43 protein-coding genes, 2 tRNA genes, 1 pseudogene, 1 riboswitch and 1 other annotated feature are annotated in these 52,570 nt (G+C 50.4%); of the genes and pseudogenes, 40 read left to right on the top strand and 6 right to left on the bottom strand.

The genetic code is table 11. The features are described from left to right. Positions 1-199 precede the first annotated feature (199 nt). Positions 200-538, top strand: a pseudogene (locus CRG97_RS26160) (hypothetical protein); the annotation flags it as partial. 3 nt (positions 539-541) lie between these two features. Here the strand turns inward: CRG97_RS26160 and CRG97_RS26155 are convergent. Further along, a complete protein-coding gene (locus tag CRG97_RS26155) occupies positions 542-991 on the bottom strand; it encodes a GNAT family N-acetyltransferase (protein WP_098748680.1) in 450 nt (149 codons plus the stop codon). Between the two features lie 598 nt (positions 992-1,589). On the opposite strand from CRG97_RS26155, the gene ilvB reads away from it, so the two are divergent. The 4 genes from ilvB to CRG97_RS26135 all read left to right on the top strand — a co-directional run bounded on the left by ilvB (position 1,590) and on the right by CRG97_RS26135 (position 6,683). Further along, positions 1,590-3,332, top strand: coding sequence for a biosynthetic-type acetolactate synthase large subunit (gene ilvB, locus CRG97_RS26150; RefSeq protein ID WP_098748578.1), 1,743 nt, complete (start codon positions 1,590-1,592; stop codon positions 3,330-3,332). A gap of 1 nt (position 3,333) precedes the next feature. Further along, positions 3,334-3,819, top strand: coding sequence for an acetolactate synthase small subunit (ilvN, locus tag CRG97_RS26145; protein ID WP_098748577.1), 486 nt, complete (start codon positions 3,334-3,336; stop codon positions 3,817-3,819). 165 nt (positions 3,820-3,984) lie between these two features. Beyond that, entirely contained in the window at positions 3,985-4,977 is a 993-nt protein-coding gene (gene ilvC / locus CRG97_RS26140; protein WP_009589347.1) for a ketol-acid reductoisomerase, read from the top strand. A 167-nt stretch (positions 4,978-5,144) separates the two neighbouring features. Continuing rightward, positions 5,145-6,683, top strand: coding sequence for a 2-isopropylmalate synthase (locus CRG97_RS26135; RefSeq protein ID WP_098748576.1), 1,539 nt, complete (start codon positions 5,145-5,147; stop codon positions 6,681-6,683). 257 nt (positions 6,684-6,940) lie between these two features. Here CRG97_RS26135 and CRG97_RS26130 read toward each other — a convergent pair whose 3' ends face one another. Then, positions 6,941-7,921: an aldo/keto reductase gene (locus CRG97_RS26130; protein ID WP_098748575.1), complete on the bottom strand. Its 981-nt coding sequence runs from the start codon at positions 7,919-7,921 to the stop codon at positions 6,941-6,943. A gap of 1,087 nt (positions 7,922-9,008) precedes the next feature. Here CRG97_RS26130 and leuB point away from each other — a divergent pair. The 12 genes from leuB (at position 9,009) to CRG97_RS26070 (ending at position 24,719) form a co-directional block, all read left to right on the top strand. Continuing rightward, a complete protein-coding gene (gene leuB / locus CRG97_RS26125; protein WP_076324535.1) occupies positions 9,009-10,085 on the top strand; it encodes a 3-isopropylmalate dehydrogenase in 1,077 nt (358 codons plus the stop codon). 174 nt (positions 10,086-10,259) lie between these two features. Then, the gene (locus CRG97_RS26120) at positions 10,260-10,799 is read left to right on the top strand and encodes a peroxiredoxin (protein WP_009593058.1); all 540 of its coding nucleotides are present in this window, start codon (positions 10,260-10,262) and stop codon (positions 10,797-10,799) included. 283 nt (positions 10,800-11,082) lie between these two features. Further along, on the top strand, positions 11,083-11,490 hold the full coding sequence (locus CRG97_RS26115; protein WP_015737147.1) for a hypothetical protein: 408 nt from the start codon (positions 11,083-11,085) through the stop codon (positions 11,488-11,490). 322 nt (positions 11,491-11,812) lie between these two features. Beyond that, positions 11,813-12,937, top strand: coding sequence for an ATP-binding protein (locus CRG97_RS26110; protein WP_076324534.1), 1,125 nt, complete (start codon positions 11,813-11,815; stop codon positions 12,935-12,937). 84 nt (positions 12,938-13,021) lie between these two features. Continuing rightward, positions 13,022-14,539: a leucyl aminopeptidase gene (locus tag CRG97_RS26105; RefSeq protein WP_098748574.1), complete on the top strand. Its 1,518-nt coding sequence runs from the start codon at positions 13,022-13,024 to the stop codon at positions 14,537-14,539. Between the two features lie 142 nt (positions 14,540-14,681). Next, a complete protein-coding gene (locus CRG97_RS26100) occupies positions 14,682-15,644 on the top strand; it encodes an aldolase catalytic domain-containing protein (RefSeq protein ID WP_098748573.1) in 963 nt (320 codons plus the stop codon). A 181-nt stretch (positions 15,645-15,825) separates the two neighbouring features. Next, positions 15,826-15,899: transfer RNA gene (locus CRG97_RS26095), tRNA-Pro, on the top strand. Positions 15,900-15,976: 77 nt separating this feature from the next. Next, positions 15,977-16,047, top strand: a tRNA-Gly gene (locus CRG97_RS26090). 598 nt (positions 16,048-16,645) lie between these two features. Beyond that, entirely contained in the window at positions 16,646-18,514 is a 1,869-nt protein-coding gene (abc-f, locus tag CRG97_RS26085; RefSeq protein WP_098748572.1) for a ribosomal protection-like ABC-F family protein, read from the top strand. A gap of 108 nt (positions 18,515-18,622) precedes the next feature. Next, positions 18,623-18,898: a binding site (T-box leader), on the top strand. Positions 18,899-18,980: 82 nt separating this feature from the next. After that, on the top strand, positions 18,981-20,015 hold the full coding sequence (gene pheS, locus CRG97_RS26080; protein WP_098748571.1) for a phenylalanine--tRNA ligase subunit alpha: 1,035 nt from the start codon (positions 18,981-18,983) through the stop codon (positions 20,013-20,015). Positions 20,016-20,044: 29 nt separating this feature from the next. Continuing rightward, positions 20,045-22,495 carry a phenylalanine--tRNA ligase subunit beta gene (gene pheT, locus CRG97_RS26075; RefSeq protein ID WP_098748570.1) on the top strand — a complete coding sequence of 817 codons (2,451 nt, stop codon included), beginning with the start codon at positions 20,045-20,047 and terminating at the stop codon, positions 22,493-22,495. 259 nt (positions 22,496-22,754) lie between these two features. Next, entirely contained in the window at positions 22,755-24,719 is a 1,965-nt protein-coding gene (locus CRG97_RS26070) for a hypothetical protein (RefSeq protein ID WP_098748569.1), read from the top strand. A 92-nt stretch (positions 24,720-24,811) separates the two neighbouring features. Here the strand turns inward: CRG97_RS26070 and CRG97_RS26065 are convergent, their stop codons facing one another. Together CRG97_RS26065 and CRG97_RS26060 are read right to left on the bottom strand one after the other, a co-directional pair. Beyond that, on the bottom strand, positions 24,812-25,198 hold the full coding sequence (locus CRG97_RS26065) for a cytochrome c oxidase subunit II (protein WP_098748568.1): 387 nt from the start codon (positions 25,196-25,198) through the stop codon (positions 24,812-24,814). Between the two features lie 274 nt (positions 25,199-25,472). Next, on the bottom strand, positions 25,473-25,832 hold the full coding sequence (locus CRG97_RS26060) for a phage holin family protein (protein WP_076324525.1): 360 nt from the start codon (positions 25,830-25,832) through the stop codon (positions 25,473-25,475). Between the two features lie 156 nt (positions 25,833-25,988). Here CRG97_RS26060 and CRG97_RS26055 point away from each other — a divergent pair, with 156 nt between their 5' ends. The 4 genes from CRG97_RS26055 (at position 25,989) to CRG97_RS26040 (ending at position 30,965) form a co-directional block, all read left to right on the top strand. Continuing rightward, complete coding sequence (locus CRG97_RS26055) at positions 25,989-28,358, top strand: endonuclease MutS2 (protein ID WP_098748567.1); 2,370 nt, start codon at positions 25,989-25,991, stop codon at positions 28,356-28,358. 120 nt (positions 28,359-28,478) lie between these two features. Then, positions 28,479-28,898, top strand: a complete 420-nt coding sequence (locus CRG97_RS26050) for a DUF350 domain-containing protein (protein WP_076324523.1) — start codon at positions 28,479-28,481, stop codon at positions 28,896-28,898. Between the two features lie 161 nt (positions 28,899-29,059). Next, positions 29,060-29,617 carry a hypothetical protein gene (locus CRG97_RS26045; RefSeq protein ID WP_098748566.1) on the top strand — a complete coding sequence of 186 codons (558 nt, stop codon included), beginning with the start codon at positions 29,060-29,062 and terminating at the stop codon, positions 29,615-29,617. Positions 29,618-29,762: 145 nt separating this feature from the next. Beyond that, entirely contained in the window at positions 29,763-30,965 is a 1,203-nt protein-coding gene (locus CRG97_RS26040; RefSeq protein WP_098748565.1) for an MFS transporter, read from the top strand. A gap of 158 nt (positions 30,966-31,123) precedes the next feature. Here CRG97_RS26040 and CRG97_RS26035 read toward each other — a convergent pair whose 3' ends face one another. Continuing rightward, positions 31,124-32,350 carry an NAD(P)/FAD-dependent oxidoreductase gene (locus CRG97_RS26035; protein WP_098748564.1) on the bottom strand — a complete coding sequence of 409 codons (1,227 nt, stop codon included), beginning with the start codon at positions 32,348-32,350 and terminating at the stop codon, positions 31,124-31,126. A gap of 140 nt (positions 32,351-32,490) precedes the next feature. Between CRG97_RS26035 and CRG97_RS26030 the strand changes: the two genes are divergently transcribed. The 13 genes from CRG97_RS26030 to CRG97_RS25970 all read left to right on the top strand — a co-directional run bounded on the left by CRG97_RS26030 (position 32,491) and on the right by CRG97_RS25970 (position 42,694). Next, the gene (locus CRG97_RS26030) at positions 32,491-32,727 is read left to right on the top strand and encodes a hypothetical protein (protein WP_098748563.1); all 237 of its coding nucleotides are present in this window, start codon (positions 32,491-32,493) and stop codon (positions 32,725-32,727) included. 46 nt (positions 32,728-32,773) lie between these two features. After that, positions 32,774-33,169 (top strand): spore coat protein, encoded by a 396-nt coding sequence (locus CRG97_RS26025; RefSeq protein WP_098748562.1) that lies wholly within the window; start codon positions 32,774-32,776, stop codon positions 33,167-33,169. 177 nt (positions 33,170-33,346) lie between these two features. Continuing rightward, the gene (locus tag CRG97_RS26020; protein ID WP_076324518.1) at positions 33,347-33,847 is read left to right on the top strand and encodes an Lrp/AsnC family transcriptional regulator; all 501 of its coding nucleotides are present in this window, start codon (positions 33,347-33,349) and stop codon (positions 33,845-33,847) included. Positions 33,848-33,861: 14 nt separating this feature from the next. After that, complete coding sequence (locus tag CRG97_RS26015) at positions 33,862-35,067, top strand: aminotransferase class I/II-fold pyridoxal phosphate-dependent enzyme (protein ID WP_076324517.1); 1,206 nt, start codon at positions 33,862-33,864, stop codon at positions 35,065-35,067. 118 nt (positions 35,068-35,185) lie between these two features. Next, on the top strand, positions 35,186-35,449 hold the full coding sequence (locus CRG97_RS26010) for an aspartyl-phosphate phosphatase Spo0E family protein (protein ID WP_098748561.1): 264 nt from the start codon (positions 35,186-35,188) through the stop codon (positions 35,447-35,449). 242 nt (positions 35,450-35,691) lie between these two features. Then, positions 35,692-36,252 carry a cob(I)yrinic acid a,c-diamide adenosyltransferase gene (locus CRG97_RS26005; protein ID WP_098748560.1) on the top strand — a complete coding sequence of 187 codons (561 nt, stop codon included), beginning with the start codon at positions 35,692-35,694 and terminating at the stop codon, positions 36,250-36,252. A gap of 3 nt (positions 36,253-36,255) precedes the next feature. Next, positions 36,256-37,269, top strand: a complete 1,014-nt coding sequence (locus tag CRG97_RS26000; protein WP_098748559.1) for an RluA family pseudouridine synthase — start codon at positions 36,256-36,258, stop codon at positions 37,267-37,269. Positions 37,270-37,306: 37 nt separating this feature from the next. Continuing rightward, a complete protein-coding gene (locus tag CRG97_RS25995) occupies positions 37,307-37,669 on the top strand; it encodes an arsenate reductase family protein (protein WP_098748558.1) in 363 nt (120 codons plus the stop codon). 408 nt (positions 37,670-38,077) lie between these two features. Further along, positions 38,078-38,968, top strand: a complete 891-nt coding sequence (locus CRG97_RS25990) for a 5'-3' exonuclease (RefSeq protein WP_098748557.1) — start codon at positions 38,078-38,080, stop codon at positions 38,966-38,968. 38 nt (positions 38,969-39,006) lie between these two features. Then, positions 39,007-39,813 carry a molybdate ABC transporter substrate-binding protein gene (gene modA / locus CRG97_RS25985; RefSeq protein WP_237566583.1) on the top strand — a complete coding sequence of 269 codons (807 nt, stop codon included), beginning with the start codon at positions 39,007-39,009 and terminating at the stop codon, positions 39,811-39,813. Beyond that, positions 39,810-40,493: a molybdate ABC transporter permease subunit gene (modB, locus tag CRG97_RS25980; RefSeq protein ID WP_237566582.1), complete on the top strand. Its 684-nt coding sequence runs from the start codon at positions 39,810-39,812 to the stop codon at positions 40,491-40,493. Before modA ends, modB begins: the two co-directional genes overlap by 4 nt. A 94-nt stretch (positions 40,494-40,587) precedes the next feature. After that, positions 40,588-41,484, top strand: coding sequence for an ROK family protein (locus CRG97_RS25975; protein WP_098748555.1), 897 nt, complete (start codon positions 40,588-40,590; stop codon positions 41,482-41,484). Positions 41,485-41,668: 184 nt separating this feature from the next. Further along, positions 41,669-42,694 (top strand): HRDC domain-containing protein, encoded by a 1,026-nt coding sequence (locus CRG97_RS25970; RefSeq protein ID WP_098748554.1) that lies wholly within the window; start codon positions 41,669-41,671, stop codon positions 42,692-42,694. 79 nt (positions 42,695-42,773) lie between these two features. On the opposite strand, the gene corA is transcribed toward CRG97_RS25970, so the two are convergent. Next, the gene (gene corA, locus CRG97_RS25965) at positions 42,774-43,709 is read right to left on the bottom strand and encodes a magnesium/cobalt transporter CorA (RefSeq protein ID WP_076324508.1); all 936 of its coding nucleotides are present in this window, start codon (positions 43,707-43,709) and stop codon (positions 42,774-42,776) included. Positions 43,710-44,145: 436 nt separating this feature from the next. Further along, positions 44,146-44,275: riboswitch (SAM riboswitch) on the top strand. A 133-nt stretch (positions 44,276-44,408) separates the two neighbouring features. Here corA and metA point away from each other — a divergent pair. From metA to thrS, 6 genes are all read left to right on the top strand, one after another. Further along, the gene (metA, locus tag CRG97_RS25960) at positions 44,409-45,326 is read left to right on the top strand and encodes a homoserine O-acetyltransferase MetA (protein ID WP_098748553.1); all 918 of its coding nucleotides are present in this window, start codon (positions 44,409-44,411) and stop codon (positions 45,324-45,326) included. A gap of 24 nt (positions 45,327-45,350) precedes the next feature. Then, positions 45,351-46,535, top strand: a complete 1,185-nt coding sequence (locus CRG97_RS25955; RefSeq protein ID WP_098748552.1) for a PLP-dependent transferase — start codon at positions 45,351-45,353, stop codon at positions 46,533-46,535. Continuing rightward, a complete protein-coding gene (locus CRG97_RS25950) occupies positions 46,532-47,755 on the top strand; it encodes an aminotransferase class I/II-fold pyridoxal phosphate-dependent enzyme (RefSeq protein WP_237566581.1) in 1,224 nt (407 codons plus the stop codon). The genes CRG97_RS25955 and CRG97_RS25950 overlap by 4 nt, the downstream gene beginning before the upstream one ends. Before the next feature lie 165 nt (positions 47,756-47,920). Next, complete coding sequence (gene mqnC, locus CRG97_RS25945) at positions 47,921-49,054, top strand: cyclic dehypoxanthinyl futalosine synthase (protein WP_015737124.1); 1,134 nt, start codon at positions 47,921-47,923, stop codon at positions 49,052-49,054. A 198-nt stretch (positions 49,055-49,252) separates the two neighbouring features. Next, positions 49,253-50,158, top strand: a complete 906-nt coding sequence (locus CRG97_RS25940; RefSeq protein WP_098748551.1) for a putative sporulation protein YtxC — start codon at positions 49,253-49,255, stop codon at positions 50,156-50,158. Between the two features lie 464 nt (positions 50,159-50,622). Further along, on the top strand, positions 50,623-52,560 hold the full coding sequence (thrS, locus tag CRG97_RS25935) for a threonine--tRNA ligase (protein ID WP_098748550.1): 1,938 nt from the start codon (positions 50,623-50,625) through the stop codon (positions 52,558-52,560). Positions 52,561-52,570: the final 10 nt, after the last annotated feature.

Here is a 52,570-nt window from a genome sequence, read left to right as displayed (position 1 = left end):
GTGTATAAAAAAACCGCCGTAATATTACGGCGGTTTTTTTATTTTGTGCTCCTGTCCGTCATACATAAGAATCGTAAGCGCTGGATGAGGGGTATGAGAAGCTTTTTTACCTATCTTTAACCATCGTAAGGGCCATAAAACAAGCAAGGGAACTCCTTCCGGAATAGATTGAAATGTATATTACCTGAGGAGGGATCTTATGCACAAGCCTGTCAGCAAGGCAAAAGTGAAGTCATATGTGGGCAAACAGATCGTAGCGTATAAGAAAGACGGGACGAAGGTGACAGGCAAGCTGGTACGCGTCTCCGGCAACCGCCTTTTTGTAGAACCGGCAACCAGGGGGGAAAAGGTGAAAACCAAGGCGATTCTTCCGCTCGCATTGTTTGACCTTCTTGCCATTGGTACAGCACCCTATGCATATGGTGGGGGATTTGGCGGATATCCGGGAGGATACCCTGGCGGATACGGCGGATTTGGACCGGGGTATGGCGGATTCGGACCAGGCTTTGGACCAGGGTTCGGACCAGGCTTCTTCTGGGAATTAGAGGAACCAAATCTTTTCGAGCTCATAACATCGACTGGGTTCGATGATTCTTGTTACCGTGTAGCCAAGCTTTCGGTAAAAGTTAAGGCCGGTATGGTTGCCAATATCCACCATAACCTTGGCGCGTTTGCATCCGCGGGATACAGCGAAACGTTCGGCATGTTCCATCAATCGGACACCCCACCGTTTTCGCTGTGCGGTGGATGCGACGGCCAGCATATCGATATACAGCAGTTCGCCGTGCATCATAAAATGGACAAAGGCAATGATTTTATCGTTATCCTGAGGCGAAGCAACAAGGGTCACGCCGCGTCGTAATCGAGAGGGAATATCCTTGCGGATGATGTCCAGCTCTTTTTTTGTCATATGGGAAAGCGGGACGAGTTGGGACTCAATGAGTTGTAGAATCATCGGATCATCCTGCTCCGGTTTTCGATAGCGGATCATCGTGTTGTTTCCTCCCTTCACCGCTATTAAGGATAGCTCCATTTATCATATGTAGCAGGGGTTAAGAGCGTGTTTTGCATCAAGGAAGCGAAGGGATTGCCCCATTTGTGAATGAAAACCTTTCATCGGAAGTAAAATAAATGTGTTGACTTCTGGAATGAATGAATCATATAATGTTTCTAAACATTTTAACGAATATATCCAATCGGCAATGATGAGGACGAAGTTTAAAGGGCTCTTTTGCTCAGAGAGTGGATGGATCAGCTGAAACCACCACCAAAACCCCTTTTATACGAGCTCACCTCGGAGCTGTTTCCCTGAAAGATGCTACGCTATGACTTTATCGCATTAAGTCGTAACAGCGTTTATTAGGGGGAATCGTCTTAGTCCACGTTACGGACTGCAGATATTGAAGAGCTGTGTTCATTGTGTTCTTCATACCTGCTGAGGCTTTACACTGCGAAGTGTAGGGCAAACATGGGTGGTACCACGGAAGCTAAACCTTTCGTCCCTCACACGGAGATACTCCGGGTGTGGCGACGGAAGGTTTTTTTGTTGCTTGAATGAAGAGTGCCAATATTTGAGAGGAGGATGACTGATGAGCGCGCAAACTCCAGAAGTGCGGTCTACAGAACAATTACGAGAGAAATGGTTGAAGCCTGAAGTGATTACCGGATCGGAAATCTTGCTTCGGAGTCTTCTGCTCGAAGGTGTCGAATGCGTCTTCGGGTATCCGGGCGGAGCGGTCCTGTACATCTACGATGCCATGTATGGTTTTGAGGACTTTAACCATGTCTTGACCCGTCACGAACAAGGCGCCATTCATGCGGCTGACGGTTACGCTCGCGCAAGCGGCAAAGTCGGTGTGTGCATAGCGACTTCAGGACCGGGGGCAACGAACCTTGTGACCGGTATCGCAACAGCTTATATGGATTCCGTTCCGCTCGTTGTTATAACCGGTAACGTTGCAACAACCCTGATCGGTACGGACGCTTTCCAGGAAGCGGACATTACGGGTATCACGATGCCGATTACGAAACATAGCTATCTGGTAAGAGATGTAAAGGATCTGCCAAGGGTGATTCACGAAGCCTTCCATATCGCTTCAACCGGCCGCAAAGGTCCGGTACTGATCGATATTCCGAAGGATGTATCCGCGGCAACGACGCTGTTCCAGCCGGAAGAACGAATTCAACTGAGAGGATATAATCCTCGGACGGTACCAAACAAACTTCAGTTGGATAAGCTGGCCCGCGCGATTGAGGAAGCTGAGCGTCCGATGATTATTGCTGGCGGCGGGGTGATTTACTCCGGAGCTCATGAAGGGCTGTACGAATTCGTGAACAAATCGGGGATTCCGATCACGACAACGCTCCTCGGTCTGGGTGCTTTCCCGAGTGGTCATGACTTGTGGACAGGAATGCCGGGCATGCACGGAACCTACACATCGAACCATGGGATTCAGCAGTCGGACCTGCTGATCAACATCGGGGCAAGATTCGATGACAGGGTTACAGGTAAGCTCGACGGATTCGCGCCACATGCGAAGATTGTTCATATCGACATCGATCCGGCTGAGATCGGCAAGAACGTGCCAACCGATATCCCGATTGTCGGAGACGTGAAGACCGTGTTTGAGATGCTGAATCCGCTCGTTCCATACGCAGCGAAAGCAGATGCTTGGAGAGACCAGATTAAAAAATGGAAAGCTGAATACCCATACCGTTACGTCGATTCGGATACGGTGCTGAAACCGCAATGGGTTATCGAAATGCTGAACGACACCACGAAGGGTGAAGCGATTGTAACGACTGACGTTGGTCAGCACCAAATGTGGTCCGCTCAGTATTACAAGTTCAACCAGCCGCGTTCCTGGATCACCTCCGGCGGTCTCGGAACGATGGGCTTCGGATTCCCATCCGCTATTGGTGCCCAGATGGCGCATCCGGATCGCCTGGTTATTTCGATCAACGGGGATGGCGGTATGCAGATGTGTTCGCAAGAACTTGCCATCTGTGCCATCAACAACATTCCGGTAAAAATCGTTGTTATCAACAACCAGGTGCTCGGCATGGTTCGTCAATGGCAGGAGCTGATTTACGATAACCGTTACAGCCACATCGATCTGGCAGGCAGCCCTGATTTCGTCAAGCTGGCTGAAGCCTACGGTGTCAAAGGACTTCGTGCCACCACGAAAGAAGAAGCACAGCGTGCTTGGGTCGAAGCGATGGAAACACCGGGACCCGTCCTCGTTGAATTCGTTGTAGAGAAAGGCGAGAACGTGTATCCGATGGTGACGCAAGGGTCGACAATCGATCAAATGCTGATGGGGGATGCGTAAGATGAGTACAAAACATACCATTGCCGTACTAGTGAACGACCAGCCGGGTGTCCTGCAGCGCGTATCGGGGTTATTCGGACGCAGGGGCTTTAACATCGAGAGCATTACCGTGGGACAGTCGGAGGAATCCGGTTTGTCCCGGATGGTTATCGTAACCACCGGTGATGAAACGACGCTGGAACAGGTGGAGAAGCAGCTTTACAAGCTGATCGATGTCATTAAAGTCATCAACCTGAGCTCGAAACCGATGGTAGCCAGAGAGCTCGCCCTGATCAAAGTAAAAGCCGAGCCATCGTCCAGACCGGAAATTATGGGTGTTGTCGAGACTTTCCGTGCATCCGTCGTGGATATCGGCACAGCAAACCTGATGGTTCAGGTGGTTGGCGATACCGTCAAAATCGATGCCATGATCGAGCTGCTTAAGCCGTATGGCATCCAGGAGCTTTCCCGTACCGGAGTTACCGCGATGATTCGCGGTAATGCGTAATGATTTTACGTTTTTCTTTTATCCGGATGACAAAGTTATCGCAATATAAGCGTTAGACACCTGCATGGCATGAGCGGGTGTCTCAGCAGATCGGAAAAGGGATTGGTCTATTGAGATACCCGCTCATCATGAAGGGTCTTTAAAATCAAAGGAGGACTTATACAAATGGCAATTACTACTTATTATGAACAAGATGCAGAACTCAGCGTGTTGAAAGACAAAACGATCGCGGTTATCGGTTATGGAAGCCAAGGTCATGCGCAAGCGCAAAACCTGCGCGATAGCGGACTTCAGGTTGTCATTGGCCTTCGTGAAGGCAAGTCGTTCGACAAAGCGAAAAACGATGGTTTCGAAGTACTTCCTGTAGCCGAAGCTGTTAGCCGTGCAGATGTAGTACAAATCCTGATGCCGGACGAAACGCAAGCAGCGGTGTACAAGAACGATATCGAGCCAAACTTGAAAAAAGGCGCGGCACTGATGTTCTCCCACGGTTTCAACGTTCATTTTGGTCAAATCGTAGCTCCTAAAGACAACGACGTCCTTCTGGTTGCACCTAAATCCCCGGGCCACATGGTTCGTCGTACGTATGTTGAAGGCTTTGGCGTACCTGGATTGATCGCAATCGAGAAAGATGCAACTGGACAAGCTAAGGCGATCGGTCTTGCTTATGCCAAAGGTATTGGTTGTACTCGTGCAGGCGTTATCGAAACTTCCTTCCGCGAAGAAACCGAAACAGACTTGTTCGGTGAGCAAGCCGTGTTATGCGGCGGTGTATCCGCATTGGTTAAAGCCGGTTTCGAAACGTTGACTGAAGCTGGATACGCGCCGGAAATGGCATACTTCGAGTGTCTGCATGAACTGAAACTGATCGTGGACATGATCTATGAGGGTGGTCTTGCAAGCATGCGCGACTCCATCAGTAACACGGCGGAGTACGGCGATTATGTAACAGGCCCGCGTGTGGTAACCGAAGATACGAAGAAGGCAATGAAAGAAGTCCTTTCCGATATTCAACAAGGTAAATTCGCTCGCGACTTTATCCTTGAGAACCAATCGGGACGCGCGTTCCTGACCGCTACCCGCCGCAACGAGTCCGAGCATCCGATTGAAGTGGTTGGTGCCGAGCTTCGTGAAATGATGCATTGGATCAAGAAATAAGAATATATAGAATTCATAAGGAATTCTTCCGGGTATAGAGCAGTCAAGCATGAGATGGATGGTGCTGCTGCAAGGGACCCGTTAGATTAAGCAGCCGGCGGCAGGGGATTAAGTCAACCTGCCGCCGGATGTTTACGTCAAGCGATAAACTTCAAGGAGGTGCCGACATGCGAAAGATTTATGTCTTTGATACAACGCTGAGAGATGGAGAACAATCTCCTGGCGTGAATTTGAACACTCGGGAAAAGGTGGAAATTGCCCTTCAACTCGAAAAGTTGAAAATCGACCGCATGGAAGCAGGGTTTCCAGCAGCGTCACCCGGTGACCTTGCTGCTGTGAACGCAGTAGCACGCGCGGTTAAGGACGTCACGGTCATTGGATTGTCACGCTCCAGAGAGAGTGACATCGATGCGGTTCGCGAAGCGCTTCAGGGTGCACAGGATCCATGCATTCATGTGTTCCTGGCCACTTCCCCGATTCACCGCAAGTTTAAGCTGCGGATGGAGAAGCAGCAGGTGCTGGAAACGGCGCAGGCCTCGATCCGTTATGCAAAGAAATACTTTTCCAAAGTGGAGTTTTCCCTGGAGGATGCCGGCCGGACGGAGCTGGATTTCATGGCAGAGGTTGTCGGCATGGCTGTGCGCGAAGGAGCCAATGTCGTGAACATTCCGGATACCGTGGGTTATTTGAATCCTTCGGAGTACGGGGCCATCTTCAAATACTTGAAGGAAAATGTTCCGGACATCGAGAAGGTGCAGCTGAGCGCGCATTGCCATAACGATCTGGGCATGGCGACGGCGAACACCCTTGCCGCCATTCTGAACGGGGCCGATCAGATCGAAGGAACGATCAACGGAATCGGTGAACGTGCAGGTAACACCGCGATTGAGGAAATTGCGATGGCGCTGGAGACGCGTTCCGAATTTTTCGGAGCGAAGACGGGGCTGGCACTGACGGAAATCGCCCGCACGAGCCGCCTTGTGAGCAAGCTGACCGGTATGGTTGTACCGGGCAACAAAGCGATTGTCGGCGCGAACGCATTCGCTCATGAATCGGGCATTCATCAGGATGGCATGCTGAAAGAGAAGACGACCTACGAAATTATGACGCCGGAGTCCATCGGGCTCAAAGAAAGCAAGCTGGTGTTAGGCAAACACTCCGGCCGCCATGCTTTCCGGGAGAAGTTGCTGGATCTGGGGTATGAACTGAGCGAGGAACAGGTGAATGATGCATTCGCCAAATTCAAAGTGCTGGCCGACAAGAAGAAGGAAGTATCCGATGAGGATCTGCTGGCTCTGCTGGAAGAGAAACTGATCGATACGCCGGAAGTGTTCAAACTGGAAACAATCTTTGTTGCTTACGGCAATGAATCTACGCCGACGGCGCGGGTTCGCATTGCGACTGCGGAGCAGACGATTGAGGGAGAGGCCGAGGGCAATGGTTCCGTGGACGCGATCTATAACGCGATCGACAAGGTGACCGGAGAAGAGGTTACGCTTGCGGATTATTCCATCAAGTCGGTTACGCATGGCAAGGATGCTCAAGGCGAGGTGCATGTGGTGCTGTCGCAGAACGACGTGGCCGCACAAGGCCGCGGCTTGAGCACGGACATTTTGGAGGCGAGTGCACGAGCTTACGTGGATGCGGTTAACGTTCTGATCGAGAAACGCAAAACGTTTAGCCGACGCGAGCACGCTACGCTGTAATCCATACTTGGCGTGATGGGAGCTCTGATCGCAGTGTGAGCACTGAAGGAGCATACCATGAAAAAGAGGGGCCGCTGTTGAAGCGGCTCCTCTTTTAATTGTTTTATTAAACTGTTGGCCAGACGTGTAATGCTGGTATCAAGACACTTGCACCGAGCCCTTAACGCCGCATAGCAGTGCGCCGATACCGGCTTGATGCAGCTGATCCACGAGATAAGGCAGAGTTTTATTTTGGCGCCCCAAGCGGAATCCGAATCTTACCAGGCGTAGGCCTGCGGAGCAGCGCCGCCCGGACCCGGGAAGATTTCATCCAGACGCTTCATCACGGATTCATCGAGTTCAATCTCAAGCGAGCGCAGGGAGCTTTCGAATTGCTCCAGCGTGCGCGGCCCGATAATCGGTCCCGTAACCGCCGGGTTCTTAAGCACCCAGGCAAGGGCGACATTGTCCTGCGGTTCGCCCAGCTCCTGGCAGAGTGCCGCGAACTGTTCCAGCTGCGAGCGATACTTCTCCACGCGTTCCGCGTTGCCTCCGCTGCGCGTGCCTTCTATTTTCTTAAGCGCATTGCGTCCCAACAGCCCGCCGTCCAGCGGACTCCATGGAATGACGCCGAGTCCGAGCTTCTGTGAAGCGGGAAGCACTTCGAGTTCCGGTAATCGACAAGTTAGACTGTATTTATGTTGCTCGGAAACCAAGCCGAGGAAGTGCCGGCTCTGAGCTGCGGCTTGTGCAACCGCAATCTGCCAGCCCGCAAAGTTGCTGGATCCGACATATCCGATTTTTCCTTGATGAACCGCAACCTCAAAAGCTCCCCACAGCTCGTCCCATGTGACAGAAGGATCCACGTGATGCATTTGGTACAGCTCGATATGATCTGTCTGCAGACGCTTCAGCGATGCTTCCAGATGACGGCGCAGTTTATAGCTTGATAGTCCGGCTTCATTGTTGGGGCCATCCAGAGGATCACTCATGGAGCCGTAGAATTTGGTAGCCAAAACGACTTTCTCGCGGCGGCCCCCGCCTTGATTAAACCAGCGTCCGATAATGGTTTCGGTCAGCCCGGAGTTCTCGCCCCAGCCGTAGACATTGGCCGTATCGAAGAAGTTGACGCCGGCGTCAAGCGCTGCATCCATGATGCGGAAAGCTTCCTTTTCATCCGTGGCAGGACCGAAATTCATCGTCCCCAGACACAAACGACTTACTTTCATACCGGATTTACCTAGAGCAGTGTACTGCATAATCAATGATCACTCCTTGGTCGTTTAGGGTATAAGACAAATTCACCCCTATTGTAGCGTATTGGCAGAAAAATGTAACTAACGGCGTGAAGAGTTTTAGAGCAGTGATGAGGTTTATCTAGGGCTATCAAACCTCGCTCTACAACAGCAAATTCATCCAGAGCATCTTGTCGGACGAGAGCATGAAGGGCATGGAAAGTTATTACGAGCTCCGGGAAAGACTGTTCAACGATTTCCAGAAGAAGCATCCCATTCAGGTGCCAGACCTTGACGAGTTGTTCCAAAAAGCCGACTTGTAATATTCCTTCTCTCTTCCTGGAGTTGGCCAGTTAAAGGCAGAAGCGGGAGATGGATGGAGGATCGAAAGTAGCAGGAACGTGGCAACTAGTAGGAGCAAGGATCAAAGCTCAAGGATGAAGGAGTAAGAAGCTTGAGTAAGAACAAATGGTAGGAGTAAGTAGCAAGAAAAAAGAAACAAGAAACAACCAGCAAAAAGAAAGCCTAGGAGTAACCAAATCCCTCCACAAGAGGTTACCTTCAAGAGCCGCCCCATGCTTTATGCATAGGGCGGCTCTTCTACCTCCCACCACCCTTGTGGTCAGGGAGATGTGCTCTTCTCCGGAGGCCCGCCAATCCATTAACTTCGAAGCAGCGGAGAGGACAATCGATTCCGGAAAAGCGAAGCGGTCGCCTTTGGAGCCGAATTTCAACCCCTAAAATACAATCCAGAAATTCGGCGACAACAGCGATTGGAGGAACGATACGTACTCGGAGCCTCCCACATTAACTCTTCGAAGCTCTCGCAAAAACTGCTCTCGCAAAAACTGCTCTCGCATAAAGCCGCTCTCGTATAAGGCCCCACGCATTAAGCCTCACTCGTTTTAAGCCGCTCTCGACATTACCTCTTCGAAGCTTCTGTACAACTCTTCGGCGCTGCCATCTCTCTGATCACATTTCCCCTACTTATAGGCAAAATGAATTAAGTTCATAGTTTCTATATCTTGGTCAATCGAGGGGAAAGTATGTTACAACAGTAACTAGATGATTAAATACGACCAGTGTATATATAAATAAGGAGTGACGAAGAATGGCAGAAACGAAAAAAATCGCGGTAATTGCCGGAGACGGCATCGGCCCTGAAGTAGTGGCGGAAGCGGAGAAGATCATTAAACGTACCGAAGAGGTGTTCGGATATTCATTTACGACGGAACATGCGCTGTTTGGCGGCATTGCCATTGACGAGAAAGGGACGCCGCTGCCAGAAGAAACGCTGAATGTATGTAAAAGTGCTGATGCTGTATTGCTGGGTGCGGTGGGCGGACCGAAATGGGACAACAATTCGAAGGAGCTTCGTCCGGAAACCGGATTGCTTGGCATCCGTAAAGAGCTTGGCCTGTTCTCCAACCTGCGTCCGGCTGTCATTTTCGATTGCTTGAAAGATGCGTCCACATTGAAGCCTGAAGTTCTGGAAGGTACCGACTTGATGGTCGTTCGTGAGCTGACAGGAGGCATATACTTCGGCGAGAAGTTCAGACGCGAAGGTGCTGGTGGGGAAGAAGCGGTAGATACCTGTGTATACAACACGGCGGAGGTAGAGCGCATTGTTCATCAAGCCTTCGAGATTGCACAGAAGCGCCGGAAGAAGCTGGCTTCTGTCGATAAAGCGAACGTGCTGGAAACGTCCCGCTTGTGGCGCGAAACCGTAAACCGCATCGCTCCTGAATATCCGGATGTGGAGCTGGAGCATGTGCTGGTAGACAATTGCGCGATGCAGCTGCTGCGCCGTCCGTCCAGCTTTGACGTGATCGTAACCGAGAACATGTTCGGTGATATTCTAAGCGATGAAGCAGCGATGCTGACAGGTTCCATCGGCATGCTGGCATCCGCATCCATGGGTGAAGGAGCTTTCGGTCTGTACGAGCCGGTACACGGTTCGGCACCGGACATTGCCGGTCAAGGCTTGGCAAACCCAATCGCAACGATTCTTTCCGTCGCGCTGATGTACCGCCTTACGTTCGGCTACGAGGATGCGGCAGACGCAATTGAACGTGCAGTTGCCGAGGTGCTTGATGCCGGACATCGGACAGCAGACATTGCCGTGGATAAGAGCAAGGCGCTCAGCACGACAGAAATGGGCGATTTGATCGCCGCGGCTATCCGTTAATAGAAGAAGCATTCGTTCAAAGAAACTCCTTATTTATAATAATTATAATAAAATAACCTTTACAATCTTGACTTTGATTAGCCTCAATGATAACATTTCTATTAAATGTTCATAGGAACATAGCATGTAGAAAATACTCGTATTTTCTTACATATGTTAAGGAGGAATTCAATCATGGCAGAACGTTTGGTTGGTAAAGCGGCTCCTGATTTTACAATGGAAACTGTATCAGGAGACGGTAAAGATTTTGGTAAAGTAAGCCTGTCCGACTACCGCGGCAAATGGCTCGTATTCTTCTTCTATCCGCTTGATTTCACTTTTGTATGTCCAACTGAAATCACGGCTCTCAGCGATGCTTACGATCAATTCAAAGCATTGGATACTGAAATTCTGGGTGTAAGTGTTGACTCTATCCACAGCCACAAAGCTTGGATCAACACAGCTAAAGAAGCTAATGGTCTGGGAGCATTGAACTTCCCACTGGCTTCCGACATCACCAAAAATGTAGCAAGAGACTACGGTGTTCTGATCGAAGAAGAAGGCGTTGCTCTGCGCGGCTTGTACATCATCGATCCAGAAGGCGAATTGAAATATCAAGTTGTTAACCATAACGACGTAGGCCGCAGTGTAGAAGAAACGCTTCGCGTTCTTCAAGCACTTCAATCCGGCGGATTGTGCGCTATGAACTGGAAACCAGGCGACAGCAACCTGTAATTCCATTTCGTTAAAGTTAAGGCAACCCTCATTATCTGACATTATGTGCAGGTAATGGGGGTTTTTTCACCTCTGTTTTTTTTTGGATGAAATCGGGGAAGACTCTTGTTTAGAGAACCGCTCTTGCGTTGATATATAATAAATATATAGGCTTACAGACTTAACCCTAGGGAATCGTGCCTTAATTTTTAATCGAGGTTTTTTTCGTGAAGGAATTAGCGGGAGTGAAAGCGAATACAATATTTTGAAACGGTTGAGAATCCACAAAAGGAGGGTGAACGATATGAGTTTTTGCTGTGGGGCTAGTATGATGGGTACAAAGGGTACACTGAAGCATTATCGCACTCAAGTACATAATGTTCCCCTGCTGTCTTGTCCGGTCTGCCATCGCGTCGAAGTACACCATCGGGTTGAGAATGAGTATGAAATATTAGCTGAATATGCCCATGGTGACGGAGCATCCCAGGTGGATTTTCAGGATTATGTGATGGAAGATGAGGACGCGATTTTTGAGAATGTTGTCAACCGGGAGTCGGAGGATCCGCTAACGGTGGTTCAGAGTCAGATTGATATGTCGTTAGATCTCCTGGTGGTTGCCAAATGGATGGAGGATGAGAAGTGGCAGGGCGAACTGAAAAGACGACTTGCCGTGATGAGTCAGCGCAGGCTCCGGCTCCAGAAGCAACCTTAACAGGAATTAATAAAGCCTCGTGAATATTCGGGGCTTTTTTAATGTTTCAAATGGAATCAAAGGGGGTAATAATTATATTAGTTGTTTGGGAATAGGTGTTAGATACAGTACATAAACAGAAATACATAAGAACTAAGGATGGTATTTTTATGCAATTTCCCATTTTTCGACAGGATTTCTGATTGACGTTTCTTTGTCTCGATGACTATCATGGAAGGAAGCAGATTCGGGCTGCTTCTGATTCAAAGGCGGACAAGCTGATTATTGCAAGGTTTTTTGTCGGTTTGGTGAGTTCAACTTTTCAAGAAAAGGGGGAGCCATCTTGTTGAGTCAAATCCGTGAATCTGAGCTGCAGGCTATTCGTTCTTTTCATTCCAGCCAGCTTATTAGGAACAAGTATGAGAACATACTGGAGAATCTCGACAGCGGGATCATCCTCTTTGATAGTGACGGTGTGTTGGCATTTGTTAATGTACAGATGGCAAAATTATTAGGTGTATCCCGTAAATCGCTGACTGGCTGTACGCTGACCCAACTATTGCGTCATCCCCAGCTCTCCAGATTCAAGAAGAGAAAAATACTTCGCATTTTCCGGGAAACGGTATTCCATCGCAAGAGATTTCATGAACTGGTTGATGAATATGGCAGATCGTGGTTGATCACCATGACTTATGGGGACCAGATGGAAGGCGATTTTCTGATCAGCGTGAAGGATGTATCCGACTTCAAACGAATTGAGCAAACCGCTTATCAGAACGATAAGCTGGCCATGCTGGGAAAGATCTCGGCATCCATTGCCCATGAGATACGGAACCCGCTGACCTCCATCCGTGGCTTCATCCAACTGCTTCGTCCACATCTCGTAAGCTTAGGTAAGGACGAATATGCCAGAATTATCCTTACGGAGATCGATCGTGCGAATGATATTATATATGAGTTTCTAAATTCCTCCAAACCCTCTGCTCCAGAAACCAAGATTGTGTCCGTATCCTCTTTATTGAAGGAAGTCGTTCTACTAACTGAAAGTGAAGCCTTAATGAAGGGATGCCAGATTATTCTGCATACTGATAAGACCCCACCTGCGTTTATTTCCGTGGATGTGAAGCAGATCAAACAGGTGATTCTGAATATTATTAAAAATGCCCTGGATGCGATTAATGAGCATCATGATGAGAATATCACCGGAGTGATTGATATTTCCGCCCGCGATACGGGGAAACATATCAACATCTGCATTTCGGATAACGGCGGCGGCATGGATCAGAATACATTGAACCATCTGTTCAATCCATTCTTCACAACGAAAGAGAGCGGAACGGGGCTGGGATTATCCGTGAGTTACAGTATTATTAGAAATCATGGTGGCTCGATTGCCGTGGATAGTCAGGTTGGTAGCGGGACGGAGTTTGTGATCACATTTCCCAAGTTGGACGTTTCGGAAGTATAAGAATGTACGATCCATGCCTGAAATAAATACGAGAGCAGCTGTTCCGATGGAATGGCTTTTTCTTTTTTAGGAGGAGAAGAACGCATGAAGTGGACATTACAAGGCAGCTTATCATCCGGGCAGGTGCATACCGATGCCATCATCATTCCCGTAACGAAAAAACAAGCGGCGGAAGGCGGTGTTTCCGAATCCTGGGATCCACTGCTCAAACCGTTGGCCGAGAGTCGGTTATTTGACGGAACTCCCAATCGGTCATTCGTATGGCCGGAGAGCATCGAAGGCGAATCACGCCTGTTAATATGGCTGGGCCGCCCCGAAGGAATCTTGACATCCGAGCAGCTGCGGCTGCTTGCAGCACAGGCGGTGAAAGCCGCCGTGACATCGGGGGTACGCAGTGCTGCCATTCAAATTCCGAATACGATGGTCAACTTCACTGCCGAACAGACTCCCCAAGATGCTGCTCAGGCTTTAACTGAAGGTTTTATCCTCGGAAGCTATCGGAAACCTCATTATAAGCGTGATGCTGCCGAACGAACGAATTTAGAAGAAATCCTCTATTATATAGAAGAAGATATGGATGCGGAATTTGAAGCTGGGTGGACGAAGGGGATGTCATTAGGCGCAGCGATTGGAGAAGCGACCTGTCTGGCACGGGATTTAACGAACCTGCCCGGCAATATGCTGTTGCCGGAAGACTTGGCCCAGAAGGCGCTTCAGGTTGCGAAACGGAACGGTTTTGAAGCACAGGTACTGGACGAGGAAGGACTTGTCGAGAAGGGCATGGGCGGCCTTCTGGCCGTAGGTAAAGGCAGCATACATCCACCGCGCATGATTGCGCTCCGTTATCAGGGACGGGAGACGTGGGAGGATGTGATCGGTCTTGTTGGTAAGGGGGTTACGTTTGATACCGGTGGTGTATCGCTGAAGAGGGCATCCGGGATGGAGAATATGATCAGCGACATGGGCGGGGCGGCTACCGTACTGGGCGTTATGGAAGCCCTCGGACGGATTCGTCCCAAAGTAAATGTAGTGATGGTGATTCCGTCAGCGGAGAATGTAATGAGCGGTAGTGCCTTTAAACCCGGCGATATCGTCACGACGCTGAGCGGTCGCACCATCGAAGTATTGAATACGGATGCTGAGGGACGTATTGTGCTTGCGGACGGAGTAACTTATGCCAAGCAGCTCGGGGCTTCGCGTTTGATTGATGTGGCCACATTGACAGGTGCTGTCGTTTCGGCTCTTGGGGATATAGCCACTGGGGCCGTAACTAATGATGAGACCTTTTTGCAAGAGTTTATTGCCTCCTCTCGGAGGGCCGGCGAAAAAATATGGCCGCTTCCATCCTATCCGGAGTTCTGGGATAAATTGAAGAGTGAGGTGGCGGATTTACGAAATCAGACGGGCCGAGAAGGCGGGACGATAACGGGCGGTCTTTTTGTGGGGACATTTGCTGATGGGCTGCCTTGGGTGCATTTTGACATAGCAGGTACGGCTTACTTGTCCAAGGAGCGAGGCGTGGATCCCAAAGGGGCAACCGGCGTGCTCGTTCGTACCATCACCGACTGGATTCTTAAGCAGGTCCAGGTCGTCATGGATTGAAGCGCTTGTTATGAAATGAAGAGTCAGCGGCAGTCCCATATCCCTTTGAAAAACGTCCGTCCTTCGGACGTTTTTGCTTTACTTTTCAACCGGCATTCAAGTATGATGAAGAGAAAAATTGCCGAGAGGAGTTTAGCTTAGAATGATTAAGAGTAGTCAGACAAAGATTGTAGACTGTACCATTCGCGATGGCGGACTGGTCAATAATTGGGATTTTAGTGTGGAATTCGTACAAAATTTATATGCGGGCCTGAATGAGGCTGGCGTGGACTATATGGAAATCGGTTATAAAAATTCGCCTAAACTGCTGAAAGGCGCTGATCAGGCGGGCCCTTGGCGTTTTCTGGATGATGACTTCCTCAGAGAAGTGATTCCTCATAAAGGCAAGACCAAACTGTCCGCCCTTGTAGATATCGGCCGTGTGGATGAAGACGATATTTTGCCGCGCGAGGAAAGCTTGCTGGATCTAATCCGTGTCGCTTGTTACATCAAAGACGTGGATAAGGCGCTTGCGCTGGTACAGACCTTCCACGATCGTGGTTATGAGACTACGCTGAACATTATGGCTCTCTCCAACGTGATGGAGAACGAGCTGCTGGAAGCTTTTGAGCTGATCAAGGAGAGTGTCGTGGATGTGGTCTACATCGTCGATTCTTACGGAAGCCTTGATCATAAAGATATGGAATACCTTGTAAATAAGTTCAAGACGCATCTGCCGAACAAACGTCTGGGCGTTCATACCCATAACAACATGCAGCTGGCGTTCTCCAACACGCTGGTCGCTGCAGATCTTGGCGTTGAGCTTCTGGATGCATCCGTGTACGGGATGGGACGTGCGGCCGGCAACTGCCCGACCGAGCTTCTGGTTACCCATCTGAAAGGCACGAAGTATGAGTTGCGTCCGGTACTGGATATTATCGAGCGCTACATGATCCCTCTTCGCGAAAAAGAAGAGTGGGGTTATATCATGCCTTACATGATTACAGGCACCCTGGACGAACATCCACGCTCCGCCATGGCACTCCGTGCTTCGGAGGATAAAGACAAAATTGTGGATTTTTATGATAAATTGACGACACCGGAAGTGACCTTCGACAAAAAATAGGCAAGGTGCTTTTACAGCCCTGCTTCATATCAGGTCAAGGTAATGCAGCATCTTTCCCTCCCAGGAAGGATGCTGTTTGCTTTAATATACGGGCGATCTATTTTCCATAAAATACATGTTGAAATTATGTGTTCGACATGGTATATTTATTTTTGTCTTCAAAAGACGCCATCTTCATTATCGGGACGTAGCTCAGCTTGGTAGAGCACCTGGTTTGGGACCAGGGGGTCGCATGTTCAAATCGTGTCGTCCCGATTCGCTTATGAATTAGGGCCTCGCAAAAGTAATCGGAATATGCTCCGAAGCATAGCGTCACTTTTGTAGGTATATGTGCGGGTGTAGTTCAATGGTAGAACTCCAGCCTTCCAAGCTGGTAGCGTGGGTTCGATTCCCATCACCCGCTTATAGTTAGAACGGAAACCCTTGGTGACAAGGGTTTTTTGTTTGCCTTTTATTGCGAAATGCGAATGGGACCGGAATAAACATGGGGCAGCATAGGGGGCCATTTTGTATACTAGATGTGTCAATCATAGGAATTCAAATATTCCTCTAATCACCCCTTTTACAAGCGCGGAATATCTGTTATAATGGCCATAATTTCATTCCAAGAATGCGAGGTAACCTAGTCCAATGAAGTAAGACACCCTTTTCTCTAAACAACTGCATGTGGTTTTGCAGGCGTTTCTCTACGGCGGTAGAGGAGAGATTTGGTGTGTCTGAACAATGTGACTGGGGTGCCTCTTTTTGTTATGTTGAAATGGTACTCTAATGCAATACAATCACATCCATGGAACGGATTTGCAGCTTCCGCTAACGGCGAGGTTATTGAGCTTCATTTCAATAGCAGTCAAGGCTGGACTGGAATGAACAGCCGAAGTTAGTGTCGGTCGTGCGAATTCGTCCCGTTAAATCAGACCAGACCCATACCTCTCTTTATAACATCCGCCGCAGGCCATCGCTTGCGGTTTTTTAGTTTTTTCAAAGAGAGAGGATGAAGCGATATGACCATGATTCTAAAAGCGAAAGATATAAGTATGGAGCTCCAAGGAAGGCCGCTGTTTGAAGGTATTCAGCTGGAGGTGGCGGAAGGAGAACGGATTGCGCTGTACGGGCGCAACGGTACCGGCAAAACCACGCTTCTCTCGATCCTGGCCGGCGAGCTCGAACCGACCTCGGGCGTTGTGGAGACGATTCTCCCGCGAGAGCGCTGGGGCTGGCTCAGGCAGCGGGATGAGCCGGACGAAATCGATAGGAGTGCCATCGATACGGTGCGCAGCCGCAGTCATCCTTCATTATGGCAGCTGAAGCTTCAGCTTGCCGGCGTCGAGCAGCAGATGAATGGCGGCAGCCTTGCAGAAATGGAACCATTGCTTGAGCAATATGGCAATCTGCTGGAGCGTTATGAGTCCCAGAACGGTTTCCAGTGGGAGACCGAGGTGGAGAAAGCAATGACGATGCTGGGCATCGGGCCGGAGGTGTGGCCTGTGTCCTACCGCGAGCTGAGCGGAGGCCAGAAGACGAAGGTCATGCTGTCAGGGCTCCTTGTATCGGCACCGAGATTTTTACTGCTCGACGAGCCCACAAACCATCTGGACAGTGACAGCTTGGTCTGGCTGGAGCAGTGGCTGGTGTCGTCCTATAAAGGCACTGTGTTGTTTGTTTCCCATGACAGGGAATTCATCGACCGGGTAGCAACCTCTGTATGCGAGCTGACCTCGGAGGAACTCCGGCGTTACCGGGGAGGATATACGAATTACCGCCGCGAAAAAGAGCGGGAGCTGCGCGAACAGGAGACGCTTTACCGGAAGCAGGAGCTGGCCCGCAAAGCGCTGGAGGAATCGATCCGAAGATACGAGGAGTGGTTCCATAAAGCGCATAACGCGGCCGGGGACGTAAATGACGTCAAGATCACCGCCAGCTTTTACAAAGCCAAGGCCAAGAAGAACATCTCAAGATATCATGCCAAGGAAAAAGCGCTGGAACGGCTGGAAGCAGAGCGGGTGGATAAACCGCGAAACGGTCCTAAGCTGAACATGGAGCTGGAAGGGGAAGCTTTCGGCGGCCGTACCCTTGTCCAAGTGAAGGATATCTGTTTTGGTTACGAAGATCAACCGCTTTTTAATAAGCTCACCTTCTATCTGAACCGCGGCGACCGGTTGGCTGTAAGAGGCCCTAACGGGAGTGGGAAAACGACATTGCTCAAGCTGCTGCTGGGCGAAATCGAACCGCAGGAGGGCTGGATTACCCGAAATCCTTCCGTTAAGATTGGTTATTTCTCACAGGAACTTGAGGGGCTGGAACCCGAAACCACGCTGCTGGACAGCCTGCTCGTCATTCCGGGAATGACGGAGAGCCGTGCGCGTACCTTGCTGGGCTCGTTCCTCTTCAGGCGGGACGATGTGTTTAAGAAGATGGGACAGCTGAGCATGGGGGAGAAGTGCAGAACGGCTTTTCTCAAGCTGTATTTCAGCGGGGCGCATCTGCTCGTGTTGGATGAACCTTCGAATTACCTGGATGTGGATACCCGCGAGGTGATTGAACAAGTGCTTGTAAGCTTTCCGGGTGCGATAGCGCTCGTATCCCACGACCGGTATCTGGTGCGCAAAATCGCGAACCGGCTGCTCACGCTGAAGTCTGGGGAAGCTCCGGTTTGGTTTGAGGGAAGTGTGGACGAGGAGGAAGAACAGGCCTCGCGAACCGGTGTGATCAGGGGGAATACGGAGAAGGACAATCGGCGAATGGAGCTCGAATATCGGATTCAGGAATTACTGGGCTTATCAGCCGAAGATTTTGAAGCCGGGGACGAGGCGAGCTGGCTTGCCGAGATTAGGGAGCTCCGGGCTGAGCTGACCAGGCTTCAGTCGGAATAAGATCAGGGATCACGATTAAAATCAGTCAGATGGGGTTAAAATGGGGAAATGAAACTTGCCATATCCCGAAAGGTTGCATATAATAAACCCTATATATTTGCATATGTAATAAATGCGTGGATGGAGAAAAGTAGCTAGTGCCTCTTTACAGGGAAGGGATGCCGTGGATTGAGAGTGTCCCTATAGAAACAGGCTAGTGAAGTTCGCTCCGGAGCAGTTCCTTGAACACGGCACGCAGCCGGTCAGTAGGGGATAACGGGTCCGATTCGTTACGTCGGTTAAGTGAGCATGATGAGGCATACTCGGGGCCTAAGGCTTTTACCGCCTTGGTTTGGGTATGATGCATGTTAACAAGGGTGGTACCACGGTCTCTTCGTCCCTTTTCGGGAGGAGAGGCCTTTTTTGTTTTCAGTCTTTTTTGTTTTCAGTACTATGATGGAGTTTACAAAGGGGTGTGCGAATAGCCATGAAGGAAAAATTAGAAGCATTGAAGCAGGAAGCATTGGCGCAATTGCAGGATGTTACCGATCCGCAGCAGCTGAATGATTTGCGGGTGAAATACCTTGGCAAAAAAGGTGCTTTGACGGAAATCCTGCGCGGAATGGGAGCGCTGAGCGCAGAAGAGCGTCCCGTTATCGGCCAGGTGGCCAATGACGTTCGGGGCGCGATTGAGGAAGTCATCTCCGGCAAGCAGGAAGCGTTTCTGCAGCAGGAAACCGAAGAGCGCCTGCGTGCAGAGAAGGTGGACGTAACCCTTCCGGGACGCAAGCTCAGCCAAGGCGCGGTTCATCCTTTGAGCAAGGTGATCCAGGATATCGAGGATATTTTCATCGGGATGGGTTATCAGGTAGCGGAAGGCCCTGAGGTGGAAACGGACTACTTCAACTTCGAAGCGCTGAATCTGCCGAAGAATCACCCGGCACGCGACATGCAGGATTCCTTCTATTTGACGGAAGATCTGCTGATGCGTACTCAGACATCCCCGGTGCAAGCCCGGACGATGCTGTCGATGAACGGAAAAGCTCCTGTCAAAATCATCTGCCCGGGCCGTGTATTCCGCCGGGATGACGATGACGCGACGCATTCGTTCCAGTTCCATCAAATCGAGGGCTTGGTCATCGGCGAGAACATTCGCATGAGTGATCTGAAAGGGACGCTGCTGCAATTCGTGCAGGAGATGTTCGGCGATAACACGCAGATCCGTCTGCGTCCAAGCTTCTTCCCGTTCACGGAGCCGAGCGCGGAAGTGGACGTATCCTGTGTAAGATGCGGCGGCAGTGGCTGCCGTGTATGCAAGCAAACAGGCTGGCTTGAGATTTTAGGCTGCGGCATGGTTCATCCGAAGGTGCTTGAAATGGGCGGTTATGACCCTGAGAAGTACAGCGGTTTTGCTTTCGGTATGGGGGTTGAGCGGATTGCGATGCTGAAATACGGCGTGGATGACATCCGTCACTTCTTCAACAACGATACAGCATTCTTGAACCAGTTCACGCGGATCTAATTTTAACGATAAAGGGAAGTGAATAGACAATGAGAGTTTCAACCGATTGGTTGTCCGATTATATTTCGCTCGAAGGCGTAACCTCAGAGGATTTGGCAAGCCGCATTACTTCGGCTGGTATTGAAATCGATGTGATTGAGAAACGGAATCAAGGCATTAACAAAGTGGTCGTAGGCTACGTTAAGAGTAAGGAGAAGCACCCTGATGCAGACAAGCTGAATGTATGTATCGTGGATGCGGGTCAGGAGGAAGATCTCCAGATCGTGTGCGGAGCAAAAAATGTGGATGCGGGCCAGAAGGTGCCGGTGGCGCTTGTAGGCGCGAAGCTGCCTGGCGGTATGGATATCAAGAAGGCCAAGCTGCGCGGCGTGCTCTCCCAAGGCATGATCTGCTCGGCGAAGGAACTGGGCATGAATGACAAACTGCTGCCTAAAGAGCTCCAGGAAGGGATTCTGGTCCTTCCGGCTGATACGGAAATCGGCAAGCCAATTGAAGATGTGCTGGGTCTTAACGATGAAATTTTGGAGCTGGATCTGACGCCGAACCGCTCTGACTGTCTCAGCATGCTGGGAGCAGCTTACGAAGTGAGCGCCATTCTGGGGCGTGAGCTGAGTCTTCCGAACCCGGAGAAGGAAATTCTGGAGGTTCAAGATGCAGCAGCTGATCATATCTCGGTTACGATCGGGGCTGACGAGCAGTGCAGCCATTACGCGGCACGTTATATTACCGGAGTCAAGATCGGTCCTTCTCCGCTGTGGATGCAGAACCGGTTGATGGCAGCGGGCGTGCGCCCGATCAGTAATATCGTGGACATTACGAACTATGTGATGCTGGAATATGGCCAGCCGCTGCATGCTTTTGATGCAGATCAGCTGAAGGATGGCACGGTCCATGTGCGTATGGCTGAAGCTGGAGAAACGATGGTAACGCTGGACGGCGCGGAGCGTCGCCTGGAGCCGCATATGCTGGTGATTACAGCAGGGGGCAAGCCGGTAGCCTTGGCTGGCGTTATGGGCGGCCTGGACTCCGAAGTAACGGACAGCACGGTGAATATTTTCCTAGAGTCGGCTAAGTTCGATGGCGGTACCGTTCGCAAAACATCCCGTCAGCTGGGACTGCGTTCGGAGGCAAGCTCCCGCTTCGAGAAGGAAGTGGATCCCGCCGCAGTTATTCCCGCACTGAACCGTGCAGCGGCACTGATGGCGAAATATGCCGGTGGCGCTGTCCATCAGGGAATCGTCGAAGCAGGTAGTGCGGACACTGAGCCTACCGTGATTACGTTGTCGTTGGAGAAGCTCAATCGTTATCTGGGTACGGAGTTGTCTCTGCTTGAAGTGAAAACGATCTTCGCCCGATTGCATTTCCCATGCGGAGATGCGGGCCAAGGAATGGTAGATGTTCAGGTGCCGTCCCGCCGCGGCGATATCGTGCTTGACGTAGACCTCATTGAAGAGGTGGCCCGTCTGTATGGATACGACAATATCCCAACAACGGCGATTGAAGGTCCGACGACAGCGGGTTCATTGACCGCAGCACAGGCCATCCGCCGCTCGCTTCGCCGTTTACTGACGCATAGCGGATTCCAGGAGGTTCTGGGTTATTCCTTCATCCATCCGCAGCAAGCGGAAATGTTCACCTCCCTGTCGTCAGATGGTACGGCGGTTAAGCTGGCCATGCCAATGAGCGAGGACCGCAGCGTCCTTCGCACCAGCCTGCTTCCGCAGCTGCTGGATATCGCGGTGTACAACCATAACCGCAAGCAGCCGGACTTGGCCCTGTTTGAAATAGGGAACCTGTTCCATACGCATGAGAAGACGTTGACGAAGCAGCCGCTGGAACGCCCGGTTCTCGGGTTGCTGCTGACGGGACGCAAAGGCAGCAAGCAATGGAATGTCCAGCCGGCCAAAGTGGATTTCTTCGATTTGAAAGGGGCGCTTGAAACGGTGCTCGACTACCTTGGAATTCGCGCAGAAGAGATCACTTACGAGGCCAACGGACCGGTGGGCTTCCACCCGGGACGTTCTGCTTCCGTATATGCGGGTCAAGGCGAGAACAAGCAGCTGCTAGGTGTACTTGGACAAATTCATCCAAAGACGCAGCAGGAACTGGATTTGGAAGATACCTATGCCGCCGAGATTCTCCTTAAGCCGCTGTATAATCTGACTAACGCCCGCGTCGTTTACCGCGATTTGCCTAGATTCCCGGGTATGGAACGCGATCTTGCCATCGTGGTGAATGAGGAGGTTGAAGCCGGCTCCCTGATTCAAGTGATCAAGGAGAATGCAGGTGAGCTTCTGCAGCAGATTCAGGTATTTGACGTCTTCACAGGCAGCAAGCTTGGAGAGGGTAAGAAGAGTGTTGCCATCTCCATGACGTACCGTCATCAGGAACGGACGCTGACCGATGAAGAGGTTGCTAGCGTCACGGAAAAAGCGGTTGCTGCCCTTCAGCAAACTTTTGGCGCAGAATTAAGAAAATAGCAGGAATTGTGAACGCCCGCATCGAATCCATTACATCAGGGATTCGATGCGGGCTTTTTTGCTCTAAATTGAACTGGGATTTGCATCAGGACGCCCGCAGGGTACATAATTATAAGCACAAAACTGTGTTATCATATACCAAACTTCGGTCTGTTTTCTTAAGGTTCGTCTACAGATGTTATCTCATATATAATGAATGTAGAGAATAGACCATTTCAGACATCATAGAATCTACACATAATAGAAGGAGGGCACAATTTTGACTACATCGGACCGTAAAAGCGTTACCGTAGACATCTACGGAACTTCCTATAAACTCGTTGGCAGTAGCAGTGATTATACCAGACAGGTAGCGAATTATGTAGATGATCGCATGCGTACCATATCCAAGGCGCACTCTCGATTGGATACCCCGCGCATTGCCGTCCTAGCTGCAGTACATATGGCTGAAGAAGCTTTGCAGAAGCTGGAGTTCCAGAATGAGGCCAAGCAGATGACGGCCGAGCGAAATGAACTGCGTACGGAGCTTGCCAAGGTGCAAGGACTTCAAATCGAGCAGCAGGAGAGACATCGTCAGCAGCAGGAGCAGTTGGAGCGCAAGCTGGCGGAGCAGACTACGCTGGCTGAGGAATACAGGAAGTCCAAGGAGAATCTAACCGCGGAGTCAGAGCGTACGAAGGAATTGCTTCAGAAGGAATCGGACCGCGTGGCGGAACTGCTGAAGGAGAAGCAGCAGCTTGAGGCCCGTCTTAAGGAGCAGCGCGAGAAGCTGGAGAACGGTCATAAGCAGTCTATTGAAGATATGAAGCGCCGCTATGAAGGGCAGATTTCGCAGCTGACGCTCACTCATAAGCAGGTTATCGAGAAGCTGGAACAGAGTCAACGGACCTCTGCGAAGCAGGCCGAGGAGAAGCTGGCTGAGCAATTGAAGAAACAGGAGAACACCTATAAACAAGAGGCACTCCTGAAGGAGCAGCAGCACTCGAAGATCGTGCACGATATGGAGCAGAAGTATACGAAGACGGTGCAGGATCTGGAACAGAAGAATACGAAGACCGTGCAGGATATGGAGCAAAAGCATACAAGTACCGTCCAGGAGCTGGAGAAGCAGCTTGCCGAGCAGCGAACGCGCGGCGGGCAGCTCCAATCACGCTTGTCGTCCGCGGAGAAGGAACTGGGTGCTGTAAAAGCAGAATCGGACAAGCTGAAGGAAGCGCTCCAGTCGTCCAGACAGCAAGCCGAGGCCTCTTCGCAGGAATTGCGTTCCTTCCGTACGAAGGTGGAAGGGCTGACGAAGGAGCTCGAGGGCCTGAAGCAGGAATCCGCCAAGTCGGAGGAAGAGCGCCGTCGTCTGCAGAAACTTGTGGTGGATGCGAATCAGACCTCCCGCAAGCAGCAGGAAGAGCTGCAGCGTCTAAGCAGCGAGCTTCAATCCTGGCGCACGCTGGCTGATCAGCGCAAAGAGGAAACCGGTGAGCTGGAGATGAGAATTGTCGAGCTTATGGAAGCGAATGAGAGCCTGGAAGAAGGAATGAAGGGACTTCAGGATGAGATCCAGGTCATGAAGGACGAAGCTGACCGGACTATGTCTGAGCGTAGAAGTGCCCAAGAGGAATTGAAGGAACTGCAGCTTCGCCATGAAGAGCTGGAGAAGCTCACGAAGGAAGCGGGAGTCAAAGAGGAAGAGACCAGCAAACTGTACGCTATGCTGGAAGAAGAATACGATACGGTGTCGAATCAGCTGGATGAGCTTCGCAAGAAGGCGGCTGCCAGTGAAGAGCGCGCACGTGAACTCGCCGAGCAGCTGAGAGATTCAGAGGAACGCGCCGTTCAGTGGCAGGAGCAATACCAGCAAGGGATGGCGGAACGGCAACAGCTTGCCGAGGATAGCGAGAAGCTGGCCGCAGAGCGCGATGAGTGGAAACGAACCAAGCTTGCTCTCGAAGAAGAGCTCCAGTCCTGGCAGCAGGAAATTGCATCCGCACGCCAAGCCTATGAACGTCTGGAAGACGAGAAGAGTGAAGCGGCACAGCAGTATTCCGATTTAGGTGAACAGTATGAGCTGGTCATGCACCAATATCGTCTGCTTCAGGCAGAACAGGAATTGAAGGCGGAGCAATCTGCGCAGCTTGAAGAAGAACACCGTAAGCTGAAGGAAGAGTATGCGAAGCTCCAAGTTGAATATAATGAGTGGATCGAGTTGATTGAGCAGGATCAGCGTTAGGCCATGGCGAAGATGTGAACCTGAAAAAACCTCCGGATTAAGACAGAGGATACTCTGGCGATCCGGAGGTTTATTTTCGTGAGAAAGATCTACTATTCTTCGACGATAAGTTTGGATATCATTTTGCTGTGACCCGCTCCGCACATAATGGAACACGAAACTTCGAATTCTCCCGTCTCATCCGGCGTAACGACAGTTGAGTTATTTTTACGGTCGAGCTGCAGTCCGAGCGCAGGAATCATAACGCCGTGGTTGCCGTCTTCGTTCTCGAAAGTAATCTTGACGGGCACACCTTTCTTGAGACGATATTCCTCTTGGTCGAATTGGAAATTGGTGCCCTTAATCACGAGTTCAGCTTCCGGTGCTACACCAGTATCCGAGATCGCTGAATCTCCCTGGGACTCTTTCTGGTCTCCACCGCAGGCAGCCAATACAAATAGGAGCATACATGAAACAAGTAAAGCAATGCCTTTTTTCACTGAAATCTCTCCTGACTATGAAATAATTGTGAAATATAATTTCCAATCTTTATGATAGCGCAGAAAAAGAGTGGGTGCACATACGTGTTATGAAAAATTGGTGAACGTGAACGGTTTCAAACGATGATATAGATTTACTTTATAATATAGGAGAAGATGGAAAACCCCCTGTTCAGATTAACAGGGGGTTAGTGTGGGGATACTGCTGCCGTTCGGTTCGTTCAGAAAGAGGGCTTCAGAGGAATCCTCTAACAGAAGCGGGCGTTCTTCTATCTTATTCTTTGCGGGATTTGCCTGCTTCAAAAGGGGTGGAAACCGGAATGAACAGATCGATGATCCCGATGACCAGTGCAGCAAGCAAGGCGCCCAGTACGGAGACGCTAACGCCTCCAACGATGAACTGGGCAAGGTAAATCACGAGTGCGCTCACCAGGAAGCCCACGATGCCACGTCCAAACGGCGTGACTTTTTTGCCGAAGATGCCCTCGATAGCCCAACCAATCAGGGCGATAACGAGTGCAAGCAACAGGGCGCTTCCGAATCCGCCGACGGTGAATTGGGGGACAATCCATCCGACAACCATAAGAACGAGCGCGGCAACGATAAATCGAACAACATGCCCGAGAAATTGCATGGTACCTGCCTCCTTAGAATAAGACTGGAATGTTACGCAGAATTTATTTTGTTCAATAGGGCCGTCGGTTATGTGTGGAAGGTTTTTGGATTCCTTGGCGAATTCGTATTAGTTTCGATATAATATATGCATTGATTGAGAGGAGTTGTGAACTTCTTGAATGACAAGATTTTGCAAACTTTAGAATACCGAAAAATTTTAAATACATTAACACAATACACTCAAACCTCCATGGGAAGTGCGAGAGCTGAAACGTTAATGCCTGAAACCGACCTGGAGGCGGTAAAGGATCTGCTTGCGGCTACTGATCAGGCCTACACCGTGGACAGGCTCAAGGGCAATCCGTCTTTCCGCGGGATTACCGATATTAACGACGCATTGAAGCGAGCCAGAATCGGGGGGACGCTTAATCCCCATGAATTGCTGGCTGCGTCGAATACGATTCATGGATCACGCCGAATCAAGCGGTTTATTGCAGCGATCCACGAGGACGAGAAGATTGAGATCCTCTATAATCTGAGTGATCTTATTTCGGAGCAGAAGCCGCTGGAAGATGCCATTCGGCTCTGTATTGACGATGCTGCTGAGGTGCTGGACTCCGCAAGCGCGGAGCTTTCCCAGATCCGGCGGGAACTGCGGGGCGGAGAAGTTCGCATTCGCGAGAAACTGGAGTCCATGATTCGATCGCAATCCGTGGCGAAGATGCTGCAGGACCAGTTAATTACGATTCGCGGCGACCGTTTTGTCATTCCCGTAAAAGCGGAATATCGCTCGCATTTTGGCGGTATCGTGCACGATCAGTCCGGGTCAGGCGCGACGTTGTTTATTGAGCCGGAATCCATCGTAGCCATGAACAACAAGCTGCGCGAGACGCGAATGCGGGAAGAGCGGGAGATCGAAGTGATTCTGCAGAAGCTGACCGCCCAGGTCGGCGAACAGGCTGAGCTGCTATCCATTGACTTGGATCTGATCGGCCAGCTCGACTTTATTTTTGCCAAGGCTCGTTTAGCCCATGTAATGAAGGCTTCACTACCAAGAATGAATGACAGAGGTTATATTAAGCTGCGCAAAGGCCGACATCCGCTGATTCCGGCGGATCAGGTTGTGCCGCTTGATGTGGAATTAGGTAATTCCTATACATCCATCATTGTCACGGGACCGAATACCGGCGGTAAGACGGTTACGCTCAAAACGATCGGATTATTAAATCTGATGGCGATGTCCGGCCTCTTTATTCCTGCCGAAGAAGGCAGCCAGATGTGCGTGTTTGATGCGATCTACGCGGATATTGGCGATGAGCAAAGCATTGAGCAGAGCCTCAGTACCTTCTCCAGCCATATGACTAACATCATCCGCATATTAAGCCAGATGACGCCGAAGAGTCTGGTGCTGCTTGATGAGGTGGGAGCAGGGACGGACCCTGCGGAGGGTTCCGCTCTGGCGATTTCCATCCTGGAGCATATCCACCGCATGGGCTGCCGCATGATCGCGACAACGCACTATTCCGAATTGAAGGCTTATGCATACGAACGCAAAGGTGTGATCAACGCCAGCATGGAGTTCGATATCAATACCCTAAGCCCGACCTACCGCCTATTGGTAGGCGTACCTGGACGTAGTAATGCGTTTGCTATTGCAGAACGTCTGGGATTGCCGGGATCCATTCTGGAATTTGCCCGTGGCGAAGTGAAGGAAGAAGATCAACGGGTAGAGCATATGATTGCATCGCTCGAGGAGAACCGTCACACCGCGGAAGTAGAACGTGAGAAGGCGGAGCAGGTTCGGAAGGAAATGGAGGATCTGCGTCTTCGTCACCAGCACGAGCTTCAGAAGCTGGAAGAGCAGAAGGACAAGCTGGTTGATAAAGCTCGTACGGAAGCAAGGCAGATCGTGGACAAGGCCCGGAGCGAGGCCGAGGAAATCATCGCGGATCTGCGCAAGATTGCCCAGGAGGAAGGGGCCTCCGTTAAGGAGCACAAGCTGATTGCTGCCAGAAAGCGTCTGGATGACGCCGAACCGCAGCAGGGTAAGAAGACGGCTGCCCAACGTTCAGCGAAGGAGCAGCGCAGCATTGAGCCAGGAGATGAGGTTCGGGTATCCAGCCTGAATCAGAAAGGGCATGTTGTAGAAATGGCCGGGTCCAAGGAAGCCGTTGTTCAGCTTGGCATCATGAAGATGAAGGTCGCGCTGGATGATTTGGAGCTTTTGTCGAATTCGGCAGCAAGTGCCAAACAAGCGCCGAAACAGCATGCGACCATCTTGAAGCGGACTCGCGATACCAACATCCGGAATGAGCTGGATTTAAGAGGAGCGAATCTGGAAGAAGCGCTGATCGAGGTGGATCGGTTCATTGATGAGGCATTTCTGGGGAACCTGGGTCAGATCTACATCATACATGGTAAGGGAACCGGAATACTGCGAACCGGAATTCAGGATTATTTGCGCAAACACAAACATGTTAAGAGTCATCGTTTAGGCAATTACGGCGAAGGCGGCAATGGCGTTACGATTGCCGAGTTGAAATAAGGAAAGTAAGAAATCAGGAACCGTTTTCTCCTTCAATCGTATAACATATCATCATAAGGTTCAGAACGACGGGATGCGAAAGGTGCCGCATCCCGTTTATATCAGGGAGGAAAAAAGGGAATGACGGAAGCGATTGATCATTTGCTGACCCATCCACTTGGGGTGCTCGTCGGCTATTTCTCGGTTGCGATACTTGCACTTATTGTTTACTTGTATTGCTTTGAATTGGTTACCAAGTACAACTGCTGGGATGAAATACGCAAAGGAAATGTCGCTGCAGCTATGGCGACCGGCGGCAAGGTGTTTGGCATCTGTAACGTGATGCGGTATAGCATAACAGCCAATACGTCCATTTATGGCATGATTAAATGGTCATTCTTCGGGTTTATACTGCTTTTATTAGCTTATTGGTTGCTTGAGTTCTTGACGCCCGTGTTTTCGGTCGATGAAGAAATTGGCAAGGATAACCGTGCAGTTGGCTTAATCGTACTAATTATCACCGTATCTTTATCTTACATTATTGGAGCGAGCATCATTTAAGGGCTTCGGGAGGAAAAGGACGATGAAATATTTACCGCGGATATTGTTTGCGGCCGCCTTGATTTTTTTTGTGGCGGGTATTGTATACTTGATGTCGCAATAAAAATAAAGTTAATAGGGCCATTCATGGCCGTTTGAATAAAGAAAGGGATGAATGATCGATGGAACCGACGGTTTGCCCATGGTGCCAAAGTGAGATTGTATGGGATGAAGAGATAGGTCCCGAAGATACTTGTCCTCACTGTGCGAACGAGCTTAAAGGCTACCGCACATTGAATATCGCATTGGAAGACGAGGATGTACAGGACGATCCGGAGGAATATGAAGAGGCTTATGAGGCTTCCGATGAGGAAGCGGGTGATCTTCATCGTATATGGGGATCCGACCATGAAACACTCTCCTCGCTTCGAACCGTGGATAAGTACGGGGAGGATCATGACCTCTTTGCATTTGAGGAGACGGTAGAGGGGATTCTGGACCAGCAAGAGGAAGTTCCCGAGTGCTTGCATTGCAGAGAGTATATGCTTCATGCCGGAACGCAGCATGTAAGCGGGGAAGGCTTCCAGCCGGTTAACACAGCCTTTATTCAAGGCCCTATCCTTCAGCCGCCATATGATTTAAATGTATACGTGTGCCCTGGATGCTTCCATGTCCAGTACAATCTGGCAGAGAACGACCGGCTTCGGATGATCAAAAGCTTTATCCATAAAAAGGAATAGGGTTTGCGGAAAGGCGCTGTATGCCGATCCACGGCTAGTTTAAGGGAACTGCTTGCGGCGGTTTCCTTTTTTTTGTTCATGAAGTGGGGGTTAGAGGGGTAAAATACCTTGGACTTCAAGTGTGAGGGCAAGGGAGGAACTGTATATGAAGTTGACAAAGGCCCCCCAGGCTATGCTTCTGTTATCCGTTCATGGGTTGTTTATACTATCGAGTGCATTGTCGGGTACATTCCTCAACGTATACTTATGGAAAAGCCGCCAGGACTATACGATGCTCGGTTGGTTCACGATTGCTCAGCAGGTCGCATTGGGCTTGACGTTCTGGGCCGCCGGCAAATGGGTGAAGGAGCATAACAAAATGAATGCGCTTCGCCTGGGTATTGCGGTGTCTGCCCTGTTTTATCTATGCGTTCTGTGGGCAGGGCGGGGTGCCGTCCATTATATTTGGCCTCTTGGCTTGCTGTTCGGCGTGTCATTGGGATTATTCTGGTTAGCCTTTAATGTGGTTTATTTCGAGATTTCGAGTGCAGAGAATCGGGACTGGTTTAATGGCTGGATCGGACTCCTGGGCTCCATAACGGGGATTATCGGTCCGTGGATGGCGGGTTGGATCATCACGATGATGCATGGGGATCAGGGCTACAGGTTTATTTTTACCGTATCGATGGTCATCTTCGCGGCGACGGTGGTGCTGAGCTTTTTTCTGCGAAAACGACCGGTCCAGAGCGACTATCATTGGCTGGAGGGGGTCAGCCGACTCAAGGAGGGCGGGGTCTGGAAATACGCGGTATTCGGCTTGGCCGTTCAGGGAATCAGGGAAGGTGTGTTTTCCTTTCTCATTACACTCCTTGTTTTTGTGGCGACGGACCAGGAATCGAAGCTGGGGCAGTTCGCATTGATTACTTCGGCGGTTTCGCTGGTCAGCTACTGGGCCTGCGGGAAGTGGTTCAAGCCCAAATTTCGTAAAACCGGCATGCTGGTAGGTTCGATATTGATGCTGCTGGTAATCATGCCGCTGCTGTTTGCTGTCAACTATACTACGCTGTTGGTGCTGGGAATCGGGACGTCGCTGTTTATTCCGCTTTACATGATGCCGGCTATATCGGCCAGCTTTGATCTTATGGGAGTGAATCAGGAAAATGTGGAGAAGCGGGTGGAACTGGTCGTGCTGCGGGAACTCAGTCTAACCGTAGGCCGAATTACGGGTCTGCTTGTATTTATTCTCGTTCTGTCATTTAGGCAGGACACGTTAACGGTAACGCTGCTGCTGCTGTTTCTGGGGGCTTCCCCTATCGGATCGTGGCTGTTTATACGAAAGTTGTTTCCTTCCAAAGGACAAGTCACCTAAAACACCTAAAGCCTAATCGCATTCGCTCGCGTCAAAGCGTTATGCAAGTTAACGAACGGTGAGTTGATAAACAAAAGACATCGTTACGGCGCAACCCCTACAACGCAAGAAGGTATCTCCAAGGCCCCATGGCCTATAAGGAGGTACCTTCAATTATTTTATGTCATTTTCAGGTCGATTGGCCGTGTCAGGGAGAACCACTTCAGCTCTTCGGGCTCACGTCCTGCAATCGTCTCGGCCAGCAGATCCGCAGCGATCATGCTGTAAACGGTCCCGTTTCCGCCATACACCTCGATAAAGTAGCTGTGCGGATACTGCGGGTGTCTGCCGATCAACGGGATGCCGTCTCGGGTTGTGGCAAACACGCCGGCCCAACTGCAAGCGATTTTCAAATCCGTCATATGGGGGAACAGTTTCTGGATTTCATTTAGCAATCTCCGGCCTCTCGGTTCAGCGTATTCCTCTGGTTTGCCTGAAGGAGGAAGCGGTTCATCCAGCCCTCCGGCTATGATTCGCTGATCCGGCGTTGTCCGGAAATAAAGATAAGGGCGATTTGTTTCCCATATGAATGCTCGCTCATACCATGAAGACAGATCGGATACAGGCTCCGTCAGGATGGCATAGGTGTTGAGCAGCTCCGCTTGATAATCAGGCTTCCATTCTTGGGTGCTATACCCGGTGGCCCAGATCACGTTCCTGGCGAGGACGCTTCCTTGATCGGTTAAGACGGTGACATCGCTGTCGGTATACCGAGTTTCCTTCACTTCGCTATTTTCGTAAATTCGCAGCCCGTGCTCGCAGGCATCTTGGAGAAGATTATGCCCGAAACGGTAGGGATCGACTTCGGCATCGCCGCGAGTATAGATGGCAGCCTCTTTTGAGAACGGGAAGTTAGCCTTCACATGTTCGCGGTTCCAGTACTCCACATCGAAGCCCTTGCGTTTGAGCAGGTCATACTCATGGCGAAGCATGCCGACATCTCGGGGGTTACTGGCATAGTAGAGGCTGCTTCGCGGGATCAGGCCGGAATCCCTGGACAGATGATTTGCGATTTCGGTGAGCCGACGTACAGCGTTTCTGCACATCATGTAGAAGGAGGAGCCCCGTTGTTCGTTAAATTGTTGGATCAGATCAGATAGGGAGCAGTCGCTAGAGAATTGCAACAGCCCCGAATTGGCGGATGTGCTGCCTTCGCATACGCGTTTTTTCTCCAGCAGGACGGTGTCCACGCCTTGCTTGGTCAGCACATAGGCCATCAGCGCACCGCTAATACCGCCGCCGACAATTAGCACATCACAGCTGAGCTGTTCTGATAGACCGGGATATCCTTTTATTGGTTCGGTGTTCAAATATTTCCAGGGCGTTGTTCCGCCGGTCAGTAACATGGTCCCTCACCCCCTCATTGTCACATCGTTATTAGTTTGGACGTTCCTTTCGTATTTAATGACATCTCACGACATAGATTTTTATATAGGTGGCATACTAGCCCTGTGCAACCTAATTGGAAAGGGGAACAAACACAAAGATGATACCTAATCAGCAATTACAGCCTCTAACCTCAAAAGAACTGGACTATATTGCGGATTGCATTTCCAACGAGACCATGCTGGCCAAGCATTGTGCCGCGACAGCCGCAGCCAGTCAAAATCCTGCAATCCAGCAGGCGCTGCTGGGATTCGTAAGACGCCATGAGCAGCATCTCGATACATTGGTTAACTCACTGCAGATTCACAGCAATATCGCGCCGACGCAGCCTCAATAAGAGGAGATATAGACCAGGATGCAAAATTGTTAAGGAGGAACGACTTATGATAACGCCTAATGGATCTTCATACCTGCCCGAAGAGGATATGCTTAGCCCTATTCTGGGAGAGCTGAAACGGGCCGTGCGAGAGTATACGACAGCTACGACGGAAGCCTCTTGTCCTGATGTCCGTCAAATGTTTACGGATCTGACTGCGGATACACTGAAGCTGCAAGGGGAATTTTTTAATATGATGAAGCAGCAGAACATGTATACCGCGCCTCGGCATGCATTGAAATACGATGTGGACAAGCAGTATAAGCAAGCGCAGCAGTCCCAGCAAAAAACGCGGGAAACCATTAATCAAAAAACTTCCGGTATGGGCGCGTTCGCGCATCATCCGAATGTAGCGCCGCATACCACTAATGTAGCGCCTACATCTAATAATGTAACCCAATAATCCCATGGTTAACTCAAACGATAAGCCGATGACACCCGCAGCCCGTTGCTGTAGGGATGCATCGGTATTTTTTTTTGCACATCCCGTGTAAGTTATTGTAATATAAGTATTAATCTCTGTTCCGAAATATCATGCATGAAGAATGGTTATTCGGAATAAGTGCTGGAGGATACGTATATGGAAGAGCTTAGCGAATTGAAACTGAAGGTGCTTGACCTGCTGAAAGAAGACGCGAGAAGATCGCCGGCTCTACTCTCTACTCTACTCGGTGTAGATGAGGAAGAAATAAAGACCTCCATTGCGGAGCTTGAACGAGATCACGTCATTGTTAAGTATGCGACCGTTGTCAACTGGGGCAAGATGGAAGACGAGAAGGTTACGGCGCTGATCGAGGTTCAAATTACACCTGAGCGCGGAAGAGGCTTTGAAGGAATTGCGGAGCGGATTTATTTATTCCCGCAGGTGAAGTCGGTCTATCTTATGTCTGGCGCCTACGACTTGCTGGTTGAAGTGGAAGGCAGAAATTTGCGTGAGGTGGCCAACTTTGTTTCGGAGAAGCTGTCACCTATCGATTCTGTATTATCGACCAAAACGAATTTTATTTTGAAAAAATATAAACAAGACGGGATTATTTTTGAAGAACGTCAAGAAGACAATCGTCTCCTGATCTCGCCGTAAAGGAAGCGTGTGCTATGATTGTGAACGAACAGCAGCTTGCAGAAAATAACAGGAAATCGATGAGCTCTTATTTGGCGCCTAGGGTCAGGGACATTCAACCCTCTGGAATCCGGAAATTTTTTGATCTCGTCAGTGGAAATAAGGATATTATCACACTTGGTGTCGGTGAGCCTGATTTCGTAACTCCGTGGCATGTACGCGAAGCTTGCGTGTATTCATTGGAGCGCGGGTTTACAGGATATACGTCCAATGCCGGTATGCCGGAACTGCGGGAGGCGATCGCGGAATATTTGAATGACAGTTTCCACGTGACCTATAATCCTGCCAATGAAATGATTGTAACCGTAGGCGGCAGTGAAGCGATTGATCTGGCGCTGCGTGCCTTGATTGTTCCCGGAGATGAAATTCTGATTCCCGAACCGTGTTACATTTCTTACTCGCCGATTGCTTCAATCGGTGGCGGGGTACCCGTTGGTATTGAAACGACGGCAGAGCATCATTTCAAACTGACGGCCGAGGCGCTTGAAGCGCAAATCACGCCCAAATCGAAGATTCTGATCCTGTGCTACCCAAGCAATCCGACGGGAGCCATCATGACCTATGAGGATTGGCTGCCCATTGCAGAAGTGGTGGAAAAACACGATTTGATTGTGATCTCCGATGAAATCTATGCGGAGCTCACATATGAAGGCAAACATGTCAGCTTTGCCTCGATGCCAGGCATGATGGACCGCACCATACTGGTGAGCGGCTTCTCGAAGGCGTTTGCTATGACCGGCTGGCGTATGGGGTATGTGTGTGCTCATGCCGATCTGATCGGCGCCATGCTGAAAATACACCAATATACGGTCATGTGTGCACCCGCAATGGGGCAAGTCGCCGCGCTCGAAGCATTGCGCAACGGCATGGGGGAGAAGGATCGAATGGTTGAATCCTATAACCAGCGGCGCAGACTGGTGGTTCAAGGGCTGCGCGAGATCGGTTTGGATTGCCACGAACCACAGGGAGCGTTTTACGCATTTCCGAGTATCAAGCGAACGGGACTCGGCTCAGAAGAATTTGCCCAGCGCTTGCTGACTGAGGCGAAAGTGGCTGCCGTACCAGGCACCGCATTCGGTCTGGGCGGGGAAGGATTCATCCGCTGCTCTTATGCTACATCCATTGCCCAGCTGAATGAGGCCTTGGAGAGAATGGGCAATTTTGTGGAAAAAATAAAGTAGGCAAGGAATTCGTTGAACTTTTTCCTTGAATTAACAAAAAATTCACTTTCCATTGGGAAAATATATGTTATAATTTTATTTTGGGGGCAGAATTTTACTTTCCAAGGAGGGATCACCAGTGTTTTGTGATTATGAATTGTCAAACTACCGTGGTGACTATACGGCTGAAGACGATAATCACGGTAAATGGTCAATTAAATCAGCCAAATCCACTCCTCAGGAAATTACCTTGGAAGACGAAATTCACATGCTTCGCCGGAAGATGGAACAGATTTTTTTGGAAGAGCAGTCCTTTACGTCCGAAATTGTCATCGAGATCAGCAGTTTGCTGGATTTGAAGATAAACGAATATATGAAGGCTCATCCAAAAAAGAAACTATAAAATACGGTTTGTTGAATAATACAAGGCTGCTCCTGAGTGGAATGACTCAAGGATCAGCCTTGTTTGCGTTTAAATGATTTCCCCTTGACGATAGAACCTGGCCCCGGAATCATGATTTCGCCTGGGACTTATTCCGCCATAGGGGGACCGTTATCCGAAATTATGCTATAGTTGAGCATAATAAAATAAGAAATATGATGTTCGTTCAATAAGGACCGGACTTTGAAATGGAGGAAGATGGGATGAAGGTATATACGCGAACGGGAGATGCGGGGGAAACTTCAATTATTGGCGGTCGCGTGCCCAAGGATGATCCGCGCATCGAAGCGTACGGCACGATCGATGAATTGAACAGCTTTGTCGGCCAAGCCGTATGTTTGGCCAAGGAAGCCGAATTTGAGGAGCTGCATCTTCAGCTCGTTCGAATCCAGCATGAACTGTTCGATTGCGGCTCGGATCTGGCTTATGCGAGACCTCGAGAGGATAAACTCAAGGTAAGCGCCGAGCTAGTGGATAATCTGGAGGTATGGCTGGATGCATTCGAGGAGAAGAACCCTCCGCTTGAACGTTTTATCTTGCCAGGCGGAAGCGCGTTGTCTTCGTTGCTTCATGTATGTCGGACCGTATGCCGCCGCGCCGAGCGGTTGACCGTTTCGCTGCAGCGAACCACGGAAATCAATCCGGAGGTCCGCCGGTATTTGAACCGATTGTCCGACTATTTCTTTGTGACTGCTCGGGCAGCCAATGTGCACGCCGGGATTCCGGATGTCGAATATGAGCGAAGTGGAAAGGTGTTTCGGTAATTCATGAGTTTGTACTATCCGCCAATCAGCTATGTCGTGTCGCCACACGAAGACGGCATGCTGCTTAAGACTATATTGCAAAAACGAATGGGGGTATCCCGTAAGCTGCTCTCGCGCCTCAAGTTGACCGAGCAGGGTATTATGCTGAACGGGACCCGTGTATACATTAGCGTAAAAGTGAATGCGGGAGATCTGGTCGAAATCCGGATGGAGCAGGAACGTTCAGACGATATGCTGCCCCAGCCGATGAAACTTCATATTCTGTACGAGGATGAGCATCTGCTTGTTCTGAACAAGCCGGCGGGGATCATTGTGCATCCGACGCACGGTCATTATACGGACACACTGGCGAACGGCGTTGTTCACTATTGGCAAGAGAAGGGCTGGAATTACCGGTTCAGAGCGGTTCACAGGCTGGATCAGGAAACTTCCGGCGTGTTGGTGGTGGCCAAGAATCCGTATATTCACCAGCATGTTTCCGAACAAATGATTGCCGGCACGGTCGACAAGAGGTATGTAGCATTTGTTCATGGCAAGCCTGCTTTGACGGCAGGCGATATTGACGGTCCGATTGATCGGGATCCGTTAGAGCCCCACCGTCGCATCGTAACGCCGGACGGATATCCTTCATTGACACGGTATCAGGTATGCGAAACCTATCATTCCGCATCCTTGGTTGAGTTGAAGCTGGAAACGGGCCGGACCCATCAAATTCGGGTGCATATGCTTAGCATCGGTTGTCCATTGATTGGAGATCAGATGTATAGGCATCCGGTATACAGTGAGCGGGAGTTACGATCAGATGGGACGGAAGCTGCGTCCTATGGGAACGAGGGATCGGCAGAGTCGGAAGTCGCATCCATCATGAGGGTGGACCGCTATATGGGCAGGCAGGCGCTGCATGCAGCAAGCCTGACGCTGATTCACCCGATTGAGGGGAACACGATGGTATTCACAGCTCCGCTTCCTGAGGATATGAACTCTCTGAGAAATATGCTTGCACAAGAGGCGACTTAAATATTTTCAAAACAACATGAGAAGGAGAACGTATCGAATGAGCAAACTGAAAGTATATCAATATCCGAAATGCGGGACATGCCGTAACGCGGTCAAATGGCTGCAGAACGAAGGACATGAGCTGGAACTTCAAAATATTTTTGAACAACCGCCAGAGAAGGAAGAATTAGCCGACCTTATCGATAAGAGCGGCCTGGAGCTTAAGAAATTTTTCAATACGAGTGGCGAGGTCTACAAGGAAATGAACCTGAAAGACAAGCTGCCTGGACTTTCCGATGAGGAGAAAATTCAACTGTTATCGTCCAACGGAAGATTGATTAAGCGTCCAATCGTGACGGACGGAAGTAAAGTGACCGTCGGCTTCAAAGCGGAACAATATCAGGAGTCATGGCAGAAGTAGAATGGCTATTTTTGGTCGGTGGCAATGACGGCCCAATTGAGGCCGGTTGAAAGAGCTGATTGGCCCCCGATTGTTGATGGCCAACGATCCGGCATAGACACATTTTCCTGCTGATGAAGGTAGAGCATTCCAAGGTCTTTTGGCCGCCGGGATGCTCTTTCGTTTTAAGAGATAAGAAAGTATAAACATCCGAGGCTTAGCATCCTTATCTCGCAAGAAAAACTTCCTCTATATGCGGTCTGTCTACTGAGAAAGTACGTCGATAGACGTTTTTCTTATGAACAGCCAATGATAGGAAATTCAAAGAAATACCTTGTGACAAGCCCAAGTCTATATAGGGATATGGTATAATGACAAGGTATATTTAAGGTTATACCAGAGAAGTTAAAGTTAGGAGCGATCATGACTGTGATACCCAATCAACAACCATCCTTAATGCTTGTAGACGGGATGGCTTTATTATTTCGTGCTTACTATGCAACCGCGTCAAGCGGCTATATCCGTCGAACCAAAGCGGGTGTGCCGACCAACGCGATTTACGGCTTCCTGCGGTATATGTGGGATGCTATCGATAAATTTCAGCCTACCCATGTGGCGTGCTGCTGGGATATGGGTTCGAAAACATTTCGTACCGAGCAATTCGCCTCGTATAAAGGCAATCGTCCGGAAGCGCCGGATGATCTGGTTCCGCAGTTTTCGTTGGTTCGTGATGTGACGGAATGTCTGGGAATTCCGAACCTAGGCGTCGTGGGCTATGAGGCCGATGATTGCATCGGTACGCTGGCCAGACGGTACGGAGATAGCATGAATGTCATGATCCTGTCGGGGGACCACGATCTGCTTCAGCTCGTGAACGATTCCACTTCCGTCATTATCATGAAAAAGGGACACGGCAATTATATGCACTATACCCCGGAAACGCTGTATGCCGAAAAAGGACTTTCCCCAAGACAGGTTATCGATGTGAAAGGCCTGATGGGAGATACGAGCGATAATTATCCTGGCGTACGTGGGATTGGCGAGAAAACGGCGGTCAAGCTGATTCAGGAGTATGAAACCGTGGAAGGAATTCTTGCGAATCTTGAGTCACTGACCAAAGGGGTCCGCACCAAGATCGAGGCAGATCTGGAAATGCTGCATCTGTCCCGGTCTTTGGCGGAAATCCATTGCGAGGTTCCAATGGAGTGCGAACTGGAACTATGCCGCTTGAGCGTGGATCACGAACGTGCCTTGACCAAACTGGAGGAGCTTGAGATGAAGAGCCTCGGCCATCTTTTTGGGGTGGCGGTGGTTTCCTAGTCATGTGGAGACAGTTTAATTTCGGTGGAAAATCAATCTTGACCGGATTACTGCTTGGGGCCATGCTGCTTCTTATATCCGCGTGTGCCTCCAACCAGACTCCTTCAACCGATACCTCTAAGCAGCCCTCAGGGGCTGAGAAGAAGGTTGAAGTTATGGTTTCGGCAGCAGCAAGTCTCAAATCCAGCTTGGAAGAGACCGGACGACGATTTGAAGCAGAGCATCCGAATGTTACGCTGCGTTATAATTTTGGCGGTTCGGGCTCTCTAGGACAACAGCTCGAGCAAGGGGCGCCTGTAGATTTGTTTGTATCCGCGGCAACGGAGCCGATGGATCGACTGGTCGAGAAGGGGATTGTACAATCCGATGCGGTTCAGTTGATGTTTCGAAATGCGTTGGTGCTGATTGAGCCTGTTGGCAAACAGAACGTGAAGCAGTTATCCGATCTGCTCAAACCTGAAGTACGTGTTCTGGCTATCGGGCAGCCGGATACGGTACCGGCCGGGGAGTATGCGAAGGAGACTCTTCAGAATGAAGGCCTTTGGGAAGATGTCGAATCTAAGGCGGTGTATGCCAAGGACGTGACGCAAGTTCTTGCTTATGTTGAGTCGGGGAATGCGGATGCCGGTTTTGTGTACAAAACCGATCTGAAGAGTTCCGCCAAGGCAACACTTGCGCTTGAGGTTGACCCGGACAAGCACCAGCCGATCGAATATCCTGCAGCGGTTCCGGGCAATGCCAAGCATCCGCAGGAGGCTGAGGCGTTCCTCGAATTTATGCGGAAGCCCGAGATCAGGGATATCTTCACGGAGGCTGGATTTGAGGTAGCGGAGGCGTCGCCGTGACTGCGACCGAAATGTTCTGGATGCCGGTATGGCTGTCGATAAAAACATCACTGCTGTCCAGCATCATTGCATTTATACTGGGATTAGCGGCAGCGCGCTGGATGTCCAGGCGCTCGTTTGTCGGCAAGACGGCGGTTGAAACGCTGCTGATGCTTCCGCTTGTGCTTCCGCCTACGGTGGTTGGCTTTCTTCTGCTTGTCATGCTGGGCAGAAACAGCTGGATTGGCGCAGCTGCCGAATGGCTGTTTGCCAGGCCCATCATTTTCAGTTGGGGGGCCGCGGTTATTGCGGCTATTGTGGTCTCGTTTCCGCTTGTGTATCAGAGCATGCGGGTGGGCTTTGAGTCCGTGGACCCGGAGCTTGAGGATTCGGCCCGATCGGCAGGGGCCGGCGAATGGCAGGTGCTTCGCTGGATTACGCTGCCGCTTGTCCGCAGAGCGGGGATTTCGGCGTTCATTCTGGCTTTTGCCAGAGGTTTAGGTGAATTTGGGGCAACCTGGATGGTTGCAGGCAATATACCGGGCGTTACGCAAACGCTGCCCACGGCGATTTATGTTGCGGTAAGCAATGGCGAGAGCGGGCTGGCGTGGGCGTGGACGGCTGTCATTATTTTGTTCTCATGGCTGTTGCTGGCCGCGTCAGGAACGGGCAGAAGCAGAGAAAGAGGCGGGCGGACTTGACGGGAGCACAATGTTTACATATGCTTCGAATAGAGCTTGTTAACAACTATATAGAGAACAAGGCACAGCACATCGTGGAGAGGATGGAAGAAGCATGAGTTTACTTGGAGCAATTGAAGCAGGAGGAACCAAGTTCGTTTGCGGCGTGGGTATGGAGGATGGAACGGTTGTAGAGCGAGTGAGCTTCCCGACAACAACCCCTGAAGAAACCATGGCAAACGTCTTTAACTTTTTTGCTGATAAGGATATAGAGGCGATCGGAGTCGGTTCTTTCGGACCGATTGATCCGGTGAAGGGCAGCCCGACTTATGGCTGTATTACTACGACACCGAAGCCGCATTGGAGCAATTACAATATTGTCCAAGCACTGGAAGAGCGTTTTAATGTTCCGATTGGATTTGATACCGATGTAAACGGAGCCGCTCTTGGAGAATATACATGGGGCGCTGCCCAAGGACTGGATAGCTGTCTGTATATCACCATCGGAACGGGAGTAGGAGCAGGCGCCGTGGTAGCTGGTGAATTGATTCACGGCTTGTCTCATCCGGAGATGGGGCATATTTATGTGCGCCGCCATCCGGAAGACCGGTATGAAGGGACATGTCCTTATCATGCAGACTGTCTGGAGGGGCTTGCTGCCGGACCGTCTCTTGGCAAACGTTGGGGAGTTCCCGGTGTGGAATTGACGCCGGATCATCCGGCTTGGGAGATGGAAGCTTATTATCTGGCTCAAGCGCTGATGAATTATGTCCTCATTCTGTCCCCACAGCGTATCGTGATGGGCGGAGGCGTTATGAAGCAGGAGCAGCTGTTCCCGCTAATCCGCACGAAGCTTCAGGAGCTGCTGGCCGGATATGTTCAGCATCCAAGCCTTCATGACGGGATTGATCAATTTATCGTTCCGCCGATGCTCGGCGATAATGCGGGTCTCTGCGGCGCATTGGCGTTGGCCAAGCTGGCAGTAGATGAGGCCAAGAGCGTTCAAGCTTAACCCTTTTTCTTATATAGAATGAATCAAAATTGGGTTGATTTTATTACAGATTATGGTATTATGATTTCAACAGTATAACGTATGGAACGGGAAGCACCTTTCTTTGTCGCTGCGGCGGAGGAGAGGTGCTTTTTTGCGTTGTTTCATCGTTGTGCTGAATGCGTAAGCGGGAGGTATTCGAGGGATGCAAATTGTGTTCATGAATCAGATGAGCGGAGCGGATGAGTCAGGTCACATCCGTTCTGCTCAAGTATGGATCGGTGAGGAAGAGGGGGGATGGCGGCTTGGCTGGCGGAACATGGAACCAGACGGTGATGTATCCGATGATGAGTGGTATGAAGGAAATTCATGGAATGAGTTATTATGCGTGTACCGACATCAATTAGCGAAGAAGCTTGGAGAGGGCTTCCGGCCGCTAGTTGAGGGGGTATTCCATGAACCGGGAGAGACTGGAGGCAAGAATCTCGGCGCTCAGAAGCTGCAGTGCTACAGTGAGCTGTATGGCTCGGAGGAGTTGTACACGGAGCTGTGTGCCTGGCGCAGAAGAAAGGCGGCCTCCGGAAGAAAAGCGCCTTATTTCATTGCCAGCAATCGAGTGCTGCGCATGATTAGCGCCTTCATCCCCCAGAATGAGGAAGAGCTGCTGCAGCTTCCGGGAATCGGGGTCAGCAAGGCTTCGGAGCATGGGGCGGAGTGGCTGGAGATCACGACGAAAATCGAACGAACCACAACCTTTCCACTGGATTGGGTTTACGAGCAGCTGCAGGAAGAGGTGTTCTTGTCCTGGCTGTATAAACAGAAGGAGCAGCGATACAAGCAAGAGCTCGACCGCTTCCGAATCCGCCGTACGATGCTGATTGGGATAGCCGAGGGAGCTTCGCTGGCCCAGCTGGAAGAGCGTACCTCGTTATCTCGTCGGGATTTGGTTGAGGAATTGGAGGGGCTCGAGAAGGAAGGTTATGATACGGAGCAACTGCTTGAGGTTGAATTGAATACGATGACGGCTTCAGAGCAGGCAACGGTATGGAAGGCGTTTGAAGAGCTGGGCGATACGTTTCTTAAACCCGTATTACAACGGGTATATGGAGAAGGACAAGCCCGGAATGGAGAGGTAGAAGACATTGGCGGAATGGAGAAGCTGTATGAGCGGCTGCGCCTGATACGGATTCGCTTCCGGCGGGAAGAGTCTGGCAAAGCAAACGCAAGCTAATCCGCATAAACGAAAATCAGGACGGATTTCCTCGTGGCAAGGAGATCCGTCCTGATTCTGTCTGTGGTTCTGTGGTATTTCATATCCAGTCTTTTTTACGGAACAGGTAAAACATAAGAGCACCGGCAAAAACCATGATGCCTAGAACCACATAATAAGAGTATTTCCAGTGAAGCTCAGGCATATTGTCAAAGTTCATGCCGTAGATGCCCGTAATCAGCGTCAGTGGAATGAAGATGGTTGTGATAGCGGTAAACACACGCATGATTTCATTGGCCCGATTGGCGATACTGGATTGGTAAGCCTCTCGAAGGTTCCCCATGAGATCTCGATAAGTCTCGAAGGTTTCGGAAATTTTCACAGCATTTTCATAGATGTCGCTGAAATATTTTTGCAACTGGTCATCGATTAGCCGTAGATCTTTTTTGTTAAGCGTATTGATAACTTCCTTCTGCGGTCCAAGCACTTTTTTCAACCAAAGAATCTCGCTTCGCAGACCGATAATCTCGCTTAAGTGTGATTTTTTCGTATGCATGAGGATGTCTTCCTCCAGCTTTTCAATCCGCGCCTCGATGCGGTCCCCGACGGAGAAATAGTTGTCCGTGACAAGGTCGATCAAGAGGTAGAGAAAGCGGTCAGGCGTGCTCACTTCATCCTCCCAGAGAAGCGGTTTAACGCTGCGAAGCTCGTGGATTTTTTGCTTGGTCATCGTAATAATAAAGTGCCTGCCCAAGAAAACGTTCAAAGCGCGAAGGAAAATTTCTTCGTCGTCAAACCGGATGCTGTTCACGACGATAAAATAGTGGTTCTCGTATATTTCAATTTTGGGACGCTGCTCTTCTTCGCTGAGGCAATCCTCAACCGCAAGATCATGCAGGGAGAAGAGAGGTTGCAGTTCGGCTAAATCATCCTCGTCCGCATCCAGCCAGTAGAAGCCGCTGGCCGGAGGGGTCAGCGTCATTTCGATGTCATCAACAGGGGTAAATACGCCCGAATCGACCAACCGGATTTTCATCTGATATCACTCCTTTGTCAAATACAAGCTGCTTGGTTAAGCAGTAAAGGCACAGGATATCAGCCCACCGGTGTAGGGGCATGTCAAGGAAGGTTAGAATACGATAAAAGCGCATGAAAAATAACGCCGCCCTCTGCCGGTAGACTGATCTTAATCCTATGCGGTTGTGCGTCTTGATCCAGTTTCTGGCTCGGGTCACCGTCCATCTTCCATGTCACCTCTTTCATACTCGGTTTTAAACAGCACTTGTCTAGTATAACGCCGGGTGTAGGACCTTTCAAGTTGAAATCCGGTGCAATCAAGTGTCATTTGTACAGGGTATGGAAACCTTCGGTGAAGTGTGACAAACTTTATGAAAAGGTTCTTGACGAAAAATTGGGAATGATTTAAAGTAAGTATCAATTACGAACAATTTAAGACAACTGAATAAAGCGAAATCTTATCAAGAGCAGGTGGAGGGACTAGCCCTATGAAACCCGGCAACCGGCGGCAACATCGCACGGTGCTAATTCTTGCAGGAGATACGACGCTTCTTAGAAGCCGTTGTATAGTCTGACAGATGAGAGAGGCGCATTGTGATACGTATATGATGACCTTTCTCTACTTTGAGAAAGGTTTTCTTGCGTTTATACAGTCTAACGCTCTTTCTCACAGCTTTTTATGGATGTATCATTTCATATTTCGAAGGAGTGAGCCACGATGCCGATTAAAATTCCGGATGCCTTGCCGGCAAAGGAAGTTCTGGCTGGAGAAAACATTTTTGTCATGGATGAGAGTCATGCATTTCATCAGGATATCCGCCCATTGCGGATAGCTATTCTGAACTTGATGCCAACCAAGGAAACGACGGAGACCCAGCTGCTGCGATTGATCGGAAACTCCCCGCTCCAGGTGGATGTTGTCCTTCTTCACCCAAGTTCCCACGTTTCGAAGAATACGTCGGCTGAGCATTTGAAATCATTTTACAAAACCTTTGAAGAAGTGAAGAACCGTCGTTTTGACGGCATGATCATTACAGGAGCTCCAGTCGAGCAGTTGGAGTTTGAAGAAGTGAATTACTGGAATGAGCTTACTGAAATTTTTGAATGGACCAAGACGCATGTGACCTCCACGCTCCATATTTGCTGGGCATCGCAAGCCGGGCTTTATTATCATTACGGTGTGCCGAAATACAGCCTCGAGGAAAAATGCTTTGGCGTATTTCCACATACGATCAATGAAGCGTGTACCAAGCTGCTCCGCGGATTTGACGAAATGTTCTTTGTTCCGCACTCCCGTCATACGGAAGTTCGGCGCGAAGACATTACAGGCATTGACGATCTGGTCATCCTGTCCGAGTCCGAGGAAGCAGGAATTTATTTGGTTTCAAGCCGGGATGGCAAGCAGATTTTTGCCACAGGACATTCCGAGTATGATGCGGACTCTCTGAAATGGGAGTATGATCGGGACGCTGCCAAAGGAATGGATATCGCGCTGCCGCGCAACTATTACCCGAATGATGATCCAACAAGAACGCCTCCGTCCATATGGCGAGCGCATGCAAACTTATTATTTACTAATTGGCTCAATTACTATGTATATCAGGAAACGCCATACGATATTGGTCCGCAAATATAGAAGTATACGGGAGGAGAGTTTGTGATGGAGAAGAAACCTTTGAATATAGAGAGCCGGCTGGCACAGATCGGGTCGGTGCAAGAACCGGTAACCGGAGCCGTGAATTTTCCGATTTATCAGGCTACGGCATACCGCCATCCTCAATTAGGCCAGAGCACAGGGTTTGATTACACCCGTACGAAAAATCCGACCCGTTCGGTACTGGAGGACGCCTGCGCCGAGCTGGAATCCGGTGATGCCGGCTTTGCCTGCAGCTCGGGCATGGCTGCCCTCCAGACGATCTTTGCTTTGTTCGGTCAAGGGGATCATCTGATTGTATCGCTGGATTTGTATGGAGGGACCTATAGGCTTCTGGAGCGGATTATGTCCAAGTTCGGCGTAACGGCTACGTATGTGGATACGAATGACCTGGATGCGCTGGAAGGGGCAAGAAGACCCAACACGAAGGCTGTATTTATCGAAACGCCGACCAATCCGCTTATGATGATTACGGATATCGAAGCCGTCTGTACGTGGGCAAGGCGCCATCAACTGATCAGCATCGTGGATAATACGCTATTGACACCATATTTCCAAAGACCTATCGAGCTTGGGGCGGATATCGTCATACATAGCGCCACCAAGTATTTGGGAGGACATAACGATGTGCTGGCGGGTATCATCGTAACGAAGGGAAAGGAACTATCGGAAGAGATGGCTTTCCTTCATAATTCCATCGGCGCGGTGTTAAGCCCGACCGATTCCTATCAGCTGATGAGAGGAATGAAGACGCTTGCCCTGCGCATGGATCGGCACGAAGCGAATGCAACCGCAGTGGCAACATTTTTGACAACTCACCCAGCGATTGGCGAGGTGTATTATCCTGCCCTGCCGGATCATCCGGGACATGACATCCAGAATCGTCAATCCAGCGGCAACACCGGCATCTTCTCCTTCAAGGTGAAGGACGCCCGCTATGTGGAGCCCGTGCTGCGGCACATTAAACTGATTGCGTTCGCAGAAAGCCTGGGGGGCGTCGAATCTCTGATGACCTACCCTGCCGTCCAGACCCATGCGGACATCCCGCTTGAGATTCGGGAAGCGATCGGTGTGGATGGCCGCTTGCTCCGGTTCTCGGTCGGAATCGAGCATGCGGATGATCTGATCGCGGATTTGGATGCTGCACTGAGCGCAGCCATAGCTGAAGTGGAAGGGAGCACGGGAGAATGAGCATCGATAAAGGTCCATCAGGCTTGGAAACGCAAACCAAGCAGTTATCAGCAAAACGGGGACATGAAGAAGATGAACTCCGTTTCGAGACGAAACTATTGCATTTCGGCGGGGAAATCGACCGGGCAACCGGCGCTTCCAGCGTTCCGATCTATCAAGCCTCGACATTTCATCATGAGGACATCTTTAACCCGCCGCTGCATGATTACAGTCGTTCCGGCAATCCGACGAGGCAGGCGCTGGAAGAATATATCGCCCTCTTGGAGGGAGGCGTACGCGGTTTCGCTTATGCTTCCGGTATGGCGGCGATCTCCAGCTCGTTCATGCTGCTCTCCGCGGGCGATCATATGATCGTGACGGAGGATGTGTACGGCGGAACCTACCGCCTGCTAACCAGCATTTTATGTCGTATGGGCATCGAGAGCACCTTCGTAGACATGACCGATCTGGATCAGGTGAAGGCTGCCCTCAAACCGAATACGAAAGCTGTCTATATGGAGACCCCTTCGAACCCGACCCTGAAAATTACCGACATTGGTGCCGTGACGGATTGGGCGAAGGAGCATGGACTGCTTACCTTGCTGGATAATACGTTCATGACGCCGTTTTACCAGCGTCCGATTGAATTCGGCGTGGATATCGTCATTCACAGCGCGACCAAATTCCTTGGCGGACACAGCGATGTGCTGGCAGGTCTGGCGGTAGCCAGAACCCAGGAGCTTGGAGACCAATTGAAACAGCTGCAAAATGGTTTGGGCACGGTGCTTGGGGTCCAGGATTCCTGGCTCCTTATGCGCGGCATGAAGACGCTCAGCACACGTATGGCCCACTCCGAGCAAAGTGCAGCCAAGCTGGCGGCCTGGCTGCAAGGAAGAAGCGATATTGAGCAAGTGTACTACCCTGGCCTCTTGAATCACCCGGGACGTGAGGTCCATGAGAAGCAATCGAGCGGTTATGGCGCGGTCATCTCCTTTGACGTCGGCTCAGGCGAGCGTGCCAAGCAGGTGCTGAACCATGTGAAGCTTCCGCTGGTAGCGGTCAGCCTGGGGGCCGTGGAGAGCATCCTGTCGTATCCGACGATGATGTCCCATGCGGCCATGGGTGAGAAGGTTCGGCATGAACGCGGAATTACGGATGGTTTGCTCCGTTTCTCGGTCGGACTCGAGGATGTGGACGATCTGATTGCTGATCTGGATCGGGCTTTTGCTGCCAGTTACTAAAGATTTGCATGAAGTTAGGAACGTCATTTGAAGATTTGCCAAATCATAGAATTCGGCATCCTGTCACGGACGGGATGTCGTTTTTAATGCCGGATTGTGGTAGGATGAGATAGAAAAAGTTTTACTGGTGTTTGTTATTTTGCTCTAAGTAGGGAGGCTGCAAGAATGAGTGCGGTAAACCGTATATTGGATAAAGCTTTACGCGGTGAGCGTTTAAACCTCGAAGATACCGTGACGCTTTTTGAAAGTGATGAGATTGAGAAAATTGGTCATGCGGCGGATGTGATGACAAAGCGTCTGCATCCGGATCCAATCACGACATTTGTTATCGGCCGGAATATCAATTACACGAACATATGTGATGTATTCTGCCGTTTCTGTGCTTTTTATCGCAGACCGGGCTCTTCCGAGGGCTATGTTCTGCCCGATGAGACGATCTTCCAGAAGATTCAGGAAACCGAGGATGTGAACGGTACTGAAATTCTGATGCAGGGCGGAGTCAACCCGGATTTGCCTTTCAATTATTATACGGATCTGCTTCGCAACATTAAGAAGCGGTTTCCAAACATTACGATGCATTCCTTCTCCCCGGCGGAAATCATGAAGATGGTGGAGATCTCCGGGCTTACGCTCGAAGAGGTGATGCGCGAGCTTCACAGCGCGGGTCTGGACTCATTGCCTGGCGGCGGTGCAGAGATTTTGGATGATCGTATCCGTAAAAAAGTCAGCCGTCTGAAAGGCACATGGCGCCAGTGGATGGATGTCATGCAAACGGCCCATAAAGTCGGCATGAACACGACGGCTACCATGGTGATCGGCCTGGGCGAAACGATGGAAGAGCGTGCGCTACATATGCTTCGCGTGCGTGATGCGCAGGATGAATGCATTCAGAACGGTTATGATTCCAAAGGCTTCCTGGCCTTCATTCCATTTACGTTCCAGCCGGACAACACGAACCTTAAGCGTGAGCGTGAAACGCCGGAGGCGTACTTGAAGACGGTAGCCATCGGTCGCTTGGCAATCGATAACGTTCCGAATCTGCAGTCGTCCTGGGTAACGATGGGCCCTGAGATCGGCAAGCTGTCACTCAGCTATGGCTGTAATGACTTTGGCAGCACGATGATGGAGGAGAACGTGGTTTCTTCCGCAGGAGCCGTGTATAAGGTCAATATTGAATCGATTATTCAATTGATCCGTGAGACCGGCAACATTCCGGCTCAACGCAACACCCGGTATGATATTCTGCGCGTGTTCGAAGATAACAGCACCGTTGAGCGCGACTTCGTCATGCAGAACTAATTCTATACTTCATGAAGATCCGCAAGGCGGGCCGAGCAACTCGGTCCGCTTTTTTTTATTATCTGAAAGTATAACCTACGAGCAGCGCGCCATTTATTAGATATTCTTTCGGACTTGCTTGTTTTTCCAAGCAGGAGTTCCGTATATCCCCGAGCGGGTCCCCATATACTGAAAAGGGAACTCGAAAGGAGTGATTCCATGGAACTGTTCAGCATTTCTGTCGGTACACGGACGGAAGACGAGAAAAAGGCGTTTCACCGTATATTGTCAGACAAGCAGAAAGAGCTACATAAACAATGCAAGCAGCTGAAATTCACATTCAGCGCTTCGGATGACCGCGTGATTTGGACGTGCTCCGGCAAGCTTCCGCTGTCCTCATGGACCGCATCGGCCGACACGCTGCGCCGGCTCACTTCCGAAGCAGTCACTGCTTATATTATGGAAGAGAAGGAGCAGGAGATTGCTGCACGGTTAATGTTCTCGGAATTTGAGTTTGATGATGAGGAAGAAGCAGGGCGGATTCTGCAGTGGTTTTTGATGCTCCTGCAAAAAGAGGAAGGCCCGTCTGGGGACTTCTGGCAGAGCCGCAGACGCAAGCTGTCTGAAGGCATATATCAGTGCCTGAACGAGGCACCTGAGCTTAACCTGGATGGATTTATGACCTTCCGGCTTCATTCCTACGAACAGGAGCTCCGCGAGATGGCGGAGTATGCAGTGGATGAATTTATGCTCGATCAGCAGTACGAGGAGTTCGTCAGCCTGCTGAAATATTTTGTTTATTTTCAGGAGCCCAAAATGCCGCTGGTTCACGTCATTCATAAGGGGGAGGAAGACTTTCTGCTGCTGGATGGCAATCTTCGCCCGATTGAACGTCCTCGAGATGAAGGACTCGTTATGGAAAGGCTGGACCAGGATATGGAGATTGAAGATATGGTGGTCAGTACGCTGATTTCGGTATCTCCGGCCCGCATGATTATCCATACGAGACAGCCTGAGCTTCCCGTCATTGTGACATTGGCCCATATCTTTGATAACCGCGCCGAAGTATGCTGCAGCTGTCCGGAATGCAGTGCGCTTCTCGGAAGCGGACGAATGATGACTTGACGCACCGAAGCGGTGAGGATTATAATTACTGATAAATTCACGTAAAAGCTCTGACAAAGACATGAATCAATCCGGATTTGACCGCTCAGAGAGAGGAAACCTCGGCTGTAATTTCCTCCGGTTCGCCATTGATTTACCCCTTTGTAGCTGTGTCGTCGAACCCGCACATCATGATGAATGCGGATGAGTAGGCTTCACCGGTTCATGACCGTTACTCAATGCTGATGAAGGATCTTAATCAATTATGTACCCGGTACATAAGCTGATGGAGAGATCGAATTAGGGTGGAACCACGGGTATAACACTCGTCCCTTCGCGGGACGGGTGTTTTTTGCATGTTCCGGTATCTTTCGTTGAAGTCCAGGCGGGCACCGAGCGGTCCATGCCTGGAGTTTGCGGGGAGACTAACGCGTCCTTCATATATGGAAGAAACGTGAAATTCTTTTTCTTGGGAGGAATACAAGGTGGCTATTAGCATTAAATTGCCTGACGGCTCCGTACGGGAGTATGAGGCGGGCAGCAGTATTGAGGATGTGGCTGCGTCAATCAGCAGCGGACTTAGAAAGAATGCGGTCGCGGGAAAAATGGACGGGATCGTCGTGGATCTTTCGACACCGCTTCAGGACGGTGCTTTGATCGAGATCGTAACCCAGGATACGTCTGAAGGGCTTGAAGTGATGCGCCACAGTACAGCGCATTTGCTGGCTCAGGCAACCAAGCGGTTGTATGGAGCGAAAGAAGTAAAGCTGGGCGTGGGTCCGGTCATTGAGGACGGCTTCTACTATGATATGGATCTTGAAGAGCCTTTGAATCCGGAGGACCTGCAGAAGATCGAGAAGGAAATGGAACGCATTATCGGCGAGAATCTTCCGATTGTCCGCAAGGAAGTGAGCCGTGCGGAAGCGCTGCGCATCTTTGGCGAGCTTGGGGATCCGTACAAGCTGGAACTGATCAACGCCCTGCCTGAGGATAGCGTTATTACGATCTATGAGCAAGGCGAGTTCTTTGATCTCTGTCGTGGACCGCACGTCCCTTCAACCGGAAAGATCAAAGTATTCAAACTCATGAATGTGGCAGGCGCATACTGGCGCGGCGACAGCAAGAACAAAATGCTTCAGCGCGTTTACGGTACGGCGTTCGTGAAAAAAGCGCAGCTCGATGAGCATCTTCACCTGCTTGAGGAAGCCAAGAAGCGGGATCATCGTAAGCTGGGCAAGGAATTGCAAATGTTTACGTTCTCGCAGCTCGTTGGACAAGGCCTGCCGATCTGGCTGCCAAACGGCGCGAAATTGCGCCGTACCTTGGAGCGTTATATCGTGGACATGGAGGAGCGCCTTGGTTACCAGCACGTGTACACGCCTGTGCTTGGAAACGTGGAGCTGTACAAAACGTCCGGTCACTGGGAGCACTATCAGGAAGATATGTTCCCGAAAATGGAGATGGACAACGAGGAACTTGTTCTTCGTCCGATGAACTGCCCTCACCATATGATGGTATATAAGAGCGATATGCACAGCTACCGGGATCTGCCGATCCGTATTGCTGAGCTTGGCATGCAGCACCGCTATGAAATGTCCGGTGCACTGACCGGCTTGCATCGCGTGCGCGCAATGACGTTGAACGACTCGCATATTTTCTGCCGTCCGGATCAGATTAAGGAAGAGTTTGCACGAGTTATTCAGCTGATCATGACCGTCTACAAGGACTTTGGCATCCATGACTATCGCTTCCGCCTTTCTTACCGGGATCCGCAGGATACCGAGAAGTACTTCCAGAACGATGAAATGTGGGAAATGTCCCAGCGTATGCTGCGCGAAGTCGTCGAGAGCCTGGACATGCCGTTCTATGAGGCCGAAGGCGAAGCTGCCTTCTACGGTCCGAAGCTCGACGTTCAGATCCGTACGGCTCTGGGCAAAGAAGAGACGCTGTCAACCGTTCAGCTCGACTTCCTGCTGCCTGAGCGCTTTGAGCTGGAATACGTCGGCGACGATGGCCAGAAGCATCGTCCGGTCGTTATCCACCGCGGTATCCTGGGTACGATGGAGCGTTTTACTGCTTTCTTGCTTGAGAATTTTGCAGGTGCGCTGCCGCTGTGGCTGTCACCGGTACAGGTTAAAGTCATTCCGGTTTCCAATGCCTTTGAAGACTATGCCAAGGAAGTGGCCGAGAAGCTTCAATTCGCCGGTATCTCCGTCGAGTCGGATCTTCGCAACGAGAAGATGGGCTACAAGATTCGGGAAGCCCAGCTCGAGAAGATTCCTTACATGTTCATCGTTGGCGAGAATGAGAAAAACGCGGGTGCGGTTTCCGTTCGCAAACGCGGCGAAGGGGACATCGGTGCCCAGCCGCTGGACGAGATCATCCTCAAGCTTCGTGAAGAAATTAACACCCACGTCGTTTAAGTTTAGCTTT

The sequence above is a fragment of the Paenibacillus sp. EZ-K15 genome, from assembly GCF_002573715.1.
In the GTDB taxonomy this organism is placed as follows: domain Bacteria; phylum Bacillota; class Bacilli; order Paenibacillales; family Paenibacillaceae; genus Paenibacillus_AQ.
Note: the sequence above shows the minus strand (reverse complement) of the source record. Positions and strands in the feature narration are given on the sequence as shown.

What these genes read in the sequence shown, in the direction of transcription:
- CRG97_RS26030 (WP_098748563.1), top strand. Translation starts at nt 32,491, where the DNA reads ATGATACCTAATCAGCAATTACAGCCTCTAACCTCAAAAGAACTGGAC.
- pheT (WP_098748570.1), top strand. Translation starts at nt 20,045, where the DNA reads ATGAGAGTTTCAACCGATTGGTTGTCCGATTATATTTCGCTCGAAGGC.
- CRG97_RS26130 (WP_098748575.1), bottom strand. Translation starts at nt 7,921, where the DNA reads ATGCAGTACACTGCTCTAGGTAAATCCGGTATGAAAGTAAGTCGTTTG.
- CRG97_RS26050 (WP_076324523.1), top strand. Translation starts at nt 28,479, where the DNA reads ATGACGGAAGCGATTGATCATTTGCTGACCCATCCACTTGGGGTGCTC.
- CRG97_RS26155 (WP_098748680.1), bottom strand. Translation starts at nt 991, where the DNA reads ATGATCCGCTATCGAAAACCGGAGCAGGATGATCCGATGATTCTACAA.
- metA (WP_098748553.1), top strand. Translation starts at nt 44,409, where the DNA reads ATGCCGATTAAAATTCCGGATGCCTTGCCGGCAAAGGAAGTTCTGGCT.
- CRG97_RS26035 (WP_098748564.1), bottom strand. Translation starts at nt 32,350, where the DNA reads ATGTTACTGACCGGCGGAACAACGCCCTGGAAATATTTGAACACCGAA.
- CRG97_RS26005 (WP_098748560.1), top strand. Translation starts at nt 35,692, where the DNA reads ATGAAGGTATATACGCGAACGGGAGATGCGGGGGAAACTTCAATTATT.
- CRG97_RS26015 (WP_076324517.1), top strand. Translation starts at nt 33,862, where the DNA reads ATGATTGTGAACGAACAGCAGCTTGCAGAAAATAACAGGAAATCGATG.
- CRG97_RS25995 (WP_098748558.1), top strand. Translation starts at nt 37,307, where the DNA reads ATGAGCAAACTGAAAGTATATCAATATCCGAAATGCGGGACATGCCGT.
- CRG97_RS25970 (WP_098748554.1), top strand. Translation starts at nt 41,669, where the DNA reads ATGCAAATTGTGTTCATGAATCAGATGAGCGGAGCGGATGAGTCAGGT.
- CRG97_RS26100 (WP_098748573.1), top strand. Translation starts at nt 14,682, where the DNA reads ATGATTAAGAGTAGTCAGACAAAGATTGTAGACTGTACCATTCGCGAT.
- CRG97_RS26120 (WP_009593058.1), top strand. Translation starts at nt 10,260, where the DNA reads ATGGCAGAACGTTTGGTTGGTAAAGCGGCTCCTGATTTTACAATGGAA.
- CRG97_RS26020 (WP_076324518.1), top strand. Translation starts at nt 33,347, where the DNA reads ATGGAAGAGCTTAGCGAATTGAAACTGAAGGTGCTTGACCTGCTGAAA.
- abc-f (WP_098748572.1), top strand. Translation starts at nt 16,646, where the DNA reads ATGACCATGATTCTAAAAGCGAAAGATATAAGTATGGAGCTCCAAGGA.
- ilvB (WP_098748578.1), top strand. Translation starts at nt 1,590, where the DNA reads ATGAGCGCGCAAACTCCAGAAGTGCGGTCTACAGAACAATTACGAGAG.
- CRG97_RS26040 (WP_098748565.1), top strand. Translation starts at nt 29,763, where the DNA reads ATGAAGTTGACAAAGGCCCCCCAGGCTATGCTTCTGTTATCCGTTCAT.
- corA (WP_076324508.1), bottom strand. Translation starts at nt 43,709, where the DNA reads ATGAAAATCCGGTTGGTCGATTCGGGCGTATTTACCCCTGTTGATGAC.
- CRG97_RS26115 (WP_015737147.1), top strand. Translation starts at nt 11,083, where the DNA reads ATGAGTTTTTGCTGTGGGGCTAGTATGATGGGTACAAAGGGTACACTG.
- CRG97_RS25955 (WP_098748552.1), top strand. Translation starts at nt 45,351, where the DNA reads ATGGAGAAGAAACCTTTGAATATAGAGAGCCGGCTGGCACAGATCGGG.
- ilvC (WP_009589347.1), top strand. Translation starts at nt 3,985, where the DNA reads ATGGCAATTACTACTTATTATGAACAAGATGCAGAACTCAGCGTGTTG.
- CRG97_RS26135 (WP_098748576.1), top strand. Translation starts at nt 5,145, where the DNA reads ATGCGAAAGATTTATGTCTTTGATACAACGCTGAGAGATGGAGAACAA.
- leuB (WP_076324535.1), top strand. Translation starts at nt 9,009, where the DNA reads ATGGCAGAAACGAAAAAAATCGCGGTAATTGCCGGAGACGGCATCGGC.
- CRG97_RS25950 (WP_237566581.1), top strand. Translation starts at nt 46,532, where the DNA reads ATGAGCATCGATAAAGGTCCATCAGGCTTGGAAACGCAAACCAAGCAG.
- mqnC (WP_015737124.1), top strand. Translation starts at nt 47,921, where the DNA reads ATGAGTGCGGTAAACCGTATATTGGATAAAGCTTTACGCGGTGAGCGT.
- CRG97_RS25940 (WP_098748551.1), top strand. Translation starts at nt 49,253, where the DNA reads ATGGAACTGTTCAGCATTTCTGTCGGTACACGGACGGAAGACGAGAAA.
- ilvN (WP_098748577.1), top strand. Translation starts at nt 3,334, where the DNA reads ATGAGTACAAAACATACCATTGCCGTACTAGTGAACGACCAGCCGGGT.
- CRG97_RS26105 (WP_098748574.1), top strand. Translation starts at nt 13,022, where the DNA reads ATGAAGTGGACATTACAAGGCAGCTTATCATCCGGGCAGGTGCATACC.
- CRG97_RS26025 (WP_098748562.1), top strand. Translation starts at nt 32,774, where the DNA reads ATGATAACGCCTAATGGATCTTCATACCTGCCCGAAGAGGATATGCTT.
- pheS (WP_098748571.1), top strand. Translation starts at nt 18,981, where the DNA reads ATGAAGGAAAAATTAGAAGCATTGAAGCAGGAAGCATTGGCGCAATTG.
- CRG97_RS25975 (WP_098748555.1), top strand. Translation starts at nt 40,588, where the DNA reads ATGAGTTTACTTGGAGCAATTGAAGCAGGAGGAACCAAGTTCGTTTGC.
- CRG97_RS26045 (WP_098748566.1), top strand. Translation starts at nt 29,060, where the DNA reads ATGGAACCGACGGTTTGCCCATGGTGCCAAAGTGAGATTGTATGGGAT.
- CRG97_RS26000 (WP_098748559.1), top strand. Translation starts at nt 36,256, where the DNA reads ATGAGTTTGTACTATCCGCCAATCAGCTATGTCGTGTCGCCACACGAA.
- CRG97_RS26060 (WP_076324525.1), bottom strand. Translation starts at nt 25,832, where the DNA reads ATGCAATTTCTCGGGCATGTTGTTCGATTTATCGTTGCCGCGCTCGTT.